This window comes from Pseudomonas sp. SB113 (assembly GCF_040754745.1).
Lineage (GTDB): Bacteria > Pseudomonadota > Gammaproteobacteria > Pseudomonadales > Pseudomonadaceae > Aquipseudomonas > Aquipseudomonas grimontii.
Genome location: NZ_JBFMHW010000038.1, coordinates 1 through 50,710, shown reverse-complemented (window position 1 = coordinate 50,710; position 50,710 = coordinate 1). Strand labels below are relative to the sequence as shown.

At 56.6% G+C, this 50,710-nt stretch carries 57 protein-coding genes and 4 tRNA genes; 5 read left to right on the top strand and 56 right to left on the bottom strand.

The genetic code is table 11. The annotated features are described in order from the left end of the window. Window positions 1-66: 66 nt before the first annotated feature. On the bottom strand, window positions 67-2,172 hold the full coding sequence (locus AB1462_RS29790) for a mechanosensitive ion channel family protein (RefSeq protein WP_367248731.1): 2,106 nt from the start codon (window positions 2,170-2,172) through the stop codon (window positions 67-69). Between the two features lie 189 nt (window positions 2,173-2,361). Between AB1462_RS29790 and AB1462_RS29785 the strand changes: the two genes are divergently transcribed. From AB1462_RS29785 to AB1462_RS29775, 3 genes are read left to right on the top strand one after another with little or no spacing between them, the layout of a single operon-like run. Further along, a complete protein-coding gene (locus AB1462_RS29785) occupies window positions 2,362-3,141 on the top strand; it encodes an endonuclease/exonuclease/phosphatase family protein (RefSeq protein ID WP_259194685.1) in 780 nt (259 codons plus the stop codon). After that, on the top strand, window positions 3,138-4,400 hold the full coding sequence (clsB, locus tag AB1462_RS29780; protein WP_259194686.1) for a cardiolipin synthase ClsB: 1,263 nt from the start codon (window positions 3,138-3,140) through the stop codon (window positions 4,398-4,400). Before AB1462_RS29785 ends, clsB begins: the two co-directional genes overlap by 4 nt. After that, window positions 4,390-5,346, top strand: coding sequence for a lysylphosphatidylglycerol synthase domain-containing protein (locus AB1462_RS29775; protein ID WP_090401851.1), 957 nt, complete (start codon window positions 4,390-4,392; stop codon window positions 5,344-5,346). The genes clsB and AB1462_RS29775 overlap by 11 nt, the downstream gene beginning before the upstream one ends. Before the next feature lie 5 nt (window positions 5,347-5,351). Here AB1462_RS29775 and AB1462_RS29770 read toward each other — a convergent pair whose 3' ends face one another. The 3 genes from AB1462_RS29770 to AB1462_RS29760 all read right to left on the bottom strand — a co-directional run bounded on the left by AB1462_RS29770 (window position 5,352) and on the right by AB1462_RS29760 (window position 8,337). After that, on the bottom strand, window positions 5,352-6,107 hold the full coding sequence (locus AB1462_RS29770; RefSeq protein WP_367248730.1) for an alpha/beta hydrolase family protein: 756 nt from the start codon (window positions 6,105-6,107) through the stop codon (window positions 5,352-5,354). After that, window positions 6,097-7,206 (bottom strand): DUF3182 family protein, encoded by a 1,110-nt coding sequence (locus AB1462_RS29765; RefSeq protein ID WP_259194687.1) that lies wholly within the window; start codon window positions 7,204-7,206, stop codon window positions 6,097-6,099. The genes AB1462_RS29770 and AB1462_RS29765 overlap by 11 nt, the downstream gene beginning before the upstream one ends. Window positions 7,207-7,377: 171 nt before the next feature. Next, window positions 7,378-8,337 (bottom strand): GlxA family transcriptional regulator, encoded by a 960-nt coding sequence (locus AB1462_RS29760; RefSeq protein WP_367248729.1) that lies wholly within the window; start codon window positions 8,335-8,337, stop codon window positions 7,378-7,380. A 96-nt stretch (window positions 8,338-8,433) separates the two neighbouring features. On the opposite strand from AB1462_RS29760, the gene AB1462_RS29755 reads away from it, so the two are divergent. Then, complete coding sequence (locus tag AB1462_RS29755) at window positions 8,434-8,997, top strand: cysteine hydrolase family protein (RefSeq protein ID WP_367248728.1); 564 nt, start codon at window positions 8,434-8,436, stop codon at window positions 8,995-8,997. Between the two features lie 21 nt (window positions 8,998-9,018). Here AB1462_RS29755 and tam read toward each other — a convergent pair whose 3' ends face one another. The 3 genes from tam to AB1462_RS29740 all read right to left on the bottom strand — a co-directional run bounded on the left by tam (window position 9,019) and on the right by AB1462_RS29740 (window position 12,003). After that, window positions 9,019-9,780 (bottom strand): trans-aconitate 2-methyltransferase, encoded by a 762-nt coding sequence (gene tam, locus AB1462_RS29750; RefSeq protein ID WP_367248727.1) that lies wholly within the window; start codon window positions 9,778-9,780, stop codon window positions 9,019-9,021. A gap of 303 nt (window positions 9,781-10,083) precedes the next feature. Next, window positions 10,084-10,599 carry a single-stranded DNA-binding protein gene (locus AB1462_RS29745; protein ID WP_003232445.1) on the bottom strand — a complete coding sequence of 172 codons (516 nt, stop codon included), beginning with the start codon at window positions 10,597-10,599 and terminating at the stop codon, window positions 10,084-10,086. A gap of 9 nt (window positions 10,600-10,608) precedes the next feature. Continuing rightward, entirely contained in the window at window positions 10,609-12,003 is a 1,395-nt protein-coding gene (locus tag AB1462_RS29740; protein WP_090401845.1) for an MFS transporter, read from the bottom strand. Window positions 12,004-12,181: 178 nt separating this feature from the next. On the opposite strand from AB1462_RS29740, the gene uvrA reads away from it, so the two are divergent. Next, window positions 12,182-15,016: an excinuclease ABC subunit UvrA gene (uvrA, locus tag AB1462_RS29735; protein ID WP_090401844.1), complete on the top strand. Its 2,835-nt coding sequence runs from the start codon at window positions 12,182-12,184 to the stop codon at window positions 15,014-15,016. A gap of 66 nt (window positions 15,017-15,082) precedes the next feature. Here uvrA and bfr read toward each other — a convergent pair whose 3' ends face one another. The 49 genes from bfr to birA all read right to left on the bottom strand — a co-directional run bounded on the left by bfr (window position 15,083) and on the right by birA (window position 50,501). After that, the gene (bfr, locus tag AB1462_RS29730) at window positions 15,083-15,547 is read right to left on the bottom strand and encodes a bacterioferritin (RefSeq protein ID WP_032884537.1); all 465 of its coding nucleotides are present in this window, start codon (window positions 15,545-15,547) and stop codon (window positions 15,083-15,085) included. Window positions 15,548-15,702: 155 nt separating this feature from the next. Continuing rightward, window positions 15,703-17,151 (bottom strand): catalase, encoded by a 1,449-nt coding sequence (locus tag AB1462_RS29725; protein ID WP_090401843.1) that lies wholly within the window; start codon window positions 17,149-17,151, stop codon window positions 15,703-15,705. Between the two features lie 237 nt (window positions 17,152-17,388). Then, window positions 17,389-17,775 (bottom strand): 50S ribosomal protein L17, encoded by a 387-nt coding sequence (gene rplQ / locus AB1462_RS29720; protein ID WP_003176402.1) that lies wholly within the window; start codon window positions 17,773-17,775, stop codon window positions 17,389-17,391. 41 nt (window positions 17,776-17,816) lie between these two features. Next, complete coding sequence (rpoA, locus tag AB1462_RS29715; protein ID WP_003176403.1) at window positions 17,817-18,818, bottom strand: DNA-directed RNA polymerase subunit alpha; 1,002 nt, start codon at window positions 18,816-18,818, stop codon at window positions 17,817-17,819. A gap of 22 nt (window positions 18,819-18,840) precedes the next feature. After that, complete coding sequence (gene rpsD, locus AB1462_RS29710; RefSeq protein WP_003176404.1) at window positions 18,841-19,461, bottom strand: 30S ribosomal protein S4; 621 nt, start codon at window positions 19,459-19,461, stop codon at window positions 18,841-18,843. A gap of 18 nt (window positions 19,462-19,479) precedes the next feature. Then, the gene (rpsK, locus tag AB1462_RS29705) at window positions 19,480-19,869 is read right to left on the bottom strand and encodes a 30S ribosomal protein S11 (protein ID WP_002555466.1); all 390 of its coding nucleotides are present in this window, start codon (window positions 19,867-19,869) and stop codon (window positions 19,480-19,482) included. Between the two features lie 30 nt (window positions 19,870-19,899). Continuing rightward, the gene (gene rpsM / locus AB1462_RS29700) at window positions 19,900-20,256 is read right to left on the bottom strand and encodes a 30S ribosomal protein S13 (protein WP_024077676.1); all 357 of its coding nucleotides are present in this window, start codon (window positions 20,254-20,256) and stop codon (window positions 19,900-19,902) included. A gap of 129 nt (window positions 20,257-20,385) precedes the next feature. Then, a complete protein-coding gene (rpmJ, locus tag AB1462_RS29695) occupies window positions 20,386-20,502 on the bottom strand; it encodes a 50S ribosomal protein L36 (RefSeq protein ID WP_002555468.1) in 117 nt (38 codons plus the stop codon). A gap of 27 nt (window positions 20,503-20,529) precedes the next feature. Next, on the bottom strand, window positions 20,530-21,858 hold the full coding sequence (secY, locus tag AB1462_RS29690; protein ID WP_003176406.1) for a preprotein translocase subunit SecY: 1,329 nt from the start codon (window positions 21,856-21,858) through the stop codon (window positions 20,530-20,532). Next, window positions 21,859-22,296, bottom strand: a complete 438-nt coding sequence (rplO, locus tag AB1462_RS29685) for a 50S ribosomal protein L15 (RefSeq protein ID WP_003176407.1) — start codon at window positions 22,294-22,296, stop codon at window positions 21,859-21,861. It abuts the gene before it with no gap. Between the two features lie 3 nt (window positions 22,297-22,299). Beyond that, window positions 22,300-22,476 (bottom strand): 50S ribosomal protein L30, encoded by a 177-nt coding sequence (gene rpmD, locus AB1462_RS29680; RefSeq protein ID WP_003176408.1) that lies wholly within the window; start codon window positions 22,474-22,476, stop codon window positions 22,300-22,302. A gap of 2 nt (window positions 22,477-22,478) precedes the next feature. Continuing rightward, window positions 22,479-22,979: a 30S ribosomal protein S5 gene (gene rpsE, locus AB1462_RS29675; RefSeq protein ID WP_003186035.1), complete on the bottom strand. Its 501-nt coding sequence runs from the start codon at window positions 22,977-22,979 to the stop codon at window positions 22,479-22,481. Window positions 22,980-22,982: 3 nt separating this feature from the next. Further along, window positions 22,983-23,333 carry a 50S ribosomal protein L18 gene (rplR, locus tag AB1462_RS29670; protein WP_003186037.1) on the bottom strand — a complete coding sequence of 117 codons (351 nt, stop codon included), beginning with the start codon at window positions 23,331-23,333 and terminating at the stop codon, window positions 22,983-22,985. A 10-nt stretch (window positions 23,334-23,343) separates the two neighbouring features. Next, complete coding sequence (rplF, locus tag AB1462_RS29665; protein WP_003176412.1) at window positions 23,344-23,877, bottom strand: 50S ribosomal protein L6; 534 nt, start codon at window positions 23,875-23,877, stop codon at window positions 23,344-23,346. Between the two features lie 12 nt (window positions 23,878-23,889). Further along, on the bottom strand, window positions 23,890-24,282 hold the full coding sequence (gene rpsH, locus AB1462_RS29660) for a 30S ribosomal protein S8 (RefSeq protein WP_003176413.1): 393 nt from the start codon (window positions 24,280-24,282) through the stop codon (window positions 23,890-23,892). Between the two features lie 206 nt (window positions 24,283-24,488). Then, on the bottom strand, window positions 24,489-24,794 hold the full coding sequence (gene rpsN, locus AB1462_RS29655; protein WP_003176414.1) for a 30S ribosomal protein S14: 306 nt from the start codon (window positions 24,792-24,794) through the stop codon (window positions 24,489-24,491). Window positions 24,795-24,807: 13 nt separating this feature from the next. Continuing rightward, a complete protein-coding gene (gene rplE, locus AB1462_RS29650; protein ID WP_003194642.1) occupies window positions 24,808-25,347 on the bottom strand; it encodes a 50S ribosomal protein L5 in 540 nt (179 codons plus the stop codon). 22 nt (window positions 25,348-25,369) lie between these two features. Next, on the bottom strand, window positions 25,370-25,684 hold the full coding sequence (gene rplX / locus AB1462_RS29645) for a 50S ribosomal protein L24 (RefSeq protein WP_007896770.1): 315 nt from the start codon (window positions 25,682-25,684) through the stop codon (window positions 25,370-25,372). A gap of 11 nt (window positions 25,685-25,695) precedes the next feature. Then, on the bottom strand, window positions 25,696-26,064 hold the full coding sequence (gene rplN, locus AB1462_RS29640) for a 50S ribosomal protein L14 (protein ID WP_002555479.1): 369 nt from the start codon (window positions 26,062-26,064) through the stop codon (window positions 25,696-25,698). A gap of 23 nt (window positions 26,065-26,087) precedes the next feature. Next, a complete protein-coding gene (rpsQ, locus tag AB1462_RS29635) occupies window positions 26,088-26,354 on the bottom strand; it encodes a 30S ribosomal protein S17 (RefSeq protein WP_003176419.1) in 267 nt (88 codons plus the stop codon). A 2-nt stretch (window positions 26,355-26,356) separates the two neighbouring features. Continuing rightward, window positions 26,357-26,548, bottom strand: coding sequence for a 50S ribosomal protein L29 (gene rpmC / locus AB1462_RS29630; RefSeq protein ID WP_002555481.1), 192 nt, complete (start codon window positions 26,546-26,548; stop codon window positions 26,357-26,359). After that, complete coding sequence (gene rplP, locus AB1462_RS29625) at window positions 26,548-26,961, bottom strand: 50S ribosomal protein L16 (RefSeq protein WP_003232424.1); 414 nt, start codon at window positions 26,959-26,961, stop codon at window positions 26,548-26,550. The genes rpmC and rplP overlap by 1 nt, the downstream gene beginning before the upstream one ends. Window positions 26,962-26,973: 12 nt before the next feature. Next, the gene (gene rpsC, locus AB1462_RS29620) at window positions 26,974-27,660 is read right to left on the bottom strand and encodes a 30S ribosomal protein S3 (RefSeq protein WP_003176422.1); all 687 of its coding nucleotides are present in this window, start codon (window positions 27,658-27,660) and stop codon (window positions 26,974-26,976) included. 13 nt (window positions 27,661-27,673) lie between these two features. After that, window positions 27,674-28,006 carry a 50S ribosomal protein L22 gene (rplV, locus tag AB1462_RS29615; protein ID WP_003103908.1) on the bottom strand — a complete coding sequence of 111 codons (333 nt, stop codon included), beginning with the start codon at window positions 28,004-28,006 and terminating at the stop codon, window positions 27,674-27,676. 11 nt (window positions 28,007-28,017) lie between these two features. Beyond that, window positions 28,018-28,293, bottom strand: a complete 276-nt coding sequence (rpsS, locus tag AB1462_RS29610; protein WP_003232420.1) for a 30S ribosomal protein S19 — start codon at window positions 28,291-28,293, stop codon at window positions 28,018-28,020. 16 nt (window positions 28,294-28,309) lie between these two features. Beyond that, complete coding sequence (rplB, locus tag AB1462_RS29605; protein ID WP_003210080.1) at window positions 28,310-29,134, bottom strand: 50S ribosomal protein L2; 825 nt, start codon at window positions 29,132-29,134, stop codon at window positions 28,310-28,312. 14 nt (window positions 29,135-29,148) lie between these two features. Next, complete coding sequence (gene rplW, locus AB1462_RS29600; RefSeq protein WP_002555488.1) at window positions 29,149-29,448, bottom strand: 50S ribosomal protein L23; 300 nt, start codon at window positions 29,446-29,448, stop codon at window positions 29,149-29,151. After that, window positions 29,445-30,047, bottom strand: coding sequence for a 50S ribosomal protein L4 (rplD, locus tag AB1462_RS29595; RefSeq protein ID WP_003176424.1), 603 nt, complete (start codon window positions 30,045-30,047; stop codon window positions 29,445-29,447). The genes rplW and rplD overlap by 4 nt, the downstream gene beginning before the upstream one ends. A 12-nt stretch (window positions 30,048-30,059) precedes the next feature. Next, window positions 30,060-30,695, bottom strand: coding sequence for a 50S ribosomal protein L3 (gene rplC / locus AB1462_RS29590; protein WP_007253310.1), 636 nt, complete (start codon window positions 30,693-30,695; stop codon window positions 30,060-30,062). An 81-nt stretch (window positions 30,696-30,776) separates the two neighbouring features. Further along, window positions 30,777-31,088, bottom strand: a complete 312-nt coding sequence (rpsJ, locus tag AB1462_RS29585) for a 30S ribosomal protein S10 (protein WP_003186070.1) — start codon at window positions 31,086-31,088, stop codon at window positions 30,777-30,779. 157 nt (window positions 31,089-31,245) lie between these two features. After that, window positions 31,246-32,439: an elongation factor Tu gene (gene tuf / locus AB1462_RS29580; protein WP_090401842.1), complete on the bottom strand. Its 1,194-nt coding sequence runs from the start codon at window positions 32,437-32,439 to the stop codon at window positions 31,246-31,248. A 30-nt stretch (window positions 32,440-32,469) separates the two neighbouring features. Continuing rightward, window positions 32,470-34,575, bottom strand: a complete 2,106-nt coding sequence (gene fusA / locus AB1462_RS29575; protein WP_090401841.1) for an elongation factor G — start codon at window positions 34,573-34,575, stop codon at window positions 32,470-32,472. 30 nt (window positions 34,576-34,605) lie between these two features. Then, window positions 34,606-35,076, bottom strand: coding sequence for a 30S ribosomal protein S7 (gene rpsG, locus AB1462_RS29570; RefSeq protein ID WP_002555493.1), 471 nt, complete (start codon window positions 35,074-35,076; stop codon window positions 34,606-34,608). Between the two features lie 118 nt (window positions 35,077-35,194). Next, window positions 35,195-35,566, bottom strand: a complete 372-nt coding sequence (gene rpsL / locus AB1462_RS29565) for a 30S ribosomal protein S12 (RefSeq protein WP_002555494.1) — start codon at window positions 35,564-35,566, stop codon at window positions 35,195-35,197. A gap of 216 nt (window positions 35,567-35,782) precedes the next feature. Continuing rightward, complete coding sequence (gene rpoC / locus AB1462_RS29560; protein WP_090401840.1) at window positions 35,783-39,982, bottom strand: DNA-directed RNA polymerase subunit beta'; 4,200 nt, start codon at window positions 39,980-39,982, stop codon at window positions 35,783-35,785. 64 nt (window positions 39,983-40,046) lie between these two features. Next, complete coding sequence (rpoB, locus tag AB1462_RS29555) at window positions 40,047-44,120, bottom strand: DNA-directed RNA polymerase subunit beta (RefSeq protein ID WP_053138310.1); 4,074 nt, start codon at window positions 44,118-44,120, stop codon at window positions 40,047-40,049. Between the two features lie 219 nt (window positions 44,121-44,339). Then, the gene (gene rplL / locus AB1462_RS29550) at window positions 44,340-44,705 is read right to left on the bottom strand and encodes a 50S ribosomal protein L7/L12 (RefSeq protein ID WP_053138313.1); all 366 of its coding nucleotides are present in this window, start codon (window positions 44,703-44,705) and stop codon (window positions 44,340-44,342) included. 78 nt (window positions 44,706-44,783) lie between these two features. Continuing rightward, a complete protein-coding gene (gene rplJ, locus AB1462_RS29545) occupies window positions 44,784-45,284 on the bottom strand; it encodes a 50S ribosomal protein L10 (protein WP_003232405.1) in 501 nt (166 codons plus the stop codon). Between the two features lie 200 nt (window positions 45,285-45,484). Continuing rightward, window positions 45,485-46,180, bottom strand: coding sequence for a 50S ribosomal protein L1 (gene rplA, locus AB1462_RS29540; RefSeq protein ID WP_003176434.1), 696 nt, complete (start codon window positions 46,178-46,180; stop codon window positions 45,485-45,487). Further along, complete coding sequence (gene rplK, locus AB1462_RS29535) at window positions 46,180-46,611, bottom strand: 50S ribosomal protein L11 (protein ID WP_003176435.1); 432 nt, start codon at window positions 46,609-46,611, stop codon at window positions 46,180-46,182. Before rplK ends, rplA begins: the two co-directional genes overlap by 1 nt. 117 nt (window positions 46,612-46,728) lie before the next feature. Further along, window positions 46,729-47,262 carry a transcription termination/antitermination protein NusG gene (gene nusG / locus AB1462_RS29530; RefSeq protein WP_003176436.1) on the bottom strand — a complete coding sequence of 178 codons (534 nt, stop codon included), beginning with the start codon at window positions 47,260-47,262 and terminating at the stop codon, window positions 46,729-46,731. Between the two features lie 9 nt (window positions 47,263-47,271). Beyond that, window positions 47,272-47,640, bottom strand: coding sequence for a preprotein translocase subunit SecE (secE, locus tag AB1462_RS29525; RefSeq protein WP_027605162.1), 369 nt, complete (start codon window positions 47,638-47,640; stop codon window positions 47,272-47,274). A gap of 45 nt (window positions 47,641-47,685) precedes the next feature. Then, window positions 47,686-47,761, bottom strand: a tRNA-Trp gene (locus tag AB1462_RS29520). A 161-nt stretch (window positions 47,762-47,922) separates the two neighbouring features. Beyond that, a tRNA-Thr gene (locus AB1462_RS29515) sits at window positions 47,923-47,998 on the bottom strand. 26 nt (window positions 47,999-48,024) lie between these two features. Beyond that, a tRNA-Gly gene (locus AB1462_RS29510) sits at window positions 48,025-48,098 on the bottom strand. Window positions 48,099-48,121: 23 nt separating this feature from the next. Next, window positions 48,122-48,206: transfer RNA gene (locus tag AB1462_RS29505), tRNA-Tyr, on the bottom strand. Between the two features lie 142 nt (window positions 48,207-48,348). Beyond that, entirely contained in the window at window positions 48,349-48,795 is a 447-nt protein-coding gene (locus tag AB1462_RS29500) for a hypothetical protein (RefSeq protein WP_090401839.1), read from the bottom strand. 7 nt (window positions 48,796-48,802) lie between these two features. Continuing rightward, entirely contained in the window at window positions 48,803-49,552 is a 750-nt protein-coding gene (locus tag AB1462_RS29495) for a pantothenate kinase (RefSeq protein ID WP_367248726.1), read from the bottom strand. Next, the gene (birA, locus tag AB1462_RS29490) at window positions 49,542-50,501 is read right to left on the bottom strand and encodes a bifunctional biotin--[acetyl-CoA-carboxylase] ligase/biotin operon repressor BirA (protein ID WP_259194691.1); all 960 of its coding nucleotides are present in this window, start codon (window positions 50,499-50,501) and stop codon (window positions 49,542-49,544) included. The genes AB1462_RS29495 and birA overlap by 11 nt, the downstream gene beginning before the upstream one ends. Window positions 50,502-50,710: the final 209 nt, after the last annotated feature.

Sequence of the window (50,710 nt, the reverse complement as noted above, 5' to 3'; positions counted from 1 at the left end):
CTTCTGAATCGGCAGCGCGCCTGACGCAGCCTCGCTGGCGCTCGGCAGCTGCTACGGGGTGGAGGATTATTGAGTACGCGGCTGCTCCGTCAACACCACCGACGCCGGCACTTCTTCTTCCGGCTCATCCACCTGGGAGTTACGCTTTGGCAGCAAAACCTGCTGTGGATAAGTTTGCGCGAAGTGCACCTCGTCACAGTTATCCACAAGTTTTTTCAAACGCTGGTTAAACGCACGGCTGACCGCATATTGCCCGCCGGACACCGTACGGAACTGCGCCGTGAGCACCACGCCATTGAGGTCCATCTTGTCGACGCCAAACACCTCCAGCGGCCCTTGCAGGTTGTACTTGAGGAACACATCGTCGCGAATCGACTGCCCGGCCTCACGGATCAGCTCCACGGCCTTGTCCACATCGGTGTCGTAGGTGAACTGCACCGAGAAGAACGCATAGGCAAATTGCCGCGACTGGTTGGTGACCGCCTTGATTTGCCCGAACGGCACCGAATGCACAAAGCCCTTGCCGTCGCGCAGGCGCAGGGTGCGGATGGTCAGGCCTTCGACGGTGCCGGCGTGGCCGGAGTCGAGCACCACCCAGTCACCGATGGACAGCGTGTCTTCGATGATGATGAACAAGCCGGTGATCACATCCTGCACCAATTGCTGGGAACCGAAACCAATCGCCAGGCCGACCACACCGGCACCCGCCAGCAGCGGCGCGACGTTGATGCCCAGGTTGGCCATGGTGGTGATTGCGCAGATCACCACCAGGATGATTTTGATCGCATTGCGCAGCAGCGGCAGGATGGTTTTCACCCGCGTGCTGGGCTGGCGGCTCGAGCGTTTGCTCACTGGCGGTTTCAGCGCTTCCTGGATCGCCGTGTCGAGTACGACCCAGAACAACCAGGTCATCAGCAGGATCAGGCCGATGCTGCTGAGGGAGTCGCTGATCGCGCGGCCCACCGAGTTGCGCTGGGCAAATTCGAACAGCGACACGCCCCAGATCCGCCCGAGGATTTCGATAAAGGCGATGGCCATGATGATGCGCAAGATCGCGTGCAACAGGCTGAGGAAGCGCTCCTTGTAGGCACTGCTGCGCTGAATCGCCACTTGGCTGCGGGACTTGAACAGGTGTTGCAGCACCGTGCTCAGGAATACCGTGCCGATCAACAGAATCGTGGTGAACAGCGCGCAGCGCAGGGCTTTCTGGTTGTCGTCGCCGGCGCCGATCAGGTTGATCGCCGAGACCAGCACCATCAACAGAATCGGCCAATACCACAGCCCGGAAAACACCCGCAGCGATTGCTGTAGCGCCGGATGTTTAAGGCGCTGGGCCAGTGGTCGATTGCGGATCAGGTGAGCCACCGGCCGCCGCAGGCGCACCACCAGCACACCGAAGATCACCGCCGCAAACAAACCGGTAAACACCGCGATACTGCTGGTGATATTACCGCCGAGCTGACGCGCGATTTGCGGACTGGTGAGGGCGTCGCTGAGGGCCGCGAGGAAGCCGATCAGGAACAGCGGTTTGGGGCAGTAGTCGCGAATGATCTGCACCGCCGGCCGCTTGTGGCCGACATTGAACATGACGATGACGCACAGCAGCATGGAGGTGGAAAAGATGCCGCTGCTGGTGGCGTAGGCAAAACACAGCGCCAGCGCACGGCCTATCGAGGTGGGTAAAAAGTGGCTGATGTAGAGCGTCAACGGCAGGCAGATGAGCGCCGGGATCGTGTAGGGCACCACATAGCCGAGCACGCCTTGCAGACGCCCGCGCGTTTGGACGAACGGGCGGCGGCTCAGGCGCCGCACGATAAACCGCCCCAGCAGCGTCAACCCCACGAAGGCGCCGACCCACACCCCGGACAGCAACAGGAAGTCGCCGGCCACGCTCCACGGCGAGCGCTGCGATGTCTGGTCAACCAACCGGCCGACCTCATCCGCCGCACGGTCCGCGCGCAGGCGCCAGGCATCAACGAGGTTCTGATTAAGGTCGAGCTTGCTCTGCACATCATCGATGCTGGAACTGATGGCACCGAGCAGACCGCCCTCCACCAGCAACTCCGGCTTGGCCGGCGCTTCGGCTTCCGGCGCGGTGGCCGCCGCGTGCAGCGCGCCGCTGCCGCACAACAGCAGCGCGCCGAGCAGTAATGCAGTCTTTAGATTCAGCAAAACACCGGGCTCCTTCAGAGGGGGTCTGTAAGGAACTGACGGGTTTTCATCCTGATCGTTCCCACACTCCGCGTGGAATGTGGGAGCGGGCTTGGTTTATACCGCCTGTAGGACGGTGGAAACTTTCGGCCAAAAATCGCAGTCAGCCATAAACGGGGGTCAGGCCCCCACTTTTTCACAGGAGCAATCATGGCTGCGATCCCCGACTGGGTGCCCATCACCCCCAGCGTCGCCATCACTCGCTTCACGGTGCTGACGGTCAATATCCACAAGGGCTTCACCGCCTTGAACCGACGCTTCATCCTGCCCGAGCTGCGCGAAGCGGTGCGCAGTGTGGGCGCTGATATGGTGTTCCTGCAGGAAATCCACGGCACCCACGAGCGCCATCCCCAGCGCTACAGCGACTGGCCGAACATGCCGCAGTACGAGTTCCTCGCCGACAGCATCTGGCCGCAGTTCGCCTACGGGCGCAATGCGGTCTACCCCCATGGCGACCACGGCAATGCGTTGCTGTCGAAATTCCAGATTGTGAGTTACGACAACCTCGACATCTCCCAAAGCGGCCATGAAAACCGCGGTCTGTTGCACTGTGTGCTGCGCCTGCCGGGCACCGGCCAGGAGGTGCATGCGATCTGCATCCACCTGGGCTTGCGCGAGGTGCATCGCCAGCAGCAATTGCGCTTGTTGGAGCAGCGTATCCGCGAGATCCCGGCCGATGCGCCGCTGGTGGTGGCCGGCGATTTCAATGACTGGCGCCAGCGCGCCGACCTCAGCCAAAGCGGCCTGCAGGAAGTCTTCGTGGACACCCACGGCAAACCCGCACGCACCTTCCCGGCCCGCCTGCCGCTGCTGCCGCTGGACCGCATTTATGTGCGCAACTTGAAGATTCATAACCCGCGGGTGCTGACCGCCCGCCCCTGGTCCCATCTGTCAGACCATGTGCCGCTGTGCGTGGAGATCGAACTATGAACATTGCGGTCGAGCACATTGCCACCGATCAACCGCCGGATGAAGCCAAGGCCCGCGACCTCGATTACGGTTGGCAGCCGGACAATCAGCTCGAGTTGCTGGAGAACGGCGAGGCGTACTTTCCCAAAGTGTTCGAGGCCTTGCGGGGGGCGCAGCGGGAGATCCTGCTGGAGACCTTTATCCTCTTCGAAGACAAGGTCGGCCATGAGCTGCAACGCATCTTGATCGAGGCGGCGCAGCGTGGGGTCAAGGTGGTGGTCAGCCTGGATGGTTTTGGCTGCGGCGAACTGAGCCCCGCTTTTCTCGGCGAATTGGCAGCGGCCGGGGTAGCCGTGCAGATATTTGACCCGGCGTCCAAGACCCTGGGTATCCGGACCAACTGGTTTCGCCGCCTGCACCGCAAGATCGTGGTGGTGGATGCCACCGTGGCGTTTATCGGCGGGATCAACTTTTCTGCCGATCACCTGGGGGACTTTGGCCCCGAAGCCAAGCAGGATTACGCGGTGCAGGTGATTGGCCCGGCGGTGGCCGACCTGCATCATTTCGCCCTCGCACAAAGCGGCCGCCAGGTGCGCACGCGACGTGGGTGGCGGCGCCGCCAGCAACGGCCTTCGGCATGGTCGACCGATAAAGGCGACGGCTTGGTACGCCTGATTTACCGCGACAATCTGCAACACCGCGACGATATTGAAGAGGCGTATATCCATGCCTTGAGCAAAGCCCAAAAACGCGCGGTGATTGCCAATGCCTACTTCTTCCCTGGCTACCGCCTGCTGCGCGAGATCCGCAACGCGGCGCGCCGTGGCGTGAAGGTGCAATTGATCATGCAGGGCCAGCCCGACGTCCTGTTGGCCAAGCTGGCCGCGCGCATGCTCTACGACTACCTGCTCAAGGATGGCGTGGTGATTCATGAGTATTGCCAGCGCCCGTTGCACGGCAAGGTCGCGCTGGTGGATGACGAGTGGAGCACGGTGGGTTCGAGCAACCTCGACCCGCTGAGCCTGTCGCTGAATCTGGAAGCCAACGTACTGATTCGTGACCGCGCGTTCAATCAGCAGCTGTATGAACGTCTGGAAATACTCGCCAAGGAGCATTGCCAGACCATGCCGGAAAACCGCAAGCCACGCCTGTGGCTATGGCGATTGACCGTCGGATTTCTGGTGTTCCATGTGATGCGCCACTTCCCCGCGCTGACGGGCTGGTTGCCAGCGCACAAGCCACGCTTGAAACCCTTCGAGAGTCAGGCCCATGACGTCTGAAAACAACGGATCACGCTTCAAGCGCTGGAAAAAACCACTGACCATCGCCTTCTTCCTCGCGCTGATCGTGCTGTTCACCCTGCTGGCTCGGCGCATTGATTGGAGCGAAGTGGTTCAAACCCTGGGCGACTTCAAGCTGCGCACCTTGTTTATCGCCAGCACCCTGACCTTGTGCAGCTTTCTCGTCTACGCCAGCTTCGATCTGATCGGTCGCACCTACATCCGCCAGCCGCTGGGCTGGAAGCAGATCCTGCCAGTCGGGATCATCAGCTATGCGTTCAATCTCAATCTCAGCGCCTGGGTAGGTGGGATCGCCATGCGTTACCGACTGTATTCGCGGCTGGGGGTGAGCACCGGCAATATCGCCAAGATCCTCGGCCTGAGCCTGGCCACCAACTGGTTTGGCTATATGGCCTTGGCCGGGGTGGTGTTCAGCAGCGGGTTGGTGACGATGCCACCGGGTTGGAAGCTAAGCAGCGGCGCACTGCAAGGGGTCGGCGTGTTGCTGATACTGGCCAGCCTCGGTTACCTGGCGGCGTGCCAGTTTTCGAAAAAGCGCGCCTGGTCGATTCGCGGGATCGAGATCAACCTGCCGTCCCTGCGCATGGCGTGCTTGCAGCTGGCGTTGGGCGCGTTGAACTGGTCGCTGATGGCAGCGGTGATTTTCACGCTGCTGCCCGCCAAGTTGGACTATCCGCTGGTACTCGGCGTATTGCTGATCAGCGCGATTGCCGGGGTAGTCACCCATATCCCGGCCGGACTGGGCGTACTCGAGGCGGTGTTTATTGCGCTGCTGCAGCACGAGGCATCACGGGGCAGCTTGCTGGCGGGACTGATTGCCTACCGGGCGATCTACTTTATTTGCCCGCTGTTGATCGCGCTGGTGATGTACCTGGGTGTCGAAGCCAAGGCCAAGGCGTTGCGGGTGAAGAAGACACCCGCTTGATCGCGTTATTGGGACTGGATGATGCTTAACCACTCACCCACCACCATCTCGGTGATCCAGTCCACCAGGATCGAGGTGTAGGCCTGCTGGGACACCGGGTCGCTAAGGGAATGGTCGGCACCGTCGATGATGCGGTGCGTCAGTGAATGGGTCTGCTGGCACGCCGCGCGGTAACTCATGATGGTCGCGTGGGGCACATGGTCATCCGTCTCCGACTCGACGATCAGCACATCACCGGTAAATTGTGCGCAGGCATGCAGGGCGCGGTTGGTTTCGGCATGCACCAGCGTGCTGCGGTAATCCATCAAGTCACCCTTATCCAGGTCACGCTTGGGCTTGAGCCATTCCTGGTCGCGGTACAGCGCCGGCACACGCAGCGCCAGCCAGCGCACCGGGCGCAATGAAGTGAGAATCGCCGCCAGGTAACCGCCATAGCTGGTGCCCACCACCGCCACCGCCGAGGTGTCGATGGCCGGGTGCGCGAGCAGACGGTCGTAGGCCGCCAGCAGATCGCGCAGGTTGTCTTCACGGGTGACGCGGGACAACGGGATACCCGTGCCCGCGTGACCACGCAGATCGAAAGTCAGGCACACGCACCCCAGGCCGGCGATACCTTTGGCTCGCTCCAGGTCACGCTCCTGACTACCGCCCCAGCCGTGCACAAACAACACACCCGGTACTTTGGATTTGGGGCTCAGGAACGTGCCGCTCATCTGTTCGTCGTCGATATCGATCGCAATGCTTTCGCTTCTAGCCGTCATAAGATTTAACCGTCACGTACTTGAGAAGAAAGTCGCTGTTTTCGGCCGGGCCCCGGTACACCTCGATGGCATCCGCCGGCAGCGCCTGGTCCACGTAGGTTTCCACCGACGACACATGAATGGCCTTGAGGCCTGGGTGGTTGATAAAACTTTGCAGCGCCGCGACTTCCGCGCTGCTGGCGCCGCCCATGCGCCAGGACTGTTCGAGTACGCCACTGCGGCGCTGGCCTTCACTGTCCAGGCCCTGGGCGATGTCGTAGTTGCGCCGGGAAGCGTAGAAACCAGGGTAAGCCTCATCGGCGGCCGCGTCGAAGACCTGGGCCTGTTCGATGGCTTGGCGCACACCGTCGGGCAGGTCGAGCGTGAGCAAGTCCTCGTAGCCACCCGGCACCACCAGCAGGTTGGAGCCGCCATAAACCTCTTCACCCTGCCCGTCCTTCGTCAGGTATTGCTCGCCGCAGTAACTGAACACGTGATCACCGATAAAACTCTGGCCCACACTATGGGTGACCACATCGTGCAGGTCTTGTTCCAGCACCACGCCCTCGCTGAACATCTGCGCCGCTTCGGGGCGCACCAGCACGGCCTCGAATGCATCAAGGCTGTGGATAACTTCCTGGCCGCGTCCGGCGCAGGCGTGCACGGGTTTCAGCCGAATCGGCCCGCTGTAAAGCAGGCGTTCGGCGGCAGGTCGTGCATCCTCCAAGGCAAATACGCTAAGACCCGCCAGAACCACATCGCGTACACGCTCGCAGAATAACGGCGACCAGCCTTCGGGGGCTTTCGCTTCGGGGCTTAGCAGCCCATGGCTGATGGCCTTGGTGCAGATGAAGTCGTGATCGACGTAACCGCCCCACAGGTCTTCCGGGCCTTTGACCTGAAGCGCGCGGGCCTGGGCTGGCCCCACCAGGGTTTGTGTGGGTAGCAGGTAGAGTTCACGACCGGTGTGTTTTTGTGGGTCGTAACTGCCGCCGAATTTGAGCCCCAGGATCTGCGCCAGCCAGCGGGCCAAGGCGCGGTTGGTTTCGACTTCATGCTGGGGCGCGCCCTCTCGCGTGGAGTGAGCGACGATCCATTTTTTGCGTTGAATCGGGGTCATGCGTCCCCCTTGGCCATCCCGCCATGTGTGTGCGGGAAAGGCTGCAGGTATCACGCCAAGGTTGTGTCCAAGAGAATGCTTTTAAAATCAAGTCGTTGCTGAAAAGGCGATGGCAGTTGGCCTGCCTGATTCTGCACGACGTCGCCTTGAACGCACGGCGTTCTGCACGATTCACACGCCAAAACGGCTGCGGTAGTCACTGGGGGCCAACCCGGTGATTTTTTTGAAAATGGCGCGAAAAGCGCTGGGGTCCTGATAGCCCACGGTCCAGGCAATATGGTCGATGGTGCCGTTGGTGAACTCCAGCATCTGCCGCGCCTTGCCCACGCGCAGGTGCTGGCAGTATTCGGTGGGTTTCAAGCCGGTAGCATTGCGAAAGCGTCGCAGGAAGGTGCGCTCCTCGAGCCCCGCCTCTTGCGCCATGCTGGCGACGGACACGTCCACCGCGCCGCTGGCTTGCAACCCATGCTGGACCTTGAGGATGGCCGCGTCGCCATGGCTGAGGATCGGCGCGAAGTTACTGCCGCATTGACTGGCGCTGTCGCTGTGTTCGATCACCAGGAAACGCGCGGTGTCAGCGGCGATGCTCGGCCCCATCAGGCGGTCGACCAGGCGCAGGCCCAACTCGGACCAGGCCATCAGCCCGGCGGTCGTGATCAGGTCGCCGTCATCTACGATGGGTTTATCCGCCTCCAGCCGCACGGCCGGGTAACGCGCGGCAAAGGACTTGGCGGAAGACCAATGGGTGGTGGCGCTGCGACCATCCAGCAACCCACTGCGCGCCAGCATGATCGAGCCGATGCACACGCCGCCGAGTACGGTGCCCGCCGCGTGTTGCTGGCGAATCCACTCCAGTAACGGGGGGGGCGCCTGTTCTTCGGTGAATTCGCCAATCGACGGAGGCACCAGCACGGCCATCATCGGTTGGTCAGGGCCGGGGTCGCTGGCGAATCCCCTTGTCGGCTTGCCACTGGCGTCCACCTGCCAATGGCTGACCCGCAACACCGGCAGCTGCGCAGACTGATGCTCGGCGGCGATCCGGTTGGCGACCCCGAACAGGTCGGTCAAGCCGTGCACCGCTGCCAACTGCGCCCCCTGGTAGATCAACACGCCCAGCTCAACAACCGCCATTGTCAGTTTTCCCCCTGTTATTGTCGGTGCAGCCAATCCCGCGCCCCGGCGCCAGCTAACATACTGGCCCCATCAACCCATCACGAGGCAATACCCATGGCCAAGCAAGCGCTCATCCTAATCGATATCCAGAACGACTACTTCCCTCAAGGCAAGTGGCCGCTCGATGGCGTGGAAGCTGCGGCGGACAAGGCTGCGCAGGTGCTCCAGGCCTTTCGCCAGAACGGGGATGCGGTGATTCATGTGCGCCATGAATTCACTTCCGAGGATGCACCGTTTTTCACCCCGAACTCTGAGGGAGCCTATTTGCACCCCAAGGTGCTGAACGAGGGCAGCGAGCCGGTGGTGCTTAAACATTTCGTGAATTCGTTCCGCGAAACCCATCTACGCGCCCTGCTGGAACAGCGCAGCATCACCGAACTGGTGGTGGGCGGCAGCATGAGCCATATGTGCGTCGATGCTGTGGTGCGGGCGGCAGCGGACCTGGGCTACAAGGTCACGGTGATTCATGACGCGTGCGCCACCCGCGATCTGGAATTCAACGGGCAGGTGATTCCAGCGGCGCAGGTGCATGGCGCGTATATGGCGTCGTTGGCGTTTGGTTACGCGGGCGTAGTGTCGGCGGATGAGTATTTGAAGGCGCAAGCAGCAGCGGCGTAAGCGCTGCTTGCTTGCGTGCCATTAGCGGGTCGCGATGATAAACAGGCGCGGGAATGGCAGTAATACGGTGCCATCGCCTAGAGCTGGGTAAGCTTGGGCAATCCGCGTCTGGTATTCCTGTAGGAAGTCGGTCTTTTCGCTATCGGTCAGCGGCGCTAGAAAGGGTCGCAAACCCGACCCCTTAAACCACTCGACCACGGCCGCATGGTCCGCCAATGGGTGCTGGTAAGTGGTGCGCCATACATCGACGGTGCTGCAGTGTTTGCTCAGCAGTTCGTAGTAGTAACTCGCCGTGTGGCGTTCATTGTGTTTGACCGCACCAAGCTTTACAGACCACGTGCCCTCGGCCGCGACTTCACGCGCAAGCCGGTGTGCGGGCTCATCGAGGTTGTCCGGGGTTTGCACTGCCAGTGTGCCGCCGGGCGTCAGCTGGTTGACCAGATGAGGGTAAAGCGTGGCGTGATTGGGCAGCCATTGCAGCGAAGCGTTGGCGAGGATCACGTCGAATTTTTGCGCGGGACTCCAGGCGCCGATATCGGCCAGTTCAAAGCTCAACTCCGGCAGGCGTTTGCGCGCGTCGATCAACATATCGTCGGAGCTGTCCATGCCGATGACGTGTGCCTGAGGGAAACGCTCGGCCAGCACTTCAGTGGAATTGCCAGGGCCACAACCCAGGTCGACGGCGGTGTTCACCTCATTATTTGGAATGGCTGCAACCAGGTCACGGACCGGACGGGTGCGCTGTTGCTCGAACATCGTGTACTGCTTGGCTGACCAGGTCATCGCGGCTCTCCTTGTTCTTTTGAAGTGGGTTACAGCCTAAATCGTGTGCCCCATGAGGACAAATGCCAGGACCGGCGATCTTCGATCCCGTCACTTAATCCGTTGCAGAAAACTCATGTACGGTTCCCCATTCATGATGGAGTCTTCGCGCATCTGGCCGTCAGGCCTGGGCTCAAGAATGATAGGGGGTGAATAATTTGTGCCTGGGTGCAGTTTCATTCATCACGAAATTGCAAAAAAGCCCCGAGAGCAAGGCTCACGGGGCTTTTCAGGGAAGCTGTACGGATTGCTCCGAGCGGTATCCTAGAACGGAATATCGTCATCAAAGCTGTCGAAATCCGGAGCCGGCTGCGGAGCGGCCTGTTGCGGTGCTGGACGCGACTCACGCTGTGGCTGCTGGCTTGGCTGTGGACGCGACTGCTGCGGGCGCGGAGCCGAGTTGGACATGCCACCCTGGCCTTGTTGGTCGCCCTGTGGACGGCCGCCCAGCAGTTGCATGGTGCCTTGCATGTCGACCACGATTTCAGTGGTGTAACGCTTGATGCCGTCTTTTTCCCACTCGCGGGTTTGCAGCTTGCCTTCGATGTAGACCTGCGAACCTTTGCGCAGGTACTCACCAGCGATCTCTGCCACCTTGCCGAACATCGACACACGGTGCCATTCGGTTTTCTCGACCTTCTGGCCGGTCTGCTTGTCGGTCCACTGTTCGCTGGTCGCCAGACTCAGGTTGGTCACGGCGTTACCGTTAGGCAAGTAGCGAACTTCGGGATCCTGGCCGCATGTACCGACCAATATGACTTTGTTAACCCCACGGGCCATAACGTTCTCCTATGCTGGGCGCGCTGTCGGCACTGGGTTGACCAGTTGCTCGAGCGTCGCGCGATCCAATAATTCGGTGTCCAATTTGATGTAAATGGCCGCCTCTTCAGCGACCACGACGGCATCTGTTACCCCTACGACGGCCTTCAGGCGCTCTACCAGACCGTTTTCACGGATCGCCTCAGGCGATAGCGGCAAACGCAGGCTTGTGACGTAGGGAGGTTCGCGCATGGTAACAGCAAAGGCCAACCAAAGTGCAGCCAGCCCGGCGCATCCGAGGAACACAACCGACAAACCGCCATGCTGGAACATCCAGCCGCCCATGATGCCGCCCAACGCCGAGCCAAGGAACTGGCTGGTGGAATACACCCCCATCGCCGTGCCCTTGCCACCCGCCGGTGAAACTTTACTGATCAGCGAAGGCAATGAAGCCTCCAGCAGGTTGAACGCGGTGAAGAACACCACCGTGCCGATAACCAGCGCCCGTAGGCTGTCGCCGAACTGCCAGAAGAATAGTTCAGTGAGCATCAATGTCGCGACGGCGCCGAGTAAAACTCGTTTCATTTTGCGTTTCTTCTCGCCATAGATGATGAACGGGATCATGGCAAAGAAAGAGATCAGCAAGGCTGTCAGGTAGACCCACCAGTGCTGTTCCTTGGGCAGCCCGGCTTTCTGCACCAGGGCCAGGGGCAAGGCGACGAAGCTGCACATCAGCATTGCGTGTAATACGAAGATACCTAAGTCCAGGCGCAACAGGTCCGGGTGCTTGAGCGTCGGCAATAGCGCCTTGCGTGCGACGCCCGACTCACGGTGCTGCAACGTGCCGGTTGAGCGCGGCACCATGAAGGCCACGATCACGATCCCGAACAACGCCATGCCGCCGGTGGCAAGGAACAAGCCGTGCAAGCCAAAGGCGCGCGTCAGCAACGGGCCGACAACCATGGCCACGGCGAACGACAGGCCGATGGTCATGCCGATCATGGCCATGGCCTTGGTGCGGTGTTGCTCGCGGGTGAGGTCGGACAGCAGCGCCATGACGGCAGCGGAAATCGCCCCGGCACCCTGCAGGATGCGCCCGGCGATCACGCCCCAGATCGAATCGGATTGCGCCGCGAGCACGCTGCCGAGGGCGAAGACGATCAGCCCGAGGTAAATCACAGGACGCCGGCCAATGCGGTCGGAAATGATTCCGAACGGGATTTGAAAAATCGCCTGGGTCAGGCCATAGGCGCCAATCGCCAGGCCGATCAGTGCGGGGGTCGCGCCTGCCAGATCCATTCCATAGGTCGCCAGTACCGGCAACACCATGAACATGCCAAGCATACGGAACGCGAACACCAGGGCCAGACCGCTTGCTGCTCGGGTCTCGCCACTACTCATGCGTTCGCTGTGGGGATCGTGCATGGAAAAACCTCGTGTGAACCGGCGGCGATTCTACCAGTCCCATCGATTGAGAGGGTATATGCGGCGCTTTGCCGCGCAGCTTTCATGTAAGGCTGCACCCGGCACTTTGACAGTGTATATTCATCCAGTCTTTAGCCGTATACTCCTGCATTATTTACGCCCGCCGTGCGAGGCCATCTTGGACAAGATCCTGATTCGTGGGGCTAGAACCCACAACCTGAAGAATATCGACCTGACCCTGCCCCGGGACAAACTGATCGTCATCACCGGCTTGTCCGGCTCCGGCAAATCGTCCCTGGCGTTCGACACGCTGTATGCCGAAGGTCAGCGGCGCTATGTGGAATCGCTGTCGGCCTATGCCCGTCAGTTCCTGTCGATGATGGAAAAGCCAGACGTCGACACCATTGAAGGCTTGTCGCCGGCGATTTCCATCGAACAAAAGTCGACCTCCCATAACCCGCGCTCTACCGTGGGCACCATCACCGAAATATACGACTACCTGCGCCTGCTGTACGCGCGGGTGGGTATCCCCCGTTGCCCGGACCACGACATTCCGCTGGAAGCCCAGACCGTCAGCCAGATGGTCGACCTGGTGCTGGCCCAACCGGAAGGCGCCAAGCTGATGCTGCTGGCGCCGGTGATTCGCGAGCGCAAGGGCGAACATCTCTCTGTATTCGAAGAGCTGCGTGCACAGGGCTTTGTGCGCGCGCGCATCAACGGCAAGCTGTATGAGCTGGACGAAGCGCCGAAACTCGACAAGCAGAAGAAGCACTCGATTGATGTAGTGGTCGATCGCTTCAAGGTGCGGGCCGACCTGCAGCAGCGTCTGGCGGAATCGTTCGAGACCGCGTTGAAGCTGGCAGACGGTATCGCCCTGGTGGCGCCGATGGACGACGAGCCGGGCGAAGAGATCATCTTCTCCGCGCGCTTTGCCTGCCCGATCTGTGGCCATGCCATCAGCGAGCTGGAACCCAAGCTGTTCTCCTTCAACAACCCGGCCGGTGCCTGCCCGACCTGCGACGGCCTGGGCGTGAAGCAATTCTTCGACATCAAGCGCCTGGTTAACGGGGAGCTGACATTGGCGGAGGGCGCGATACGCGGCTGGGACAGGCGTAACGTCTACTACTTCCAGATGCTCGGGTCGTTGGCGTCCCACTACAAGTTCAGCCTTGAAGTGCCATTCAACCAACTGCCGGCAGAACAGCAGAAAGTCATCCTCAATGGCAGCGGTTCGCAGAACGTCGACTTCAAGTACCTGAACGACCGTGGCGACATCGTCAAGCGCTCCCACCCGTTCGAAGGCATCGTGCCGAACCTGGAGCGGCGCTACCGTGAGACTGAATCGGCGAGCGTGCGCGAAGAGCTGGCGAAATTCCTCAGCACCCAACCGTGCCCGGATTGCCGGGGCACTCGCCTGCGTCGTGAAGCACGGCATGTGTGGGTCGGCGAGAAAACCTTGCCCGCGGTAACCAACCTACCAATTGGCGATGCCTGTGAATACTTCGGCGTACTGAAGCTGACCGGGCGCCGTGGGGAAATTGCCGACAAGATCCTCAAGGAAATTCGCGAGCGCTTGCAGTTCCTGGTTAACGTGGGCTTGGATTATCTATCCCTGGACCGCAGCGCCGACACCTTGTCGGGCGGTGAAGCGCAGCGCATTCGCCTGGCCAGCCAGATCGGTGCGGGCCTGGTGGGGGTGTTGTACATCCTCGATGAGCCTTCGATTGGCTTGCACCAGCGCGATAACGATCGCCTGCTGGGCACGTTGAAACACCTGCGGGACATCGGCAACACGGTGATTGTGGTCGAGCACGATGAAGACGCGATTCGCCTGGCGGACTACGTGGTCGACATTGGTCCAGGCGCCGGCGTGCATGGTGGGCATATTGTCGCCGAAGGCACGCCTGCCGAGGTAATGGCACATCCCGACTCGTTGACCGGCAAGTACCTGTCCGGCCGCGTGAAGATCGCAGTGCCAGCCAAGCGCACACCGCGCAACAAGAAGATGGCATTGCACCTCAAGGGCGCGCGCGGCAACAATTTGCGCAATGTAGACCTGGAAATTCCCCTGGGCCTGCTGACCTGCGTGACTGGTGTTTCCGGCTCTGGCAAGTCGACGCTGATCAACAACACGCTGTTCCCCTTGAGTGCCACCGCCTTGAACGGCGCGACCACCCTGGAAGCTGCAGCGCACGACAGCATCAAGGGCTTGGAACACCTGGACAAGGTGGTCGATATCGACCAGAGCCCGATTGGCCGCACACCGCGCTCCAACCCCGCGACCTATACCGGGTTGTTCACGCCGATTCGCGAGCTGTTCGCCGGCGTGCCGGAATCCCGTTCTCGGGGCTACGGGCCTGGCCGGTTCTCATTCAACGTCAAGGGTGGGCGCTGTGAAGCATGCCAGGGCGATGGCCTGATCAAGGTGGAGATGCACTTCCTGCCGGACATCTACGTGCCGTGCGATGTGTGCAAGAGCAAGCGTTATAACCGCGAAACCCTGGAGATCAAGTACAAGGGCAAGAGCATCCACGAAACCCTTGAAATGACCATCGAGGAAGCCCGGGTGTTCTTCGATGCGGTTCCGGCGTTGGCGCGCAAGCTGCAAACGCTGATGGATGTGGGCCTGTCGTATATCAAGCTGGGGCAGTCGGCGACGACGTTGTCCGGGGGTGAGGCGCAGCGGGTGAAGCTGTCTCGCGAGCTGTCCAAGCGTGATACTGGCAAGACCCTGTACATCCTCGATGAGCCGACCACGGGCCTGCACTTCGCGGATATTCAACAGTTGCTGGACGTGCTGCACCGCTTGCGAGACCACGGCAACACCGTGGTGGTGATCGAGCACAACCTCGATGTGATCAAGACCGCCGATTGGCTGGTCGATCTAGGGCCGGAAGGCGGATCCAAGGGCGGCCAGATCATTGCAGTAGGTACACCGGAGCAGGTCTCCGAGATGCCGCAATCGCATACTGGTTACTACTTGAAACCACTGCTGGCGCGCGACCGGGCCTGATTTATCAGGCCCAATAAAAAGCCCCTTTCACTACTGAGGTGACAGGGGCTTTTTTGTAGCCGGAAATCAGAACTGCGATTGCAGGTAATTCTCCAGCCCCACCAATTTGATCAGGCCCAACTGCTTTTCCAGCCAGTAGGTGTGATCTTCTTCGGTATCGTTCAACTGCACGCGCAGGATTTCCCGCGTGACGAAGTCGCTGTGCTGCTCGCAGAGTTCGATTCCCTTGCAGAGCGCGGCACGCACCTTGTACTCAAGACGAAGATCGGCTGCAAGCATGTCAGGTACGCTGGTGCCCACGTCCAGATCGTCGGGACGCATACGTGGCGTGCCTTCGAGCATCAGGATACGGCGCATCAGCGCATCGGCGTGCTGTGCCTCTTCTTCCATTTCGTGGTTAATACGCTCGTAGAGTTCGGTAAAACCCCAGTCTTCGTACATGCGCGAGTGGATGAAATATTGGTCACGAGCTGCCAGTTCGCCCGTCAGCAACGTGTTGAGGTAATCGATTACGTCGGGGTGACCTTGCATCGCCCTACATCTCCCTGCTTGAAAGTCTGTAGTTTGAACCATGATGACTCGGAGGTCACGGGACTAACGGCAGAAAAGTGAAGATTTCCGGAGAAAAGTAGCTGAAATAACGCAAAAACCGCCCAAATGAGGGCGGTTCTGCTTATCGTTTAGAGTCAGTTAAGCGATACACCGAGTGCCTTTGCGATTGTTTCTCCATAAGCAGGATCTGCCTTGTAGAAGTGCTGCAATTGACGCTGGACCACATCACTGGAAACTCCGCCCATTGCCCCCGCGATATTGCTGGTGAGCAATGCCTTCTGCTCATCGCTCATCAAGCGGAACAGCGCACCGGCGTGGCTGTAGTAGTCGGTGTCTTCACGGTGATCGTAACGATCAGCTGCACCGCTCAAAGCTAACGCTGGCTCGGCGTACTGAGGCGCTTGCTTTGGTGCTTCGGCGTAGCTGTTCGGTTCGTAGTTCGGAGTCGCTCCACCATTACTGCCAAATGCCATCGAACCATCACGCTGGTAGCTGTTCACCGGGCTGCGCGGAGCATTCACCGGCAGCTGCTGGTGGTTGGTACCCACGCGGTAGCGGTGGGCATCTGCGTAAGCGAATACGCGACCTTGGAGCATACGGTCTGGCGACAAGCCAACGCCTGGAACCATGTTGCTTGGGCCGAACGCTGCCTGCTCCACTTCAGCGAAGTAGTTCTGCGGGTTACGGTTAAGCTCCAACTCGCCGACTTCAATTAACGGGAACTCTTTCTGCGACCAGGTTTTGGTCACATCAAACGGATTCTCGTAATGAGCATTCGCCTGGGCCTCGGTCATGATCTGGATGCAAACCCGCCATTTCGGGAAGTCACCACGCTCGATCGCACCAAACAGATCACGCTGGGCATAGTCAGGATCGGTACCGGCCAAGCGCGCAGCCTCAGCCGGCGCCAGGTTCTTGATGCCTTGCTTGGTCTTGTAGTGCCACTTCACCCAGTGCCGCTCGCCATTGGCGTTAATCAAGCTGTAGGTGTGACTGCCAAAGCCGTGCATATGACGGTAGCCATCGGGAATACCACGGTCCGAAAACAGGATGGTGACCTGGTGCAGCGCCTCTGGAGAGTGCGACCAGAAGTCCCACATCATTTGCGCGCTTTTCAGGTTGCTTTGCGGCAAGCGCTTTTGAGTGTGGATGAAATCCGGGAATTTCAACGGATCGCGTATGAAGAACACCGGTGTGTTGTTACCCACGATGTCCCAATTGCCTTCTTCGGTGTAGAACTTCAAGGCAAAACCACGGGGATCGCGCTCAGTGTCTGCAGAACCACGCTCACCGCCCACAGTGGAAAAGCGCAGGAACGTTGGAGTTTGCTTACCGACGGACTCGAACAACTTGGCGCTGGTGTACTGGGTGATGTCCCGAGTAACCGTGAAGGTACCGTAGGCACCCGACCCTTTGGCGTGCACGCGACGCTCAGGGATGTTTTCACGGTTGAAATGGGCAAGCTTCTCGATCAGGTGAAAATCGTCAAGAAGCAGCGGGCCGCGCGGGCCGGCTGAACGGGAATTCTGGTTGTCCGCAACGGGAGCGCCGCTGGCGGTGGTAAGGATTTTATTCTGGCTCATGCTCAATTTCCCTCAGGTCGGACTTGGAACTGCCGGCTAATCGGCTTGGGGGGAGTATTGACCATCAACATGACACCTACAAATTCATTAAATCGTAAGTCCCAATAGAAAATAACTACCAACACCCTTGTGCACATAGTGCCGAGCGTTGCCGGTGGACGCTTGTACAAATCGCGCTTTTGTTACGCGCACAAAAAACCGGGCACTAGGCCCGGTTCTTCGTTACAGCTTGTCGTCTTACTCGGCGCTTACAGCTTCGCCGGCAGTAGCACGATCAACCAACTCGACGTACGCCATAGGCGCGTTGTCGCCAGCGCGGAAACCGCACTTGAGGATGCGCAGGTAGCCACCCTCACGGGTAGCGTAACGCTTGCCCAGGTCGTTGAAGAGCTTACCAACGATAGCTTTCGAACGAGTACGGTCGAAAGCCAGACGGCGGTTAGCCAGGCTGTCTGTCTTAGCCAAAGTGATCAGCGGCTCAGCAACGCGACGCAGTTCTTTAGCTTTCGGCAGTGTAGTTTTGATCAGCTCGTGCTCGAACAGCGACACCGCCATGTTTTGAAACATGGCCTTGCGGTGCGAGCTGGTACGGCTCAGGTGACGACCACTTTTACGATGACGCATGGTTCATTCCTTACCAAACTCACGTTCGGTGATTACGACGATCAGGCAGTCGCCTTGTCGTCCTTCTTAAGACTTGCAGGCGGCCAGTTGTCGAGGCGCATGCCGAGGGACAGACCGCGGGAGGCCAGAACGTCCTTGATTTCAGTCAAGGATTTCTTGCCCAGGTTCGGAGTCTTCAACAGTTCTACTTCGGTACGCTGAATCAGGTCACCGATGTAGTAAATGTTTTCCGCCTTAAGGCAGTTAGCCGAACGTACAGTCAGTTCCAGATCGTCAACCGGGCGAAGCAGGATCGGATCGATCTCGTCTTCTTGCTCGATTACCACTGGTTCGCTGTCACCCTTGAGGTCGACGAACGCAGCCAACTGCTGTTGCAGAATGGTTGCAGCACGGCGGATAGCCTCTTCAGGATCCAGAGTACCGTTGGTTTCCAGATCAATAACCAGCTTGTCCAGGTTAGTACGCTGCTCGACACGGGCGTTTTCCACCACGTATGCGATACGGCGAACCGGGCTGAACGAAGAGTCAAGCTGCAAGCGACCAATGCTGCGGCTTTCGTCTTCATCGCTCTGACGCGAGTCGGCCGGTTCATAACCACGACCACGAGCTACGGTGAGCTTCATGTTCAGGGCGCCGTTAGACGCCAGGTTAGCGATTACGTGATCGGGGTTAACGATCTCGACATCATGATCCAGCTGAATATCGGCAGCGGTAACCACCCCCGAACCCTTCTTCGACAAGGTCAGCGTAACTTCGTCACGGCCGTGCAGCTTGATAGCCAGACCTTTAAGGTTCAACAGGATTTCAATTACGTCTTCCTGTACACCTTCGATGGCGCTGTACTCGTGGAGCACACCGTCAATCTCGGCCTCGACTACTGCACAGCCGGGCATTGAGGACAACAGGATGCGGCGCAGCGCGTTGCCCAGGGTGTGGCCAAAACCACGCTCGAGAGGCTCGAGAGTGATCTTGGCGCGGGTTGGACTGACAACCTGCACATCAATGTGGCGGGGTGTCAGGAACTCATTTACCGAAATCTGCATGGATGCACCTATTTTCTAGCCCTTACTTGGAGTAGAGCTCGACAATCAGGCTTTCGTTGATGTCGGCGGACAGATCACTGCGAGCAGGAACGTTCTTGAAAACGCCCGACTTCTTCTCAGTGTCTACTTCTACCCATTCTACGCGGCCACGTTGGGCACACAGATCGAGAGCTTGGACAATGCGAAGTTGGTTTTTTGCTTTCTCGCGAACTGCGACCACGTCACCAGCACGAACCTGATAAGACGGAACGTTTACGGTCTGACCGTTAACGCTGATCGACTTGTGCGATACCAGCTGACGGGATTCGGCACGAGTCGAACCAAAGCCCATACGGTATACAACGTTGTCCAGACGGCATTCGAGCAGTTGCAGCAGGTTTTCACCGGTTGCACCTTTCTTGCCAGCAGCTTCTTTGTAGTAGCCGCTGAACTGACGCTCGAGAACGCCGTAGATACGACGGACCTTCTGCTTTTCACGCAGTTGGGTGCCGTAATCGGACTGGCGACCGCGGCGTTGGCCGTGGATACCAGGTGCTGCTTCAATGTTGCACTTCGATTCGATCGCGCGCACGCCGCTCTTCAGGAAGAGATCGGTGCCTTCGCGACGAGCGAGTTTGCATTTTGGACCAATGTAACGAGCCATTCTTTACAATCTCCTGGATTACACGCGGCGCTTCTTCGGCGGACGGCACCCGTTGTGCGGGATTGGCGTCACGTCGGTGATGCTGGCGATCTTATAGCCACAGCCGTTCAAAGCACGGACAGCAGACTCACGACCTGGACCTGGACCTTTGACGTTAACGTCGAGGTTTTTCAGGCCATATTCCAGCGCAGCTTGACCAGCACGTTCAGCAGCTACTTGAGCAGCAAACGGAGTGGACTTGCGGGAACCGCGGAAACCCGAACCACCGGAGGTAGCCCAAGAAAGCGCGTTACCTTGACGGTCGGTGATGGTCACGATGGTGTTGTTAAAAGATGCATGGATGTGGGCGATGCCATCAACCACTGTCTTTTTAACTTTTTTACGAGGACGAGCAGCAGGTTTTGCCATGATAATTTTCCTGTCGATTCGCTGGGGCGATTACTTGCGGATCGGCTTACGCGGACCTTTACGGGTACGCGCGTTAGTCTTGGTACGCTGACCGCGTACTGGAAGACCACGACGATGACGCAGACCGCGATAGCAACCGAGGTCCATCAAACGCTTGATTTTCATGTTGATTTCGCGACGCAGGTCACCTTCAGTGGTGAACTTCGCCACTTCGCCACGCAGCAATTCAATCTGCTCGTCGCTCAGATCCTTGATCTTAGCGGCTGGGTTTACCCCAGCAACTGCGCAAATTTTCTGCGCAGTAGTGCGACCAACACCATAGATGTAGGTCAGCGAGATAACAGTGTGCTTGTTATCTGGAATGTTAACGCCTGCAATACGGGCCATTCAGTGGGACTCCAATTGACAGCTACCTACGCCCCGGAAGCCAAGAAATAGGGCGCGAGATAATATCGCTGTAATAACAAATAATCAACCCGGCAGCGCACTAGCTGCCGGGCTTCAAGCGGATCACACTCAGCCTTGGCGCTGTTTGTGACGCGGTTCCGCGCTGCAAATTACTCGAACAACACCTTCGCGGCGAATAATCTTGCAGTTACGGCACAGCTTTTTCACCGATGCACGAACTTTCATCACCAACTCCTCGAACCTTATGGGTACTCAGCGCAACATGCCGCTGCCGTAACCCTTCAGGTTGGCTTTCTTCATCAGGGATTCGTACTGGTGCGAAACGAGGTGCGATTGTACTTGGGACATGAAGTCCATCACAACCACGACCACGATCAGCAACGAGGTCCCGCCAAGGTAGAACGGAACGTTTGCTGCAACCACCAGGAACTGGGGCAACAAGCACACGGCCGTCATATATAGAGCACCGAACAGGGTCAAACGAGTCAGAACGCCATCAATGTAGCGCGCAGACTGCTCACCTGGACGAATACCCGGAATAAAGGCACCGGACTTCTTCAGGTTTTCCGCTACGTCTTTCGGATTGAACATCAACGCCGTATAGAAGAAGCAGAAGAAAATAATCCCTGCACTAAACAGCAGAATATTCAACGGCTGACCAGGAGCGATCGACTGAGAGAGGTCCTGCAGCCAGCCCATATTTTCAGACTGACCAAACCAGGTACCCAACGAAGCCGGAAACAGCAAAATGCTGCTCGCGAAAATTGCCGGAATAACACCGGCCATATTCACTTTCAGCGGCAAGTGGCTGGTCTGCGCAGCAAAAACCTTACGGCCCTGCTGACGCTTGGCGTAGTGAACAGCAATACGACGCTGGCCACGCTCAATGAACACCACAAAACCGATAATCGCTACTGCCAGCAAACCGATGGCAACCAGGGCAAAGATATTGATATCACCCTGACGTGCAGACTCGAAAGACTGCCCGATTGCTCTCGGAAGACCGGCGACGATACCTGCGAAAATCAACATCGAGATACCGTTACCAACACCACGCTCAGTAATCTGCTCACCCAGCCACATCATGAACATCGCACCAGCCACAAACGTGGATACCGCGACGAAATGGAAGCCAAAGTCACCAGTGAACGCAACACCCTGCCCCGCCAAGCCAACGGACATGCCGATAGCTTGAACCAGGGCAAGGATGACGGTGCCGTAGCGGGTGTACTGGCTAATCTTGCGACGGCCAGCTTCACCTTCCTTCTTCAACTGCTCCAGCTGCGGGCTGACGGCTGTCATCAATTGCATGATGATCGATGCCGAGATGTACGGCATGATCCCCAGTGCAAAAATGCTCATCCGTTCCAGCGCGCCGCCAGAAAACATGTTGAACAAGCTAAGAATGGTCCCCTCATTCTGTCGAAACAGGTCTGCGAGTCGGTCCGGGTTGATACCTGGAACCGGGATGTGTGCGCCTATTCGGTAGACGATAATCGCCAGGAACAGAAAACGCAGACGAGCCCAAAGTTCAGACATACCGCCTTTGCCGAGCGCTGAGAGAGCACCTTGCTTAGCCATTTATTCCTCGAACTTGCCGCCAGCTGCTTCGATAGCCGAACGCGCACCTTTGGTGGCGCCGATTCCCTTGCCGATAGTGACAGCGCGAGTCACTTCACCGGACAGCATGATTTTCACACGCTGTACGTTGACGTTGATCACGTTGGCATCTTTCAGGGTCTGCACAGTAACGATGTCGCCTTCCACTTTAGCCAGCTCGGACAGACGCACTTCTGCGCGGTCCATGGCCTTCAGGGAAACGAAACCGAACTTAGGCAGGCGACGATGCAGCGGCTGTTGACCGCCTTCAAAGCCTGGAGCGATGGTGCCACCGGAGCGGGAGGTCTGACCTTTGTGACCACGGCCACCAGTCTTACCCAAACCGCTACCGATACCACGGCCCGGACGATGCTTTTCGCGACGGGAACCCGGCGCTGGACTCAGATCATTGAGTTTCATCGATTAACCCTCGACACGCAGCATGTAGTAAGCCTTGTTGATCATCCCGCGATTCTCGGGAGTATCCTGGACTTCTACAGTGTGACCGATGCGACGCAGACCCAAACCCTTAACGCACAATTTGTGGTTAGGGATGCGGCCGGTCATGCTTTTGATCAGCGTTACTTTAACGGTAGCCATGATCAGAAGATCTCCTTGACGCTTTTGCCACGCTTGGCGGCAATGGATTCAGGAGATTGCATAGCTTTCAAACCTTTGAAAGTGGCGTGAACCACGTTTACCGGGTTAGTCGAGCCATAGCACTTGGCCAGAACGTTCTGAACGCCAGCAACTTCGAGGACAGCACGCATAGCGCCGCCAGCGATGATACCGGTACCTTCAGAAGCAGGCTGCATGTACACCTTCGAAGCGCCGTGAGCGGACTTCATTGCGTACTGCAGCGTGGTGCCGTTCAGATCAACTTGGATCATGTTGCGACGAGCAGCTTCCATTGCCTTCTGGATCGCAGCAGGCACTTCACGTGACTTGCCACGGCCGAAGCCAACGCGCCCTTTACCATCACCAACCACGGTCAACGCGGTGAAAGTGAAGATACGGCCGCCTTTAACGGTTTTGGCTACGCGGTTAACTTGAACCAGCTTCTCAATGTAGCCTTCGTCGCGCTTTTGGTCGTTATTTGACATAACTTAGAACTCCAGCCCAGCTTCACGAGCAGCATCAGCCAGCGCTTTAACGCGGCCATGGTACTTGAAGCCAGAGCGGTCGAAAGCCACTTGCGAGACGCCAGCGGCCTTAGCACGCGTAGCGACCAGCTGGCCAACCTTTGTGGCCGCGTCGATGTTGCCAGTGGCACCATCACGCAGTTCTTTATCCAAAGTCGAGGCGCTGGCCAGGACTTTGTTGCCGTCGGCCGAGATGACCTGGGCGTAGATGTGCTGCGACGAGCGGAACACGCAGAGACGCACGACTTCGAGTTCGTGCATTTTCAGGCGTGCTTTGCGAGCGCGACGCAGTCGAGTAACTTTTTTGTCGGTCATTTGCTATGCCCTACTTCTTCTTGGCTTCTTTACGACGGACGACTTCGTCCGCGTAGCGCACACCTTTGCCTTTGTACGGCTCTGGTGGACGGAAGTCGCGGATCTCAGCAGCCACTTGACCTACCAGTTGCTTATCGATGCCCTTGATCAGGATATCGGTCTGGCTAGGAGTCTCAGCGGTGATGCCTTCCGGCAGTTCGTAATCCACTGGGTGCGAGAAGCCAAGGGCCAGGTTCAAAACCGTGCCTTTTGCTTGCGCTTTGTAACCAACACCGACCAGCTGGAGCTTACGCTCGAAGCCTTGGCTTACGCCTTGGACCATGTTGTTTACCAACGCACGCGTGGTACCAGCCATTGCGCGAGTTTGTTGATCGCCATTGCGAGCAGCGAAACGCAGCTCACCAGCTTCTTCAACGATCTCAACGGACGAATGGATATTCAGTTCAAGAGTGCCCTTGGCACCCTTCACCGAAAGCTGTTGGCCTGCGAATTTGACTTCGACACCGGCTGGCAGCTTAACGGGGTTCTTAGCGACGCGAGACATGCTTATCCCCCCTTAGAACACAGTGCAAAGAACTTCGCCGCCGACACCGGCAGCGCGCGCAGCACGATCCGTCATCACACCTTTGTTGGTGGAGACGATAGACACGCCCAGACCGCCACGAACTTTCGGCAGATCTTCAGCGGACTTGTACTGACGCAGGCCTGGACGGCTAACGCGCTTCACTTCCTCGATGACCGAACGGCCTTCGAAGTACTTCAGCTCGATGGACAGCAGTGGTTTGATTTCGCTGCTGATCTGATAACCCGCAATGTAGCCTTCGTCTTTCAGGACTTTGGCAACAGCAACCTTCAACTTGGAAGATGGCATGCTTACGACGGACTTTTCAGCCATCTGGGCATTACGGATACGAGTTAGCATGTCCGCTAACGGGTCCTGCATACTCATGGGCTAGACGCTCCTAATACAAAAAAATTAGCCTTGCGGCTACATATGTCGCTGAGAATCTCCGGGTAAAAAACACGGGCTCAGGCGAGCCGCGTATTTTAGACACACTCCGGAAATGAAACAAGCCCCAAAAGGGGCTTGTTCCAGATTCAGGGTCACCGGCGGTCAGTATCTTTCGACTCAGACCACCTGGACGCTGAAAGTACTTACCAGCTGGCTTTAACCAGACCTGGTACGTCACCACGCATTGCCGCTTCACGCAGTTTGTTACGGCCGAGGCCGAACTTGCGGTAAACGCCGTGTGGACGACCGGTCAGGCGGCAGCGGTTACGCATGCGCGAGGCGCTTGCGTCACGTGGCTGCTTCTGCAGGGCAACTGTAGCTTCCCAACGCGCTTCTGGACTTGCGTTCAGATCAACGATGATTGCTTTCAGTGCTGCACGCTTCTTGGCGTACTTGGCAACCGTGAGCTGACGCTTCAGCTCGCGGTTTTTCATGCTCATCTTGGCCATGGTCCTACTCCAATCAGTTGCGGAACGGGAATTTGAAAGCACGCAACAGGGCGCGACCTTCATCATCGTTCTTGGCAGTGGTGGTCAGGGTGATGTCCAGACCGCGGAGAGCATCGATCTTGTCGTAGTCGATTTCCGGGAAGATGATCTGCTCTTTAACGCCCATGCTGTAGTTACCACGACCATCAAAGGACTTGGCATTCAGGCCGCGGAAGTCGCGAACCCGAGGCAGGGAGATCGACAGCAGACGATCCAGGAATTCGTACATACGCTCACGGCGCAGAGTCACTTTGACGCCGATCGGCCAACCTTCACGGACTTTAAAGCCAGCGATGGATTTCCGAGCGTAAGTCACAACGACTTTTTGACCGGTGATCTTTTCCAGGTCAGCAACAGCGTGCTCGATGACTTTTTTGTCGCCGATCGCTTCGCCCAGACCCATGTTCAGGGTGATTTTGGTAACGCGCGGAACTTCCATCACGTTCCCGAGCTTAAGTTCTTCCTTAAGCTTGGGGGCGATTTCCTTCCGGTAAATCTCTTGTAGTCGTGCCATGGTCTTATCTACCTAGCAGTGTTCAAGCATCAACCGCTTTTTGGGTCGACTTGAAGACACGAATTTTCTTACCGTCTTCTACTTTGAAACCAACGCGGTCAGCCTTGTTGGTTTCGCCGTTGAAGATGGCGACGTTAGAAGCGTGCAGTGGCGCTTCTTTCTCGACGATACCGCCCTGTACGCCCGACATCGGGTTAGGCTTGGTATGACGCTTGACCAGGTTCAGACCACCAACGACCAGACGGTCGTCAGCGAGAACCTTCAGCACCTTACCGCGCTTACCTTTGTCTTTGCCGGCGATCACGATGATCTCGTCGTCACGACGAATCTTTTGCATGTCGGATCTCCTTACAGCACTTCTGGGGCGAGCGAGACGATCTTCATGAACTTCTCAGTACGAAGTTCACGGGTCACTGGCCCAAAGATACGGGTGCCGATCGGCTCTTGCTTGTTGTTCAGAAGAACAGCAGCGTTGCCATCAAAGCGGATAATGGAGCCATCTGCACGGCGTACGCCGTGACGAGTGCGGACTACAACAGCAGTCATCACTTGGCCTTTTTTCACCTTACCGCGAGGAATTGCTTCCTTCACGGTAACTTTGATGATGTCACCGATACCAGCGTAACGACGATGGGAGCCACCCAGCACCTTGATGCACATAACACGGCGAGCGCCGCTGTTATCGGCCACATCGAGCATGGATTGAGTCTGAATCATATAATTTCTCCGACCCCTAGTCCTTAGACTTCCACAGCGCGTTCGAGAACATCAACCAGTGCCCAAGACTTGGTCTTGGCCAGCGGACGAGTTTCACGAATAGTGACTTTGTCGCCGATGTGGCACTGGTTGGTTTCGTCGTGCGCGTGCAGCTTAGTCGAACGCTTAACATATTTACCGTAGATCGGGTGCTTAACGCGACGCTCGATCAAAACGGTGATGGTTTTGTCCATCTTGTCGCTGACAACACGGCCAGTCAGCGTACGGACAGTCTTTTCGGCTTCAGCCATGATCACTTACCTGCCTGCTGGTTGAGCACAGTCTTCACGCGAGCGATGTCACGCTTAACTTGCGAGAGCAGATGAGACTGCCCCAACTGGCCAGTTGCTTTCTGCATGCGCAGATTGAACTGGTCGCGCAGCAGGCCGAGCAGTTGCTCGTTCAGCTGCTGTGCGGATTTTTCACGAAGTTCATTCGCTTTCATCACATCACCGTCCGTTTAACAAAGGCGGTGGCGAGCGGCAGCTTTGCAGCAGCCAGGGCAAAAGCCTCACGCGCCAGCTCTTCAGTTACACCCTCGATTTCATACAGGACTTTGCCTGGCTGAATCTGGGCTACCCAGTATTCCACGTTACCCTTACCTTTACCCATCCGAACCTCGAGAGGTTTTTTGGAGATCGGCTTGTCCGGGAATACACGGATCCAGATCTTGCCGCCACGTTTTACGTGACGGGTCAGTGCACGACGCGCTGACTCAATCTGACGAGCGGTGAGACGACCACGAGCTACAGACTTCAGCGCGAACTCGCCGAAGCTGACTTTGCTACCGCGCTGAGCCAGACCACGGTTGTGGCCTGTCATCTGCTTGCGGAACTTCGTACGCTTTGGTTGCAACATTTGGCGTACCCCTTACTTAGCAGCTTTTTTACGAGGCGCTGGTGCTTGTGGTTTCAGTTCTTCTTGGCGACCACCAATTACTTCGCCTTTGAAGATCCAAACCTTTACACCGATCACACCGTAAGTGGTGTGAGCTTCGTAGTTGGCATAGTCGATGTCGGCACGCAGGGTGTGCAGTGGCACACGACCTTCGCGATACCATTCAGTACGTGCGATTTCAGCACCGCCGAGACGACCGCTCACTTGGATTTTGATGCCTTTGGCACCAATGCGCATGGCGTTCTGTACGGCGCGCTTCATAGCGCGACGGAACATTACGCGACGCTCCAGCTGCTGAGCTACGCTCTGCGCAACCAGCATACCGTCGAGCTCCGGCTTGCGGATCTCTTCGATATTGATGTGCACAGGCACACCCATTTGCTTGGTCAGGTCCTGACGCAGTTTCTCAACATCTTCACCTTTCTTCCCGATAACGATACCTGGACGAGCGGTGTGGATGGTGATACGTGCAGTTTGCGCCGGACGATGGATATCGATACGGCTTACGGACGCGCTTTTTAGTTTGTCTTGGAGATACTCACGCACCTTCAGATCAGCGAACAAATAGTCCGCATAAGTCCGACCGTCTGCGTACCAGACGGAGGTGTGCTCCTTGACGATTCCCAGGCGAATGCCAATGGGATGTACTTTCTGACCCATCTCTTCGACTCCGTTACTTGTCAGCAACCTTGACAGTGATATGGCAAGACCGCTTGACGATGCGATCAGCACGGCCTTTGGCACGCGGCATGATGCGCTTCAGCGAACGCCCTTCGTTGACGAAAACGGTGCTGACCTTCAGGTCATCAACGTCTGCGCCTTCGTTATGCTCGGCGTTGGCTACGGCCGACTCCAGCACTTTCTTCATGATCTCGGCGGCTTTCTTACTGCTGAAAGCCAACAGGTTGAGCGCTTCGCCCACCTTCTTCCCGCGGATCTGGTCGGCGACCAAGCGGGCTTTCTGGGCGGAGATTCGAGCGCCCGACAACTTAGCGGCTACTTCCATTTCCTTACCCCTTAACGCTTGGCTTTCTTGTCTGCCACGTGCCCACGATAAGTGCGGGTACCGGCAAACTCGCCTAGTTTGTGGCCGACCATGTCTTCGTTAACGAGAACTGGGACGTGCAGACGACCGTTGTGTACAGCGATGGTCAGACCGACCATTTGTGGCAGGATCATCGAACGACGCGACCAGGTCTTAACTGGTTTGCGATCGTTCTTTTCCGCCGCCACTTCGATCTTCTTCAGTAGGTGAAGATCAATAAAAGGACCTTTTTTCAGAGAACGTGGCACTGTCGTATCCCTCTATTTACTTGCGACGACGGACGATCATTTTGTCGGTACGCTTATTACCACGAGTCTTCGCGCCCTTAGTCGGGAAGCCCCATGGCGATACCGGATGACGACCACCAGAGGTACGACCTTCACCACCACCGTGTGGGTGGTCAACCGGGTTCATGGCAACACCACGAACGGTTGGGCGAACGCCACGCCAGCGTTTGGCACCAGCTTTACCCAGCGAACGCAGGCTGTGCTCGGAGTTCGAGACTTCACCCAGGGTCGCGCGGCATTCAGCCAGCACTTTACGCATCTCACCAGAACGCAGACGCAGGGTCACGTAGACACCTTCACGAGCGATCAGCTGAGCCGAAGCACCAGCGGAACGAGCGATTTGCGCGCCTTTACCTGGCTTCAATTCGATGCCGTGTACGGTGCTACCAACTGGAATGTTACGCAGTTGCAGAGCGTTGCCCGGCTTGATCGGTGCCAAGGCACCTGCGATCAGCTGGTCGCCAGCACTCACGCCTTTAGGCGCGATGATGTAGCGACGCTCGCCATCTGCGTACAGCAGCAGAGCGATGTGAGCAGTACGGTTTGGATCGTATTCGATACGCTCGACAGTGGCAGCGATGCCATCTTTGTCATTGCGACGGAAATCGACCAGACGATAATGCTGCTTATGGCCACCACCAATGTGACGAGTGGTAATACGACCATTGTTGTTACGACCACCAGTCTTCGATTTCTTCTCGAGCAGCGGTGCGTGAGGAGCGCCTTTATGCAGCTCCTGGTTGACCACCTTGACCACAAAACGGCGGCCAGGGGAAGTCGGTTTGCATTTAACGATTGCCATGATGCACCCCTTCCTTACTCAGCACTGCTGCTGAAATCGAGATCTTGGCCTGGCTGAAGGGAGATAACTGCCTTCTTCCAGTCATTACGCTTGCCCAGACCGCGAGCAGTGCGCTTGCTCTTACCCAGAACATTCAGGGTAGTAACACGCTCAACTTTCACGCTGAACAGGCTTTCGACGGCCTTCTTGATTTCCAGCTTGGTTGCGTCAGTTGCAACCTTGAAAACGAACTGGCCTTTCTTGTCAGCCAGAACCGTAGCCTTTTCGGAAACGTGCGGGCCAAGCAGAACTTTAAATACGCGTTCCTGGTTCATCCCAGCAGCTCCTCGAATTTCTTCACGGCCGACACGGTGATCAACACCTTGTCGTATGCGATCAGACTAACTGGATCGGAACCTTGCACGTCACGTACATCAACGTGTGGCAGGTTGCGAGCAGCCAGGTACAGGTTCTGATCAACAGCTTCAGACACGATCAAAACGTCGGTCAGGCTCATGTTGTTCAGTTTGCCCAGCAGATCTTTGGTTTTTGGACTTTCAACAGCGAAGTCCTGAACCACGACCAGGCGATCAGTACGCACGAGTTCAGCAAGGATGGAGCGCAGTGCTGCGCGATACATCTTCTTGTTGAGCTTCTGAGAGTGATCCTGTGGACGAGCTGCGAAAGTGGTACCGCCGCCGCGCCAGATTGGGCTACGGATAGTACCGGCACGAGCACGGCCAGTACCTTTCTGACGCCAAGGGCGCTTACCGCCACCACGAACGTCGGAACGGGTCTTTTGCTGCTTGCTACCTTGACGGCCGCCGGCCATGTAGGCCACGACTGCTTGGTGAACCAGCGTCTCGTTGAATTCGCCGCCAAATGTCAGTTCGGAAACTTCGATCGCTTGAGCGTCATTTACATTTAATTGCATGTCAGCTTCCCCTTAACCGCGAGCCTTGGCCGCTGGACGTACAACCAGGTTGCCGCCAGTAGCGCCAGGAACAGCACCCTTGACCAACAACAGATTGCGTTCAGCGTCGACGCGCACTACTTCGAGGGACTGCACGGTCACGCGCTCAGCGCCCATATGACCGGACATTTTTTTGCCCTTGAATACACGACCAGGAGTCTGGCACTGGCCAATAGAGCCCGGGACGCGGTGGGAAACGGAGTTACCGTGAGTGTTGTCTTGACCACGGAAATTCCAACGCTTGATCGTACCCTGGAAGCCTTTACCCTTGGACTGACCGGTTACATCAACCAGTTGACCAGCGGCGAAGATTTCAGCGTTGATCAGATCGCCAGCCTGGTAGTCGCCTTCTTCAAGACGGAACTCCATGACAGTACGACCAGCTGCAACGTTTGCTTTAGCGAAGTGACCTGCTTGAGCAGCAGTCACACGCGAAGCGCGACGCTCGCCGACAGTGACTTGCACTGCACGATAGCCATCGGTTTCTTCAGTTTTGAACTGGGTGACGCGATTCGGCTCGATCTCAATGACCGTAACCGGAATGGAGACACCTTCTTCGGTGAAAATACGGGTCATACCGCATTTACGACCGACTACACCAATAGTCATGTTGTAAACCTCATGAGTGTACGGGGCTTTCACCCGCTATGGCCGCCCATTTCAGAGCGTTACACGACTAAGACCCAAGTCTTAGCCGAGGCTGATCTGCACTTCCACACCGGCCGCAAGATCAAGCTTCATAAGTGCATCAACGGTTTTATCCGTTGGCTGGACGATGTCCAGTACGCGCTTATGAGTACGGATCTCGTACTGGTCACGCGCGTCTTTGTTGACGTGCGGGGAGACCAGAACGGTGAACCGCTCTTTACGGGTAGGCAGTGGAATTGGACCACGCACTTGAGCACCAGTACGTTTCGCGGTTTCCACGATTTCCTGGGTGGATTGGTCGATCAGGCGATGGTCAAAAGCCTTCAACCTGATACGGATTTGCTGATTTTGCATTGGATTTCAGACTCCGGCTGCTATTCCCAGCGAGCGCAATACGCCCGTTAAAAGGAGGCGCAATTCTATAGACGCCCCAGATAGGTGTCAACCCAATAAAAAAGCCCCCGCTGAGCGGGGGCTTTTCAAAGCATCGAAGCTATCTCAGAAGAGACGCTTACTCGATGATTTTAGCTACAACACCAGCACCAACGGTACGGCCACCTTCACGGATAGCGAAGCGCAGACCGTCTTCCATTGCGATGGTTTTGATCAGGGTAACTTCCATTTGGATGTTATCGCCTGGCATTACCATTTCAACGCCTTCTGGCAGCTGGCAGTTACCAGTCACGTCAGTAGTACGGAAGTAGAACTGTGGACGGTAGCCTTTGAAGAACGGAGTGTGACGACCGCCTTCTTCCTTGCTCAGAACATAAACTTCTGCGGTGAACTTGGTGTGCGGCTTAACCGAACCCGGCTTAACCAGAACCTGACCACGCTCAACGTCGTCACGCTTGGTACCACGCAGCAGAACGCCGCAGTTCTCGCCAGCACGACCTTCGTCAAGCAGCTTGCGGAACATCTCAACACCGGTGCAGGTGGTGGTGGTGGTGTCACGCAGACCAACGATTTCCAGCGGATCTTGAACGCGAACGATACCGCGCTCGATACGACCAGTCACAACAGTACCACGACCGGAGATCGAGAATACGTCTTCGATTGGCATCAGGAACGGCTTGTCGGTCAGACGAACTGGTTCTGGGATGTAGCTGTCCAGGGTTTCAACCAGTTTACGAACGGCAGTGGTGCCCATTTCGTTATCGTCTTTACCTTCCAGCGCCATACGAGCAGAACCGATGATGATCGGAGTGTCGTCGCCTGGGAAGTCGTAAGTGCTCAGCAGATCGCGCACTTCCATCTCAACCAGTTCCAGCAGCTCAGCGTCGTCTACCAGGTCAGCCTTGTTCAGGAAAACCACGATGTACGGAACGCCTACCTGACGGGACAGGAGGATGTGCTCACGGGTTTGTGGCATCGGACCATCAGCGGCCGAGCAAACCAGGATCGCGCCGTCCATCTGGGCAGCACCGGTGATCATGTTCTTCACATAGTCAGCGTGACCTGGGCAGTCAACGTGAGCGTAGTGACGGATCTTCGAGTTGTACTCGACGTGCGCGGTGTTGATGGTGATACCACGAGCTTTTTCTTCTGGAGCGCTGTCGATTTTATCGAAATCAACGACTGCAGAACCGAAAACCTCGGAGCAGACGCGAGTCAGAGCTGCGGTCAGAGTGGTTTTACCGTGGTCAACGTGACCGATAGTGCCAACGTTGACGTGCGGTAGGGAACGATCAAATTTTTCTTTAGCCACGACAATTAACTCCTTGCCTAAAGGACTGAATCAGCCTTGTTTTTTGGATACAGTTTCAGCGATGTGCGCCGGAGCTGTGTTGTATTTTTTGAATTCCATAGAGTAGCTTGCGCGACCCTGGGACATGGAACGAACGTCGGTCGCATAACCGAACATCTCACCCAACGGAACCTCGGCGCGAATCACTTTGCCGGAAACCGTGTCTTCCATACCCAAGATCATGCCGCGACGACGGTTAAGGTCGCCCATGACATCACCCATATAGTCTTCAGGTGTAACAACTTCTACCGCCATGATTGGCTCAAGCAACTCACCACCGCCCTTCTGGGCCAGTTGCTTGGTTGCCATGGAAGCAGCCACCTTAAACGCCATCTCGTTGGAGTCGACGTCGTGGTAAGAACCGTCAAAAACGGTTGCTTTCAGGCCGATCAGCGGATAGCCGGCAACAACACCGTTCTTCATCTGCTCTTCGATACCCTTCTGGATAGCAGGGATGTATTCCTTAGGAACAACACCACCTACTACTTCGTTCACGAATTGCAGACCTTCCTGACCTTCGTCAGCAGGAGCAAAACGGATCCAGCAGTGACCGAACTGACCACGACCGCCGGACTGACGAACGAACTTGCCTTCGATTTCACAGTTCTTCGTGATGCGCTCACGATAGGAAACCTGAGGCTTACCGATGTTGGCTTCGACGTTGAACTCACGGCGCATCCGGTCAACCAGGATGTCCAGGTGCAACTCGCCCATGCCAGAGATGATCGTTTGACCAGTCTCTTCATCAGTTTTGACGCGGAAAGATGGATCTTCCTGAGCAAGCTTGCCCAGAGCGATACCCATTTTTTCCTGGTCATCCTTGGTCTTAGGCTCTACGGCAACCGAAATAACCGGCTCCGGGAAGTCCATGCGAACCAGGATGATTGGCTTGGCAGCGTCGCACAAAGTCTCACCAGTGGTGACGTCCTTCATGCCGATCAAGGCCGCGATGTCACCAGCGCGCACTTCCTTAATCTCTTCACGGGCGTTTGCGTGCATTTGCACCATACGACCCACACGCTCTTTCTTGCCTTTGACCGAGTTGATCACGCCGTCGCCGGAGGCCAACACGCCCGAGTAAACACGGACGAAGGTCAGAGTACCCACGAATGGGTCGGTAGCGATCTTGAACGCCAGAGCCGAGAACGGCTCGCTGTCGTCAGCATGACGCTCCATCTCTTCTTCCTCGTTATCAGGGTTGGTACCCTTGATAGCAGGAATGTCGGTTGGAGCAGGCAGGTAGTCGATCACGGCGTCGAGAACCAGGGGAACACCTTTGTTCTTGAAGGAAGAACCGCAAACAGCCAAGACGATCTCACCAGCGATAGTACGCTGACGCAGAGCGGCCTTGATTTCCACGTTGGTGAGTTCTTCACCTTCGAGGTACTTGTTCATCAGCTCTTCGCTGGCTTCGGCGGCAGCCTCAACCATGTTGTTGCGCCACTCGTCAGCCAGTTCCTGCAACTCTGCAGGGATAGGCTTGCGAACAGGAACCATACCTTTGTCAGCGTCATTCCAGTAGACCGCTTCCATGTTGACCAGATCGATCTGACCTTGGAAGTTGTCTTCGGAACCGATAGCCAATTGGATTGGCACCGGAGTATGACCCAGACGCTGCTTGATCTGACCGATCACGCGCAGGAAGTTGGCACCAGCACGGTCCATCTTGTTTACGTAAACAAGACGTGGAACGCCGTATTTGTTGGCTTGACGCCACACGGTTTCCGACTGAGGCTCGACACCCGAGGTACCGCAGAACACAACGACAGCGCCGTCGAGTACGCGCAGGGAACGCTCAACTTCAATAGTGAAGTCTACGTGGCCTGGGGTATCGATAACGTTGAAGCGGTGCTCGTCTTTGTACTGCTTCTCGGAACCTTTCCAGAAGGCGGTAATAGCAGCAGAAGTAATGGTAATACCACGCTCCTGCTCCTGAACCATCCAGTCTGTGGTCGCGGCGCCGTCATGCACCTCGCCCATTTTGTGACTTTTGCCGGTGTAAAACAGTACGCGCTCAGTGGTGGTGGTTTTACCAGCATCCACGTGAGCAACGATACCGATGTTACGGTAGCGGCTAATCGGAGTAGTACGAGCCATAAAGCCCTCGCAAAATTAGTGAAGCTAAGATTAGAAGCGGTAGTGCGAGAAAGCTTTGTTAGCTTCAGCCATACGGTGCACGTCTTCACGCTTCTTAACAGCAGCACCTTTACCTTCAGCAGCGTCCAACAGTTCGCCGGCCAAACGCAGAGCCATAGACTTCTCGCCGCGCTTACGGGCGAAGTCTACCAACCAGCGCATTGCCAGGGCGTTACGACGGGACGGACGAACTTCGACCGGAACCTGGTAAGTAGCACCGCCTACACGGCGCGACTTCACTTCGACCAGCGGAGCGATGGCGTCGAGAGCTTTCTCGAAGATTTCCAGGGGGTCGCTGTTCTTGCGCTCTTTAACCTTTTCCAGCGCGCCATAAACGATACGCTCGGCAACGGCTTTCTTGCCGCTTTCCATCACGTGGTTCATGAACTTGGCCAGAATTTGGCTTCCGTATTTTGGATCGTCAAGCACTTCGCGCTTGGCTGCTACGCGTCTTCTTGGCATGGATAAGCCCTCAAACGGTCTTCAGGTTCGCTCGGAATCGGTGCCCTTTCGGGACGCCTCCGACCTTACTCTTATCGACTCAGAAAATAAGATGATTCAGTTTTACAAAAAGCCGCTACTACTTAGGCTTCTTGGTACCGTACTTCGAACGACCTTGGTTACGACCTTTAACGCCGGAAGTATCCAAGGAGCCGCGTACGGTGTGATAACGAACACCTGGCAAGTCTTTTACACGACCGCCGCGGATCAGTACCACGCTGTGCTCTTGCAGGTTGTGGCCTTCACCGCCGATGTACGAGGAAACCTCGAAACCGTTGGTCAGGCGCACACGGCATACTTTACGCAGTGCCGAGTTAGGTTTTTTCGGCGTGGTGGTATACACACGAGTGCATACGCCACGACGTTGCGGGCAGTTCTGCAGCGCAGGCACGTCGGATTTCTCGACGATACGCTTACGCGGCTGACGTACCAGCTGGTTGATAGTTGCCATCTACTAGCTCCACTGTTGTCTTGCGACGCTATTGTCTTGCAAGAAAAGCAAAATGGCAGGAACGAATTCCCGCCAAATTTAGGGGTACAAGAGTCTAAAGAGGATCTTGCCCCCAGTCAAGGCAAGGCCCCGACCTCCCCTCTCGTCGAACCCAGGCAAAATTGCCTTGATCCGACGAATGGGGCTGCCAGGGCCCAGACTTATTTATCGCAGAACTCAGTTACCGCTTGAGTTCAGCGCTTCGGTCAGTGCAGCTTCCACTTCACTGGCGCTTACGCGCAACGGCTTGTCAGCATCACGGCGACGCTTACGCTCGCTGTGGTAAGCCAAACCGGTACCAGCCGGGATCAGACGACCCACGACCACGTTCTCTTTCAGGCCGCGCAGGTAATCACGCTTACCGGTTACCGCTGCTTCGGTCAGTACGCGAGTGGTCTCCTGGAAGGAGGCCGCCGAGATGAACGACTCAGTGGACAACGACGCCTTGGTGATACCCAGCAGTACGCGAGTGAACTTGGAAACGAATTTCTCGTCGCCAGCCAGACGCTCGTTTTCCACCAGCACATGAGTCAGTTCCATCTGGTCGCCCTTGATGAAACTGGAATCGCCGGATTCAGCGATCTCAACTTTACGCAGCATCTGACGCAGGATGGTCTCGATGTGCTTATCGTTGATCTTCACGCCTTGCAGGCGGTAAACGTCCTGGATTTCGTTAACGATGTACTTGGCCAGCGCACTCACACCCAGCAGACGCAGGATGTCGTGTGGATCGCTCGGGCCATCGGAGATAACTTCGCCGCGGTTTACCTGTTCGCCTTCGAATACGTTCAGGTGACGCCACTTTGGAATCAGCTCTTCGTACGGATCGGTACCGTCGTTCGGGGTAATGACCAGACGGCGCTTGCCCTTGGTTTCTTTACCGAACGCGATGGTGCCGCTGACTTCTGCCAGAATCGACGCTTCTTTCGGACGACGAGCTTCGAACAAGTCGGCAACACGCGGCAAACCACCGGTGATGTCACGGGTCTTCGAAGTTTCTTGCGGGATACGCGCGATAACATCACCGATCGCGATCTTCGCACCGTCCGCTACACCGACCAGGGCGTTGGCTGGCAGGAAGTACTGAGCGATTACGTCAGTGCCTGGCAGCAACAGATCCTTGCCGTTGTCATCGACCATCTTCACGGCAGGACGGATGTCTTTACCGGCAGCTGGACGATCTTTCGCGTCGAGTACTTCAATGTTGGTCATACCGGTCAATTCGTCAGTCTGACGTTTGATCGTGATGCCTTCTTCCATGCCCACGTAGGTCACGGTACCTTTCATTTCGGTAACGATTGGGTGAGTGTGCGGATCCCACTTGGCCACGATTGCGCCAGCGTCGACCTTGTCACCTTCTTTAACCGAAATCACAGCACCGTACGGCAGCTTGTAGCGCTCACGCTCACGACCGTAGTCATCAGCGATTGCCAGCTCACCGGAACGCGACACAGCAACCAGGTGACCATCCACTCGCTCAACGTGCTTCAGGTTGTGCAGGCGGACAGTACCGCCATTCTTCACCTGAACGCTGTCGGCTGCGGAGGTCCGGCTTGCTGCACCGCCAATGTGGAACGTACGCATGGTGAGCTGGGTACCCGGCTCACCGATGGACTGGGCGGCAATAACGCCGACCGCTTCACCGATGTTCACCTGGTGACCACGAGCCAAGTCACGGCCGTAGCACTTGGCGCAAATGCCGTAGCGGGTTTCGCAGCTGATCGGCGAGCGAACGATCACTTCGTCGATGCTGTTGAGTTCGATGAACTCGACCCACTTCTCGTCAACCAGAGTGCCGGCAGGAACGATAATTTCCTCGGTACCTGGCTTGAATACGTCACGGGCAATAACACGACCCAATACGCGTTCACCCAGTGGCTCTACAACGTCACCGCCTTCAATGTGCGGAGTCATCAGCAGGCCGTGCTCGGTGCCGCAATCGATCTCGGTTACAACCAGATCTTGCGCAACGTCTACCAGACGACGAGTCAGGTAACCGGAGTTAGCGGTTTTCAACGCGGTATCCGCCAGACCTTTACGAGCACCGTGAGTGGAGATGAAGTACTGGAGTACGCTCAACCCTTCACGGAAGTTCGCAGTAATCGGCGTTTCAATGATGGAACCGTCCGGCTTGGCCATCAGGCCACGCATACCGGCGAGCTGACGGATCTGCGCAGCAGAACCCCGTGCGCCCGAGTCGGCCATCATGTACATCGAGTTGAAGGATTCCTGGTCAACTTCGTCGCCGTGACGGTCGATGACTTTCTCTTTCGAGAGGTTGGCCATCATCGCCTTGGAGACTTCGTCGTTGGCCTTGGACCAAAGGTCGATCACTTTGTTGTACTTCTCGCCCTGTGTTACCAGGCCCGAGGCGTACTGGCTTTCGATCTCTTTCACTTCATCAGTAGCAGCACTGATGATGCGGGCTTTTTCATCTGGGATAACGAAGTCGTTAACACCGATGGAAACGCCGGAAATGGTCGAATAGGCAAAACCGGTGTACATCAACTGGTCAGCGAAGATCACGGTCTCTTTCAGACCAACCACGCGATAGCATTGGTTGATCAGCTTGGAGATCGCCTTTTTCTTCATCGGCAGGTTGACGACGTCGTACGACAGACCTTTTGGCACAACCTGATACAACAGCGCACGGCCAACGGTGGTGTCGACAATACGGGTGCCGCTCACGCTGCCGCCGTCACGGTCGTTGACCGTTTCGTTGATGCGTACCTTGACCTTGGCGTGCAGTGCGGCTTCGCCGGCACGGAACACACGGTCAACTTCCTGCAGGTCAGCGAACACACGACCTTCGCCTTTGGCGTTGATCGCCTCACGGGTCATGTAGTACAGACCCAATACAACGTCCTGCGACGGAACGATGATTGGCTCACCGTTGGCTGGCGACAGAATGTTGTTGGTCGACATCATCAACGCACGCGCTTCCAACTGGGCTTCCAGTGTCAGCGGTACGTGCACGGCCATTTGGTCGCCGTCGAAGTCGGCGTTGTACGCAGCACAGACCAGAGGGTGCAGCTGGATAGCCTTACCTTCGATCAGTACCGGTTCAAACGCCTGGATACCCAGACGGTGAAGGGTCGGTGCACGGTTGAGGAGAACCGGGTGTTCGCGAATCACTTCAGCGAGAACGTCCCAAACCTCTGGCAGTTCGCGCTCGACCATTTTCTTGGCCGCTTTGATGGTGGTCGCGAGACCGCGCATTTCCAGCTTGCCGAAGATGAATGGCTTGAACAGCTCAAGTGCCATCTTCTTCGGCAGACCGCACTGGTGCAGACGCAGGGTCGGGCCTACGGTAATTACCGAACGACCAGAGTAGTCAACACGCTTACCGAGCAAGTTCTGACGGAAACGACCTTGCTTACCCTTGATCATGTCAGCCAAGGATTTCAGAGGACGCTTGTTGGAACCGGTGATAGCGCGGCCACGACGGCCGTTGTCGAGCAGCGCATCGACAGCTTCCTGCAACATACGCTTTTCGTTGCGCACGATAATGTCCGGAGCGGACAGATCGAGCAGGCGCTTCAAACGGTTGTTACGGTTGATCACGCGGCGGTACAGGTCGTTGAGGTCGGAAGTCGCGAAACGACCACCATCCAACGGTACCAGCGGACGCAGGTCTGGCGGCAGAACCGGCAGAACGGTCAGCACCATCCACTCTGGCAGGTTGCCGGAACCCTGGAAGGCTTCCATCAACTTCAGACGCTTGGACAGCTTCTTGATCTTGGTTTCGGAGTTGGTTTGCGGAATTTCTTCGCGCAGACGACCAATCTCGTGCTCCAGGTCGATAGCGTGCAGCAGTTCGCGGACAGCTTCGGCACCCATGCGGGCATCGAAATCATCACCGAACTCTTCCAACGCTTCGAAGTACTGCTCGTCGTTCAGCAGCTGACCTTTTTCAAGGGTGGTCATGCCTGGATCGATAACGACATAGCTCTCGAAGTAGAGAACGCGTTCGATATCACGCAGGGTCATGTCCATCAGCAAGCCGATACGGGACGGCAGCGATTTCAGGAACCAGATGTGGGCAACCGGCGAAGCCAGCTCGATGTGCGCCATGCGCTCACGACGAACCTTGGCCAGTGCAACTTCAACGCCGCACTTCTCGCAGATCACACCACGGTGCTTCAAGCGCTTGTACTTACCGCACAGGCACTCGTAATCCTTTACCGGGCCAAAGATCTTGGCGCAGAACAGGCCGTCACGCTCAGGTTTGAACGTACGGTAGTTGATGGTTTCCGGCTTTTTAACTTCACCGAACGACCATGAACGGATCATCTCAGGCGATGCCAATCCAATGCGGATGGCGTCGAACTCTTCGACTTGACCCTGGTTTTTCAGCAAATTCAGTAGGTCTTTCAAGGCCTTTCCTCCTGGCGGAGCAGAGAGCGGGCTAAACAGCCCCGCTCTCGATTCGCGTCACGTGTTATTCGGTTTCCAGATCGATATCGATGCCGAGGGAACGAATTTCTTTGATCAACACGTTGAAGGACTCGGGCATGCCCGGCTCCATACGGTGATCGCCATCCACGATGTTTTTGTACATCTTGGTACGACCGTTCACATCGTCCGACTTCACTGTGAGCATTTCTTGCAGAGTGTATGCAGCACCGTATGCTTCCAGTGCCCAGACCTCCATCTCCCCGAAACGCTGACCACCGAACTGAGCCTTACCACCCAGCGGCTGCTGGGTAACCAGGCTGTACGAACCGGTAGAACGAGCGTGCATCTTGTCGTCTACCAAGTGGTTCAGCTTCAGCATGTACATGTAGCCAACAGTAACCGGGCGCTCGAACTTGTTGCCGGTACGGCCGTCGAACAGCTGCATCTGGCCGCTTTCTGGCAGGTCTGCCAGTTTCAGCATGGCCTTGATTTCGCTTTCCTTGGCACCGTCGAACACCGGGGTAGCCATTGGAACGCCGCCGCGCAGGTTCTTCGCCAGATCCAGGATCTCCTGATCGGAGAAGGTATCCAGCTCTTCCTTACGACCGCCGATCTCGTTGTAGATCTCGTGCAGGAACTTACGCAGGTCAGCAACCTTGCGCTGCTCTTCGATCATACGATTGATCTTCTCGCCCAGACCTTTAGCCGCAAGGCCCAGGTGGGTTTCAAGGATCTGGCCAACGTTCATACGCGACGGTACGCCCAACGGGTTGAGGACGACGTCGACCGGGGTGCCATTGGCATCGTGCGGCATGTCTTCAACCGGCATGATCACGGAGACCACACCTTTGTTACCGTGACGACCGGCCATCTTGTCGCCCGGCTGGATGCGGCGACGGATTGCCAGGTAAACCTTGACGATTTTCAGCACGCCTGGAGCCAGGTCATCGCCCTGCTGCAGTTTGCGCTTCTTGTCTTCGAACTTGTCGTCCAGCAGACGGCGACGATCAACGATATAGGCCTGGGCCTTCTCGAGCTGCTCGTTAAGAGCATCTTCAGCCATGCGCAGCTTGAACCACTGGCCGTGCTCAAGACCGTCGAGGATTTCGTCGGTGATGTCCTGACCTTTCTTCAGACCTGCGCCGCCTTCAGCCTTGTGGCCTACCAGAGCGGAACGCAGACGTTCGAAGGTCGCGCCTTCAACGATACGGAACTCTTCGTTCAGGTCCTTGCGGATCTCGTCGAGCTGGGTCTTCTCGATGGACAGTGCACGAGCATCACGCTCGACGCCGTCACGGGTGAAGACCTGTACGTCGATGACGGTGCCCTTGGTACCAGTAGGTACACGCAGGGAGGTGTCTTTAACGTCGCTGGCTTTCTCACCGAAGATGGCACGCAACAGCTTCTCTTCCGGAGTCAGCTGGGTCTCGCCTTTCGGAGTGACCTTACCAACCAGAATGTCGCCTGCACCAACTTCAGCACCTACATAAACGATACCGGCTTCGTCCAGCTTGTTCAGTGCAGCTTCACCCACGTTCGGGATGTCTGCAGTGATTTCCTCTGGCCCAAGCTTGGTGTCACGTGCCACACAGGTCAGCTCCTGAATGTGGATCGTGGTGAAGCGATCTTCTTGAACCACACGCTCGGACAGGCAGATGGAGTCTTCGAAGTTGAAGCCGTTCCATGCCATGAACGCGATGCGCATGTTCTGACCCAGAGCCAATTCACCCATATCGGTGGACGGACCGTCAGCCATGATGTCGCTACGCTGAACGCGATCACCCTTACGCACCAGCGGACGCTGGTTGATGCAGGTGTTCTGGTTCGAGCGGGTGTATTTGGTCAGGTTGTAGATGTCGACACCGGCTTCACCCGTTTCAACTTCATCATCAGCAACACGAACCACGATACGGCTGGCATCGACGGAATCGATCACGCCGCCACGACGAGCCACGACGCAAACGCCGGAGTCACGGGCTACGTTACGCTCCATGCCGGTACCTACCAGCGGCTTGTCAGCACGCAGGGTCGGTACAGCTTGACGCTGCATGTTGGAACCCATCAACGCACGGTTGGCGTCATCGTGTTCCAGGAACGGGATCAGCGACGCTGCGACCGAAACTACCTGCTTCGGCGATACGTCCATCAAGGTGACGTCTTCCGGCGCCTTGACGGTGAACTCGTTCAGGTGACGAACAGCTACCAGCTCGTCGATCAGGACTTTCTTGTCGTTCATCGTGGCCGAAGCCTGAGCGATCACGTGATCAGCTTCTTCGATGGCGGACAGGAACACGATCTCGTCGGTGACCAGAGCGTCTTTCACCACACGGTACGGGCTCTCGAGGAAGCCATACTGGTTGGTGCGCGCATAGGCGGCCAGGGAGTTGATCAGACCGATGTTCGGACCTTCCGGCGTTTCAATCGGGCATACACGACCGTAGTGAGTCGGGTGTACGTCACGCACTTCAAAGCCAGCACGCTCACGGGTCAGACCGCCCGGGCCCAGTGCGGAAACACGGCGCTTGTGGGTGATCTCGGAGAGCGGGTTGTTCTGGTCCATGAACTGCGAGAGCTGGCTGGAACCGAAGAACTCTTTCACCGCCGCAGCCACTGGCTTGGCGTTGATCAGGTCTTGCGGCATCAGGCCTTCGCTTTCAGCCATCGACAGACGCTCTTTGACCGCACGCTCAACACGCACCAGGCCAACGCGGAACTGGTTCTCGGCCATTTCGCCTACGCAGCGAACACGACGGTTACCCAGGTGGTCGATGTCATCGACGATGCCTTTGCCGTTACGGATGTCGACCAGGGTCTTCAGGACCGCAACGATGTCTTCCTTGCACAGCACACCCGAACCTTCGATCTCGGTGCGACCGATACGACGGTTGAACTTCATCCGGCCAACCGCAGACAGGTCGTAGCGCTCAGGGCTGAAGAACAGGTTGTTGAACAGGGTTTCGGCAGCGTCTTTGGTTGGTGGCTCGCCAGGACGCATCATGCGATAGATTTCTACCAGCGCTTCCAATTGGTTGCTGGTGGAGTCGATCTTCAGGGTGTCGGAAACGAACGGACCGCAGTCGATATCGTTGGTGTACAGGGTCTCGATACGAACAACCTGAGCCTTGGCGATTTTCGCCAGGATCTCGGTGTTCAGCTCGGTGTTGCACTCAGCCAGGATTTCGCCTGTAGCCGGGTGAACAATGACCTTGGCGGTCGTGCGACCCAAGACGTAGTCCAGAGGCACGTCCAGCGACTTGATACCTGCTTTTTCGATCTGGTTGATGTGGCGCGCAGTAATACGACGACCCGCTTCAACAATGACCTTGCCCTTTTCATCCTGGATGTCCAAGACGGCAATTTCACCACGCAGACGAGATGCAATCAGTTCCAGGCTGAGGGTTTCATCCTTCAGGCTGAATACGTTGGTGGTGTAGAACGCATCCAGGACCTGCTCAGTGGTGTAGCCGAGCGCGCGCAGCAGTACCGAGGCCGGCAGCTTACGACGACGGTCGATACGCACGAACACGCAGTCTTTCGGATCGAACTCAAAGTCCAACCACGAACCGCGGTACGGAATGATCCGCGCGGAGTACAGGAGCTTGCCGGAGCTGTGCGTCTTACCGCGGTCGTGGTCGAAGAACACGCCCGGGGAACGGTGCAGCTGGGAAACGATAACACGCTCGGTACCGTTGATAACGAAGGTACCGTTCTCAGTCATCAATGGGATTTCGCCCATGTAGACTTCTTGCTCTTTGATGTCCTTGATCGCTTTGTTCGACGACTCTTTGTCGAAAATGATCAGACGGACTTTTACCCGCAAAGGTACGGCGTACGTAACACCGCGCAACACGCATTCTTTGACATCAAATGCCGGTTCGCCCAGGCGATAACCGACGTACTCCAGCGCAGCATTGCCGGAGTAGCTGATGATCGGGAAAACGGATTTGAAGGCCGCATGCAGGCCCACGTCGCGGAACTGATCTTTGGTCGCTCCCGCCTGCAAGAATTCACGATACGAATCCAGCTGGATAGCCAGAAGGTACGGGACATCCATGACGTCCGGCAACTTGCTAAAGTCCTTGCGGATACGTTTTTTCTCAGTATATGAGTAAGCCATCAGCGTTCCCCAGCTTGGTCACCTGCTTGTTTGGCCCTCCCGACGGGAGCAGCCAGAAAATCTTGCAAACCCCATGGTTTGCACCACCGCATCGGGTGGCTACAGCGCGTTAATGGCGGCGACCGAGTCGACAGCCAAGAACGGAAAAAGGCCGGTGGCAAGAGCCACCAGCCATCAGCCTTCAGCTTAACGCTTGGGCTGGAGACGCAAGGTCGATGCTTACTTCAGCTCGACTTTAGCGCCTGCTTCTTCCAGAGTTGCCTTGGCTTTGTCGCCTGCGTCTTTGGTCACTGCTTCCAGAACCATAGCAGGAGCGCCGTCAACTACAGCCTTGGCTTCTTTCAGGCCCAGACCGGTCAGTTCACGTACTGCCTTGATCACGTTAACTTTCTTCTCGCCAGCTTCCAGCAGCATGACGTTGAATTCGGTTTGCTCTTCAACAACGGCAGCAGCAGCAGCTGGACCAGCAGAAGCAGCGGCAGCGGAAACGCCGAATTTTTCTTCGAAAGCTTTGATCAGCTCAACAACCTGCAGAACCGACATTTCAGCTACGGCGTTGAGGATATCGTCTTGGGAGATAGACATTGCTGTATTTCCTGAATTGGGGGACGGCCTACGCGGCCATCGAAATAAACAAAAATACGCGAGAGAAATTGCTCAGCCTTAGGCTGCGGCAGCTTCTTTTTGCTCGCGAACTGCAGCCAGAGTACGAGCCAGCTTGCTGGTAGCGCCTTGAATCACGCTCATCAGCTGCGAAATGGCTTCGTCGCGGGTCGGCAGTGTTGCCAGTACGTCGATTTGGTTAGCTGCGAGGAACTTGCCCTCGAACGCAGCTGCCTTGATCTCGAACTTATCCTGACTCTTGGCGAACTCTTTGAACAAACGGGCAGCAGCGCCTGGATGATCCTTGGAGAAAGCAATCAGAGTCGGGCCGGTGAACACGTCATTGAGGACACTGTATTCAGTGTCAGCAACAGCGCGCTTGAGCAGGGTGTTACGTACAACACGTACGTATACGCCAGCTTCACGAGCCTCTTTACGGAGTCCGGTCATAGCGCCTACTGTCACACCACGGGCATCAGCCACGACAGCGGACAGAGCAGCTTTGGCAGCCTCGTTGACTTCAGCGACGATGGCCTTCTTGTCTTCGAGATTAATTGCCACGGGTTTAACTCCTGCTTGTTACCGTTTCATCTGGCCGAGGCCGGATGTCGTTTTGGTGTCTGATTCGGTAAGGAACCGGGAGCACCATCTGCGTAGGCTTGTGGTTTAAGACTTGCGCCGCCTACGGTCTTGGATAGCCCCCGCCAGGCAGGGACCCCAATTTTTTCCGATTGGCCCAATTGCTTGCGCCAATCTGTGTCTTATACGTCCAGCGAGCCTTGGTCGATGACCAGACCTGGGCCCATAGTGGTGCTCAGGGTAACGCGCTTGACGTAGATACCTTTCGAGGAAGCTGGCTTGATACGCTTCAGATCCGCGATCAGGGCTTCAACGTTTTCCTTCAGCTTGACGGCGTCGAAGCCGACTTTGCCAACGGAGGTGTGAATGATGCCGTTTTTGTCGGTGCGATAACGAACCTGACCAGCCTTGGCGTTTTTAACCGCGGTAGCTACGTCTGGCGTTACGGTGCCGACTTTAGGGTTAGGCATCAGGCCACGTGGGCCCAGGATCTGACCCAATTGACCTACAACACGCATTGCATCCGGGGAAGCAATAACTACGTCGTAGTTCAGGTCGCCGCCTTTCATTTCGGCAGCCAGGTCGTCCATACCAACGCGATCAGCGCCGGCGGCCAGAGCAGCTTCAGCTGCCGGGCCTTGAGTGAAGACAGCTACACGAACAGTCTTACCAGTACCGTGCGGCAGCACAGTAGCGCTACGAACGACCTGGTCAGATTTACGTGGGTCAACACCCAGGTTTACAGCAACGTCAACGGACTCGCTGAACTTGACAGTCGACAGCTCGGTCAGCAGAGCAGCAGCGTCTACAAAGTTGTAGGACTTGCCCGCTTCGATTTTGCCGGCGATAGCCTTTTGGCGCTTGGTCAGCTTAGCCATTACACACCCTCCACGTTAAGGCCCATGCTACGAGCAGAACCGGCGATGGTACGCACGGCTGCATCCATATCAGCTGCAGTCAGATCCGCGTTTTTGGTTTTCGCGATTTCTTCCAGCTGAGCACGAGTTACGGTGCCAACCTTAACGGTGTTAGGACGAGCGGAACCGCTAGTCAGACCAGCAGCTTTCTTCAGCAGAACCGAAGCCGGGGTCGACTTGGTTTCGAAAGTGAAGCTACGGTCGCTGTATACAGTGATGATCACTGGAGTCGGCAGACCTGGCTCAAGACCCTGAGTACGGGCGTTGAAGGCCTTGCAGAATTCCATGATGTTCACGCCGTGCTGACCCAGAGCCGGACCAACAGGTGGACTTGGGTTGGCCTGAGCGGCCTTCACTTGCAGCTTGATGTAAGCGGTAATCTTCTTGGCCATGAGGCACTCCAATTACGGGTTCAAGCGCCTCGAAAGGCTCCCCGGTTACTTGCGCGTTTATCCCAGTGACGACAAAACCCCACAGCCTTAGGCTGCGGGGTTGGGATGCTTACTCAGCTAGACCTTCTCGACCTGGCTGAATTCCAACTCTACCGGAGTAGAGCGACCGAAAATGAGCACCGCGACCTGGATCCGGCTCTTTTCGTAGTTAACCTCTTCGACGGTACCGTTGAAATCAGCAAACGGACCATCTGTGACGCGAACAACCTCACCCGGCTCGAACAACGTCTTCGGCTTAGGCTTGTCGCTACCGTCGGCGACGCGACGCAGAATTGCTTCTGCCTCTTTGTCAGTGATCGGAGCAGGCTTATCAGCAGTACCGCCAATGAAACCCATTACACGAGGAGTGTCCTTGACCAAGTGCCAAGTACCTTCATTCATGTCCATCTGTACCAGCACGTAGCCAGGGAAGAACTTGCGCTCACTCTTGCGCTTCTGACCATTCCGCATTTCAACCACTTCTTCAGTGGGAACCAGAATTTCGCCGAAGCCATCTTCCATGCCTGCCAGCTTTACGCGCTCCAGCAAAGAGCGCATAACATGCTTCTCGTAACCCGAGTAAGCATGCACAACGTACCAACGCTTAGCCACGGGACACCCTTAGCCAACAATCAAGGAAACAAGCCAGCCGAGCAGGGAATCAAGCCCCCACAACAGCAACGCCATAACCAGAACAACAGCCACGACAATCAACGTGGTCTGCGTGGTTTCTTGGCGAGTCGGCCAAACGACTTTACGGATTTCGGTGCGAGCTTCCTTCACCAGGACCGCGAAAGACTTGCCTTTGGCAGTCTGCAGGCCTACAAAGGCAGCTACAGCAGCAAGGGCCAGCAAAACGAGAACGCGGTACAGGATCGGCGAAGCAGAGTAGTACTGATTGCCAACAACGCCTACGACCACCAAAGCGACTACAGCGAGCCACTTTACCAGATCGAAACGAGAGCTTTGAGCTTCAGCCTTAGGAGTCATCTATGAAGATCCTGTGAAAAGAAAGCCAGACACACCACGTGAATCTGGCAGGTCAGGAGGGAATCGAACCCCCAACCTACGGTTTTGGAGACCGTCGCTCTGCCAATTGAGCTACTGACCTAAAACAAAATCAGGCCGACCATTATGCAGACCTGAAAAAGACTTTACAACAACCAACCCCCAGAGACTTGAAATCACCCAAGCAACGAGCAATCTAAAACACTATCAAGCCGAGTCAGCCGTTAAAACAAAGGCAGATATTTTCATATCTGCCTTGTTATATGGAGCTCTTGAGCGGATTTGAACCGCTGACCTCACCCTTACCAAGGGTGTGCTCTACCAACTGAGCTACAAGAGCAAAACACCATGCACAACCTGAAAACTTGGAGCGGGTAGCGGGAATCGAACCCGCATCATCAGCTTGGAAGGCTGAGGTTCTACCACTAAACTATACCCGCGGAGCTTGCAGCTCACGCTAAAATGGTGGAGGGGGAAGGATTCGAACCTTCGAAGTCGTAGACGTCAGATTTACAGTCTGATCCCTTTGGCCGCTCGGGAACCCCTCCTAAGCGAGCCGGCATTCTACATCATGCCGGCCTTCTGTCAAGCATTTTCTCATTAAAAATATGAGGTTAGCTGCATTGACCTTCGCTTCACGCCGTAGACCTTAATGGTCTTCACTGCGAAGCGGGCGCCATTCTATGCAAACTATTCGAGAGTTGCAATGCCTTCGCACAGCATTATTTTATGTTTTAACTCATTGAATTCCTTAGCAAGGTTTTCAAAGGGCAGATCCTCAGCCAGGCCTCGGCTTTCTGGGGCAACCCGGAGCCAGTAACCCTGCGCATCAGGAGTACTCAGCAACTGAACCTTGACCTTTATATCCAGGCTAGTGAGACGCTGCTCAACGAATTGAGCCTGTCGCAGGTCGGCAAAGCCACCAATGTACAAGCAAGTATTTTGCGCATCAGATGCCTTAGCCCGATCCCTTCGCACGACGGCGTCAGAGGACTCACTCAGCAGGCGAATATCCTGCTGCGTATTCCGATAGAGGCTCAGAGGGGTAACGTCTTTAGCGCGCAACGGCGCCTCTTGCTGATGCCATATGTAGTAGAAGGCGTTGAGGATCAATAAAAGCAAAAACAGCCAACGCATAAACACCTCAAGATAAAGGGCACGCCATCGCCAACCCCACGAAAATCAAATCAGGAACGAGCCGAGCCTGGGGCACTGCATCCCTCACCAAATCAGCATCGCCGCCAGTCAGGAATACAGCAAAGTTATCACCCCAATAACTTCTGGCCAGCTCAAGCTGGGTCAGCACAAATCCTCTGAGCATCAACGTACAGCCACGCTCTACGGCCTCTACGGTCGTACGCCCTGGAGACAGGCACTCCAATGCTCTTTCGGCAGCAGCGTCGTCGTAACGTATCTTGCGCGTATGCGTACGCAACTGATTACGCATGAGGGGCATACCAGGACAGATGAAACCGCCTAGATGCTCACCATCCCCTGCAATAAAATCTGCGGTCGCCGCCGTACCAAAATCAAGCACCAGGCATGCGCCCGAAGCCAATTTGAAGCCCCCCAGCATCGCTAACCAGCGATCAAGACCAAGACGCTCGAAATCTTCGTAGCCGTTGCGCACCCCGGCCATTTCTCGCGCAGAAACGGCGCAGGAAACGACAACGCCAAAAGCCTCCACCAGCGCTGCAACCAGATTGTTTGTTTCATCCAGAGCACGAACGCTCACTAACCGGCAATGCGTCAATAACAGGCCAGGCAGCGATGACAAGCTTTCAATCAGTGCGACATCCGAACCAGCTATGCCCTCTGCAGATGCGATCGTCCGATCCGAACCAAGTACGCGCCACTTAATAAAGCTATTCCCACAGTCGAGCTCAAGAATCATCACGCAGCCTCAGGCTTAACTCACCACCACTGTATATTTTCTCAACGCCATCGACACTTAAACGCAACGCACCCTGACCGTCGACACCCAGCACCACCCCATCTACATGGTTGACACCAGCTATGAGTGACACTGCCCTTCCCTGCCAGGCGTGACCTCTCTCCCACTCATCCTTAAGAGATGCAAAACCTGATGCCCTGTGCAGCTCCAAGTAGCTTTTCAACTGCAAGCACAGACGCGCCACCAAAGAGTTGCGATCAACAGGAGACCCCGTCTCCAACTGCACTGATGTCCATTGCTGATCAACCTCATCAGCCTTCTGCATATTCACGTTAATACCTATACCGAGGACAACGTGACAGATATCCGCGGGATCCCCTACGAGCTCCAGTAAAATCCCGGCAATCTTCTTCTGCCCCACCAGGACGTCATTTGGCCACTTCAAAGCCGCACCCTGCACTCCAGACTCACGCAGCGCCTGCATGACTGCCAAGCCAACCACAAGACTCAGCCCCTCCAACTGTCGAGGACCATTCTCAATACGCAATAAGAGGCTGTAATACACATTCTGGGCGAACGGACTGATCCACTTTCGGCCGCGCCGCCCCCTTCCCGCAGTTTGCTGCTCCGCAAGCACCAGAAACGGCGTCGCACACTCAACCTCAACAAGGCGCAGAGCCTCGGCATTCGTCGAGTCGATGGAATCGTAGATATGAATAGGCCATGTCAGAGAAGATGCATACAGCGCGATCTGCTCAGAACTCAAGAAAACCAGTGGCGAAGCTAATTGGTACCCCCTGCCACGAACCTTATGGACAGGCAGATTCAATTCGGCCTCAAGATGCTGGAGCTGCTTCCATACAGCACTACGACTAACCCCAAGGGCGGCGCCAAGTGCTTCTCCGGAATGGAACCGGCCATCTTTCAGAAGTTTTAACAACGTCAGCATGCAAGTATCGCCTCACAATGAGGCACGCATGATAGCCATGCGCAGGATCATTGCATAGAAAGGCCGGACTTTAGCACTGAAAGCCACCCCGAGGCGCCTCTTCGCACTTTTCGACCGAGCAAAACAAAACCCCACCTGCTTTCGCAAATGGGGTTTCGGAATTTAATCTTGACGATGACCTACTCTCACATGGGGAAACCCCACACTAC

Excerpts from the sequence above, each read along its gene's own strand:
- rpsC (WP_003176422.1), bottom strand. The coding sequence starts at position 27,660 with ATGGGTCAGAAAGTACATCCCATTGGCATTCGCCTGGGAATCGTCAAG.
- tam (WP_367248727.1), bottom strand. The coding sequence starts at position 9,780 with ATGACCTGGTCAGCCAAGCAGTACACGATGTTCGAGCAACAGCGCACC.
- rpsL (WP_002555494.1), bottom strand. The coding sequence starts at position 35,566 with ATGGCAACTATCAACCAGCTGGTACGTCAGCCGCGTAAGCGTATCGTC.
- rplR (WP_003186037.1), bottom strand. The coding sequence starts at position 23,333 with ATGACCGACAAAAAAGTTACTCGACTGCGTCGCGCTCGCAAAGCACGC.
- AB1462_RS29785 (WP_259194685.1), top strand. The coding sequence starts at position 2,362 with ATGGCTGCGATCCCCGACTGGGTGCCCATCACCCCCAGCGTCGCCATC.
- rplD (WP_003176424.1), bottom strand. The coding sequence starts at position 30,047 with ATGCAATTAAATGTAAATGACGCTCAAGCGATCGAAGTTTCCGAACTG.
- rplQ (WP_003176402.1), bottom strand. The coding sequence starts at position 17,775 with ATGCGTCATCGTAAAAGTGGTCGTCACCTGAGCCGTACCAGCTCGCAC.
- AB1462_RS29760 (WP_367248729.1), bottom strand. The coding sequence starts at position 8,337 with ATGGCGGTTGTTGAGCTGGGCGTGTTGATCTACCAGGGGGCGCAGTTG.
- rplO (WP_003176407.1), bottom strand. The coding sequence starts at position 22,296 with ATGAAACTCAATGATCTGAGTCCAGCGCCGGGTTCCCGTCGCGAAAAG.
- rplL (WP_053138313.1), bottom strand. The coding sequence starts at position 44,705 with ATGTCTATCTCCCAAGACGATATCCTCAACGCCGTAGCTGAAATGTCG.
- rpsD (WP_003176404.1), bottom strand. The coding sequence starts at position 19,461 with ATGGCTCGTTACATTGGTCCAAAATGCAAACTCGCTCGTCGCGAAGGC.
- bfr (WP_032884537.1), bottom strand. The coding sequence starts at position 15,547 with ATGCAAGGTCACCCCGACGTAATCGATTACCTCAACACGTTGCTGACG.
- clsB (WP_259194686.1), top strand. The coding sequence starts at position 3,138 with ATGAACATTGCGGTCGAGCACATTGCCACCGATCAACCGCCGGATGAA.
- rpmC (WP_002555481.1), bottom strand. The coding sequence starts at position 26,548 with ATGAAAGCGAATGAACTTCGTGAAAAATCCGCACAGCAGCTGAACGAG.
- AB1462_RS29725 (WP_090401843.1), bottom strand. The coding sequence starts at position 17,151 with ATGAGCCAGAATAAAATCCTTACCACCGCCAGCGGCGCTCCCGTTGCG.
- rplX (WP_007896770.1), bottom strand. The coding sequence starts at position 25,684 with ATGCAAAAGATTCGTCGTGACGACGAGATCATCGTGATCGCCGGCAAA.
- rplP (WP_003232424.1), bottom strand. The coding sequence starts at position 26,961 with ATGTTGCAACCAAAGCGTACGAAGTTCCGCAAGCAGATGACAGGCCAC.
- birA (WP_259194691.1), bottom strand. The coding sequence starts at position 50,501 with ATGCTGACGTTGTTAAAACTTCTGAAAGATGGCCGGTTCCATTCCGGA.
- rpoB (WP_053138310.1), bottom strand. The coding sequence starts at position 44,120 with ATGGCTTACTCATATACTGAGAAAAAACGTATCCGCAAGGACTTTAGC.
- rpsK (WP_002555466.1), bottom strand. The coding sequence starts at position 19,869 with ATGGCAAAACCTGCTGCTCGTCCTCGTAAAAAAGTTAAAAAGACAGTG.
- rplN (WP_002555479.1), bottom strand. The coding sequence starts at position 26,064 with ATGATTCAGACTCAATCCATGCTCGATGTGGCCGATAACAGCGGCGCT.
- rplK (WP_003176435.1), bottom strand. The coding sequence starts at position 46,611 with ATGGCCAAGAAGATTACCGCTTACATCAAGCTGCAAGTGAAGGCCGCT.
- secY (WP_003176406.1), bottom strand. The coding sequence starts at position 21,858 with ATGGCTAAGCAAGGTGCTCTCTCAGCGCTCGGCAAAGGCGGTATGTCT.
- rpsE (WP_003186035.1), bottom strand. The coding sequence starts at position 22,979 with ATGTCAAATAACGACCAAAAGCGCGACGAAGGCTACATTGAGAAGCTG.
- rplA (WP_003176434.1), bottom strand. The coding sequence starts at position 46,180 with ATGGCTAAGCTGACCAAGCGCCAAAAGGCTATCGCCGGCAAAATCGAA.
- rpsN (WP_003176414.1), bottom strand. The coding sequence starts at position 24,794 with ATGGCCAAGATGAGCATGAAAAACCGCGAGCTGAAGCGTCAGCTCACG.
- fusA (WP_090401841.1), bottom strand. The coding sequence starts at position 34,575 with ATGGCTCGTACTACTCCGATTAGCCGCTACCGTAACATCGGTATCGTT.
- AB1462_RS29500 (WP_090401839.1), bottom strand. The coding sequence starts at position 48,795 with ATGCGTTGGCTGTTTTTGCTTTTATTGATCCTCAACGCCTTCTACTAC.
- rpsJ (WP_003186070.1), bottom strand. The coding sequence starts at position 31,088 with ATGCAAAATCAGCAAATCCGTATCAGGTTGAAGGCTTTTGACCATCGC.
- rplC (WP_007253310.1), bottom strand. The coding sequence starts at position 30,695 with ATGACTATTGGTGTAGTCGGTCGTAAATGCGGTATGACCCGTATTTTC.
- AB1462_RS29765 (WP_259194687.1), bottom strand. The coding sequence starts at position 7,206 with ATGACCCCGATTCAACGCAAAAAATGGATCGTCGCTCACTCCACGCGA.
- rpoA (WP_003176403.1), bottom strand. The coding sequence starts at position 18,818 with ATGCAGATTTCGGTAAATGAGTTCCTGACACCCCGCCACATTGATGTG.
- rplV (WP_003103908.1), bottom strand. The coding sequence starts at position 28,006 with ATGGAAGTAGCCGCTAAGTTGTCGGGCGCTCGAATCTCCGCCCAGAAA.
- rpsM (WP_024077676.1), bottom strand. The coding sequence starts at position 20,256 with ATGGCCCGTATTGCAGGCGTTAACATTCCAGATAACAAGCACACTGTT.
- rpsH (WP_003176413.1), bottom strand. The coding sequence starts at position 24,282 with ATGAGTATGCAGGACCCGTTAGCGGACATGCTAACTCGTATCCGTAAT.
- AB1462_RS29775 (WP_090401851.1), top strand. The coding sequence starts at position 4,390 with ATGACGTCTGAAAACAACGGATCACGCTTCAAGCGCTGGAAAAAACCA.
- AB1462_RS29495 (WP_367248726.1), bottom strand. The coding sequence starts at position 49,552 with ATGATTCTTGAGCTCGACTGTGGGAATAGCTTTATTAAGTGGCGCGTA.
- rpmJ (WP_002555468.1), bottom strand. The coding sequence starts at position 20,502 with ATGAAAGTTCGTGCATCGGTGAAAAAGCTGTGCCGTAACTGCAAGATT.
- rpmD (WP_003176408.1), bottom strand. The coding sequence starts at position 22,476 with ATGGCTACCGTTAAAGTAACGCTGATCAAAAGCATGACCGGCCGCATC.
- secE (WP_027605162.1), bottom strand. The coding sequence starts at position 47,640 with ATGACTCCTAAGGCTGAAGCTCAAAGCTCTCGTTTCGATCTGGTAAAG.
- rpsG (WP_002555493.1), bottom strand. The coding sequence starts at position 35,076 with ATGCCAAGAAGACGCGTAGCAGCCAAGCGCGAAGTGCTTGACGATCCA.
- AB1462_RS29745 (WP_003232445.1), bottom strand. The coding sequence starts at position 10,599 with ATGGCCCGTGGGGTTAACAAAGTCATATTGGTCGGTACATGCGGCCAG.
- rplE (WP_003194642.1), bottom strand. The coding sequence starts at position 25,347 with ATGGCACGACTACAAGAGATTTACCGGAAGGAAATCGCCCCCAAGCTT.
- AB1462_RS29770 (WP_367248730.1), bottom strand. The coding sequence starts at position 6,107 with ATGACGGCTAGAAGCGAAAGCATTGCGATCGATATCGACGACGAACAG.
- rplW (WP_002555488.1), bottom strand. The coding sequence starts at position 29,448 with ATGAACCAGGAACGCGTATTTAAAGTTCTGCTTGGCCCGCACGTTTCC.
- rplB (WP_003210080.1), bottom strand. The coding sequence starts at position 29,134 with ATGGCAATCGTTAAATGCAAACCGACTTCCCCTGGCCGCCGTTTTGTG.
- AB1462_RS29755 (WP_367248728.1), top strand. The coding sequence starts at position 8,434 with ATGGCCAAGCAAGCGCTCATCCTAATCGATATCCAGAACGACTACTTC.
- AB1462_RS29740 (WP_090401845.1), bottom strand. The coding sequence starts at position 12,003 with ATGCACGATCCCCACAGCGAACGCATGAGTAGTGGCGAGACCCGAGCA.
- rplF (WP_003176412.1), bottom strand. The coding sequence starts at position 23,877 with ATGTCTCGCGTCGCTAAGAACCCCGTTAAGCTGCCAGCCGGTGTCGAA.
- rpsQ (WP_003176419.1), bottom strand. The coding sequence starts at position 26,354 with ATGGCTGAAGCCGAAAAGACTGTCCGTACGCTGACTGGCCGTGTTGTC.